Raw genomic sequence first — 47,178 nt, forward strand, 5'->3', positions numbered from 1 at the left:
TGCTGCTCCAGCAGTTGTTCGTGCGTGCCCTGCTCGATGATGCGCCCGTCGTTCATGACCAGGATGAGGTCCGCGTCGCGGATGGTGGACAGCCGGTGGGCGATCACAAAGCTGGTCCGGCCCTTGCGCAGGCGGTTCATGGCCTGGCGGATCAGCACCTCGGTGCGGGTGTCCACGGAACTGGTGGCCTCGTCCAGGATCAGGATTCCGGGGTTGGCGATCCAGGCCCGGGCAATCGTCATCAGCTGCCGCTGCCCCTGGCTCAGGCCGCCGCCGTCGTCCGTGAGAACGGTGTCATAGCCGTCCGGGAGGGAGCGGACAAAGTGGTCCACGTGCGTGGCCTCCGCGGCGGCGGTGATCTCCGCCTCCGTTGCGTCGAGCTTGCCATACGCCAGGTTTTCGCGGATGGTCCCGCCAAAAAGCCAGGCGTCCTGGAGCACCATGCCGAACTTGCGGCGCAGCTCATCGCGGGTGAGTTCTGCGGTGTTGACGCCGTCAATGCTGATCCGCCCGGAATCAATCTCATAGAAGCGCATGAGCAGGTTGACCAGCGTGGTCTTGCCGGCGCCCGTCGGCCCGACGATGGCCACGGTCTCCCCCGGCTCCGCCGCCAGGGAGAGGTCGCGGATGAGGGGTTCGTCCGGCTTGTAGCTGAAGTTGACATGGTCAAAGACCACCCGGCCTGCCACGACCGGCAGGGTGGCGGCCGGGACGTGGTCCGGGCGCTGCTCCGGCGCGTCGATCAGCTCAAAGACGCGCTCGGCCGAGGCCACGCCGGACTGGAGCAGGTTGATCATGCTGCCGATCTGCGCCATGGGTTGGCTGAACTGGCGGGAGTACTGGATGAACGCCTGGACGCTGCCGATCGTGATGACCCCGGAGGCCACCTGGATGCCGCCGAGCACCGCCACCACCACGTAATTGAGGTTGGAGACAAAGTTCATGCTGGGCATGATGATGCCGGAGATGAACTGGGCCTTGGCGCTGGAGGTGTACAGCTCGTCGTTGGAGACCTGGAACTTTTCAATGGCCGCTTCCTGCCGGCCGAACGCCTTGACGATCTCATGGCCCGTGAACATCTCCTCCACGTGGCCGTTGAGGTCGCCGGTGGACTTCCACTGCACCATGAACTGCACACGGGACCGCTTGGCAATCACCACGGTCAGGCCGGCGATGAGGGGCACTGTCACGAGGGAAATGACGGCCAGCAGCGGGGAGATGGAGAACATCATGCCCAGCACGCCCACCACCGTCAGCCCGGCGATGAGCAGCTGCGTCAGGGTCTGGTTGAGCGTCTGGGAAAAGTTGTCAATGTCGTTGGTGACCCGGGACAGCACGTCGCCGCGGGACTCCTGCTGGAAGTGGGACATCGGCAGGCGGTCCAGCTTGTCCTCGATCTGGCGGCGCAGCCGGTACATGGCGCGCTGGACAATGCCCGTGGTGATGTAGCCCTGGGACCAGTTGAAGAAAAAGGCGGCAATGTACAGGGCCAGGACGATGAGCAGCACGGCGCCCAGGGCGTTCAGGTCCAGGCCCTGGCCGGGCACCACGTTCATGCCCGAGAGCATGTCCGCCAGCTGGCCCTGCCCCGCCGCGCGCAACGCAGCCACGGCCTGGTCCTTGGTGGTGCCTTTCGGGAAGCGGTCAAGCATTTGGCCCACCACGCCGTTGAAAATGATGTCGGTGGCGTGGCCGAGCACCTTGGGCGCCACGACGGACAGGCCCACGGACACCGCCGCCAGCACCACCACCCACACCATCCGCAGCCGGTCCACCGCGAGCAGGCGCAGGATGCGCTTGAGGCTGGGCCCGAAGGCCATGGGCTTTTGCGGCGGTGCGCCCCGGCCCCTCATCATGCTCATGCCGCGGTCTCCCTGTCTTCATCGGTCAGCTGCGAGGTGACAATTTCCTGGTACGTGGGGCAGCTTTCCAGCAGCTCCCCATGCGTTCCCTGCCCCACGAGCTTCCCTTCATCCAGGACCAGGATGTTGTCCGCATGCCGGATGGTGCCCACCCGCTGCGCCACCACCAGCACGGCGGCGTGGGTGGTGACCGGCTTCAGGGCCGCGCGCAGTTTCGCGTCCGTGGCGTAGTCCAGGGCGGAGAAGCTGTCATCAAAGACGTACAGCGACGGTTTGCTGACGATGGCCCGGGCAATGCACAGGCGCTGGCGCTGGCCGCCGGAGAAGTTGCCGCCCCCTTGTTCGACGGCTGCATCCAGCCCGTCCGGCAGGGACCGGACAAACTCGGCGGCCTGGGCCACCTCGAGGGCCGCCCACAGTTCCCCATCGGTGGCGTCCGGCCCGCCCATGCGCAGGTTCGTGGCCACGGTGCCGCGGAACAGGTAGGCCTTTTGCGGGACGAGGCCGATGGCGCTGCGCAGGGATTGCAGCGTCACGGCGCGGATGTCGTGCCCGCCCAGGACAATGCTGCCTTCCGTGGCATCAAGGAGCCGCGGTATGAGGTTCACCAACGTCGATTTGCCGCTGCCCGTGGAGCCGATGACCGCCGTCGTGGTGCCCGGGGCCGCGTCAAAGCTGACGCCGGAGAGCACGGGGTCCTCTGCGCCGGGGTACTTGAACGTGGCACCGCGGACCGAGAGCCGGCCCTCGAGCCGGGCCACGGCCAGCGCACCAGGGGTGTCCACCACGGAGGGACGGGTGTCCAGGACCTCCTGGATGCGTTCGGCGGAGACGGCGGCACGCGGGATCATCATGAACATGAACATGGCCATCATGACTGCCATGAGGATCTGCATGATGTAGCTCAGGAACGCCGTCAGCGCACCGATCTGCATGTGCCCGGCGTCGATCCGCTGGCCGCCAAACCACAGCACGCCCACGCTGGTGACGTTGACGACGAAGAAGATGGTGGGGAACATCAGGGACAGCAGCCGGCCGGCGCGCAGCTGCGATGCCGTCAGGGCGCCGTTGGCGGTGGCAAAGCGGCCGGCCTCGTAGTCGCGGCGCACAAAGGCCCGGATGACGCTGATGCCGGTGATCTGTTCGCGCAGCACGCCGTTGATGTCGTCCAGCTGGTGCTGGACCTTGCGGAAGGTGGGGACCAGCACCCGCACAATCAGCCCGATCGCCACGACCAGGACCGGCAGGATGACCAGCAGCAGCCCGGACAGCGGCACGTCCTGCTTCATGGCAAGGATGATCCCGCCGATGCACATGATGGGAGCGGTGACCATCAGCGTGAAGGACATCAGCGTCAGCATCTGCACCTGCTGGACGTCATTGGTGGTGCGCGTGATCAGTGACGGGGTGCCGATGGCGCCCATTTCCTGGGCGGAAAACGTCTCGACCGTGGTGAACAGGTCACGGCGCACAGCCCGGCCCACACCCATGGCCAGCCGGGCGCTGAGAAAGGTGGCCGTGATGGCGCACAACACCTGCCCGGCCGTGATCAGCAGCATCCACCCGCCCAGGCCGAATATGACGCCGATGTTGCCCTTGACCACGCCGTTGTCAATGATGTCCGCATTCAGCGTGGGCAGGTAGAGGGTTCCCAGGGTGGACAGGAACTGCAGCACCACCACTGAAATGAGTGGAACCTTGTGCGGCGCCAGGTTTCGCGCAATCAACCGGTACAGCACGTTTCCTCCTCGGGGTGCCGGCGGCGGACGCACAGAAGAACACCTTGATAAAAAGCTACTCCTGCCCCGTGCGAGTTGTCAGGGCTGTTTTCTCTGGGCTGATTCCCCCCTTCGCGGAGGGGCCGGCCGGGGAGGTGCCGCGCCCGTGGCCGGCCGTACTGCTAGCCGTACAGTTCGAACCGCACCGCCCCGCCCTGGACCACCATCTCCACCTGCCGCCGTGCCTGCTCCCCCGCCGGCTCCGGACTGAGCGCCTTGAGGTATTCGGCGTGTTCGGCCAGGGAGGCCACGGCCCGTTCAATGCTGCTGGCGCTGACCGGCTGCGCATGGGTGGGCCGCGGCGAGCTGATGGCCACGCGGGCAGCCCTGTGCCGGGCCAGTCCCTCGGCCAGCAGTTCCGGGAAGATCCATTCGTTGTCGGCGTCGGACACGGCGTCGAGCACGCTGCGGCCCAGGGCACGGTGGTCGGCGCTGTTCCAGCGGCCCGGGCCCCATTCGTCGCGGTGGTTGAGCGTGAGCACCAGTTCGGGCTTCACGCGGCGGATGTGCCCCGCAATCTCGCGCCGCAGCACCAGGCTTTCCTGGACCCTGCCGTCGGGGTGGTCCAGGAACGCCAGGCTGGCCACGCCCACGCGCTGGCAGGCGTTTTGCTGCTCCTGCACCCGCAGCGGGCCGGCCTGTTCCGGGGGCAGCCCGGCGATGCCCGCCTCGCCGTGCGTGGCCAGCAGGTAGTGGACCTCCCGGCCGCCTGCCGTCCATTCCGCCACGGCGGCCGCCATGCCATATTCGGGGTCGTCGGGGTGGGCCACCACCACCAGTGCCGTCTGCCAGTCCTGCGGAAACGCCTCCAGCTCAGCCATGTCGGGTCCCTTTCATCGTTTTTGTCCCACCACAAAAATCCGCCGGAACGGGAAGATGGTGCCGAACTCCGCCGCCGGGTAGGCCTGGTCCAGCAGCGCTGAGTATTCGGCTTCAAACGCTTCCCCCTCCGCATGCCCGAGTGCCTGGAGCACGGGGCGCAGCCCGGTGCCCCGGACCCAGTCCAGGACGGGGTGGTCGCCGGGCAGCAGCTGGCTGTAGGTGGTTTCCCAGACATCGGCCCGCGCCCCGCCGCGCAGCAGCAGTTCGTGGTACTCCCCCGGCTCCCCGACGGTGTCGGCGTGCCGCAACACCCCGTCAAGCTGCTTGCGCCAACGGACCGAACCGGCCACCTCGCGCATCAGGGCGTGCGACGGCGAGTTGAAGTTCCCGGGCACCTGGACACCCAGCCACGCCCCTGAGGCCAGGGCGCCGAGCCACCCCGAGATGAGTCCCTGGTGCCCCGGCACCCACTGGAGCGCGGCGTTGGAGACAACCACGTCGGTGCCGGGCCCCGGGGCCCACTGCCCAATGTCGCCCAGCGCAAAGGCGAGGTTTGCCGGATGCCTGTTGCCGGCGTCGTGCCCGGTCCCGCCGCCCTGCGCGGCCGCCACCATCTCCGGCGAGCTGTCCAGGCCCTGCACGCTGGCCCCGGGCCAGCGGCGGGCCAGGGTGGCGGTCAGGTTCCCGGGCCCGCAGCCCAGGTCCACCACGTGCCGCGGTGCGTCCGCCGTGATGCGGGCGGTGAGGTCGAAGAACGGGCGGTTGCGGAAGTCGCCGAATTCCACATACTTGGCCGGATCCCAGGCAAGCTGCTTTGTTCCCATGGCGTTATCCTGCCACAGCACCCGCCCGTAGACTGGGGGAACCATGAACCTTCTTGAACAGCTCTCCGGCCTTGACCCCCAAATATCCAGCGACGACGACGTCCTGGAGGCCTTTTTGGAATGGACCATGGACCGGGGCCTGGAGCTCTACCCGGCCCAGGAGGACGCCGCCATCGAGCTGGTCAGCGGCAACAACGTGATCCTCTCGACCCCCACCGGATCCGGCAAGTCCCTCGTGGCCATCGCCGCACACTTCAACGCCATGGCCCGCGGCGCCTCCAGCTACTACACCGCCCCCATCAAGGCACTCGTCTCGGAAAAATTCTTCGCCCTGTGCGAGGTCTTCGGGGCCGAGAACGTGGGCATGGTCACGGGCGACTCCTCCGTGAACCAGGACGCGCCGATCGTGTGCTGCACGGCGGAAATCCTGGCCAACATTGCGCTGCGCGAAGGCGAACACGCCGACGTGGGCGTGGTCATCATGGACGAGTTCCACTACTACTCCGACCCGCAGCGCGGCTGGGCCTGGCAGGTGCCGCTGCTGGAGCTGCCGCAGTCGCAGTTCCTGCTCATGAGCGCCACCCTGGGCGATGTCAGCCGCTTCGAGCGCGAGCTCACGGAGCTGACCCGCCGGACCACCACCACCGTCTCCTCCGCCGTGCGCCCCATCCCGCTGCACTACTACTACGTGACCACCGGTGTCCACGAGACGCTCGAGGAACTGCTGGCCACCAAGCAGGTCCCCGTCTACGTGGTGCACTTCAGCCAGGCCGAGGCCATCGACCGCGCCCAGAACCTGATGAGCATCAACGTCTGCACGCGGGAGGAAAAGGACAGGATCGCCGAACTGGTCGCCGGCTTCCGCTTTTCCGCCGGCTTCGGCAAGACGCTCAACCGGCTGGTGCGCCACGGGATCGGCGTCCACCACGCCGGCATGCTGCCCAAGTACCGCCGGCTCGTGGAGCAGCTCGCACAGGCGGGGCTGCCGAAGGTCATCTGTGGCACGGACACCCTGGGCGTGGGCATCAACGTGCCCATCCGCACCGTGCTGCTGACGGCCCTGAGCAAGTACGACGGCGTGCGCACCCGCGTTTTGCAGGTGCGTGAGTTCCAGCAGATTGCCGGGCGGGCCGGGCGGGCCGGCTACGACACGGCCGGCACCGTGATGGTCCAGGCCCCGGAGCACGTCATCGAAAACACCAAGGCCATGGCCAAGGCCGTGGCAAAGTTTGGTGACGACGCGAGGAAGCTGCGCCAGGTGGTGAAGAAAAAGCCCCAACAGGGGTTTGTCAGCTGGGGCGAGCCCACGTTCATCCGGCTTAGCGAATCCGTGCCGGAACCGCTGACCTCCAGCTTCACCATCACGCACGCCATGCTGCTGAACCTGCTGGAGCGCCCGGGCGACCCCTTCCAGGCGGCCCGGAAGCTGCTCACTGAAAACCACGAGTCCCCCGCCGCCCAGCGCAAGCTGATCCGCAAGGCCCTGGGCATCTACCGCGAGCTGCTTGGCGCAGGCATCGTGGAGCGCATCCCGGAGGACGAGCTGGAGGCTGACGGGCGCACCGTGCGGCTCACCACCCACCTGCAGATGAACTTTGCCCTGAACCAGCCGCTCTCGCCCTTCGCCCTGGCCGCGCTGGAGCTGCTGGACCCCGTATCGCCCAGCTACGCCCTCGATGTCATTTCCGTCATTGAATCGACCCTGGAGAAGCCGCGCCAGATCCTCAGCGCCCAGCTCAAGCGTGAGCGGACCGAGAAGGTGGCCGCCATGAAGGCCGAAGGCATCGAGTACGACGAGCGCATGGCGATCCTCGACGAGGTCACGTACCCCATGCCGCTGGCAGAGATGCTGTTCGGCGCCTTTGAGGTGTACCGCAAGGCCGCGCCGTGGGTGGGTGACTTTGAGCTCAGCCCCAAGTCGATCATCCGCGACCTGTACGAGCGGGCCATGAACTTTGGCGAATACGTCCAGTACTACTCGCTGGCCCGCTCCGAAGGCATTGTGCTGCGCTACCTCACCGACGCCTACAAGGCCCTGCGCCAGACCGTCCCGCAGGACGCGCTGCGCGAGGACCTGGAGGACATCATCTCCTGGCTCGGCGAGCTGGTCCGGCAGGTGGACTCCAGCCTGCTCGATGAATGGGAGAAGATGACCGGCGGCGAGCCGGAGGAGGCGCTGGCGGCAGAATTTGCCGTGCCCCCCGTGCCGCCGAAGCTGACGGACAACCACCGCGCCTTCCGGGTCATGGTGCGCAATGAGATGTTCCGCCGCGTCGAGCTCGCCGCCGACGACGACTTTGAGGCGCTGGGCGAGCTCGACGGCGGGCACGGCTGGGACGCCGACCGCTGGGCCGACGCCCTGGACGCCTACTGGGATGAACACGAATACATCGAGTCCGGCCCGGCCGCCCGCGGTCCGGCGCTGCTGCAGATCACCGAAGGCCCGGAGCAGTGGACGGTGCGCCAGGTGCTGGCCGACCCGGACGGAAACCATGACTGGTCCATGACGGCCACGGTGGACCTTGCAGCGTCGAACGGGGCGGGTGCCGCGGTCGTGGCGCTGGCGGACTTCAGCCGGATGTAGCCTTCCGGTCCGTCCCCACCTTCCCCACGCGTGGCGTGTAAGTGCCCGAGTCGGCAATGTCCGACTTGGAGTGGTCCTTCAGGCCCAGCGAGGCCGCAATGGTGATCAGGGCCGAGACGAGCATGTACACGGAGACCGCATAGCCGGTGCCGAAGTTGTGCAGCAGGACGGTGGCAATCAAGGCTGCCGGACCGCCGGCCACAATGGAGGCCAGCTGGTAGCCGAGCCCGGCACCGGTGTACCGCAGCTCGGTGGGGAAGTTTTCGGCGATGATGGACGCCTGCGGGCCGTACTGCATGGCGTGCGGCACCAGTGCCACGGACAAGGCGATGAACACCAGCCAGGCCACGCCGCTGTCCAGCAGGCCGAAGTAGACAAAGCCCCAGACGCCAGTGATGGCAGCGCCGAGCTGGTAGATCCGCAGCCGGTTCTTCTTGTCGGAGAGGTGCCCGAAGTAGGGCACGAAGAACAGTTCCAGCGCCGCCGCCACCATGGTGCCGATCAGGACGAAGTTGTAGCTGTAGTGGTGGTCCTTGTTGGTCAGGTAGGACAGCACAAAGGCGGTCACAATGTAGAACGGCATCTGTTCGGACATGCGCAGCAGCGCCGAAAGCACGATCTCCTTCGGGTACCGCCGGATGACCTCCAGAACGGGGGCCTTCCGGGTCTTGTTGGTCCTGACCACCTCGGCGAACATGGGCGTTTCCATGATCTTGATCCTGATGTAGAGGCCGATCGCCACCAGCACCAGGCTGAGCAGGAACGGGATGCGCCAGCCCCAGGCGATGAACGCGTCGGTGCCCATGATGCCGTTGAAGATCGCCATGAGCCCGGTGGAGAGGATGATGCCGATGGCCACGCCGAGCTGGGGCCAGCTGGCCATGAGCCCGCGGCGCTTTTGGTTGCCCCACTCCATGGAGAGCAGGATGGAGCCGCCCCACTCGCCGCCGACGGCAATGCCCTGCAGGACGCGCAGCAGGATCAGGATGGCCGGTGCGGCGTCGCCCCAGGAGCCCGCCCCGGGAAGGACGCCGATGAGCGCCGTGGACAGCCCCATCATCAGCAGTGTGGTGATCAGCATCGCCTTGCGCCCGATCCGGTCACCCCAGTGCCCGAAGATCGCGGCACCGATGGGCCGGGCCACGAAGCCCACAAAGTAGGAGGCAAAGGAGGCGATCAGGCCCAGGTAGGGCGACATGTGCGGGAAGAACACGTGTGGAAACACGAGGGCTGCCGCCGCACCGTAAAGGAAGTAGTCGTACCATTCGATGGTAGTACCGATGGTGCTGGCGATGGCCGCCTTGCGCACCTGGCTCTTGTTTCCGGGGCTGCTTGCAGCAGCCGAATTTCCCGTGGCCATGGTTGTCCCGCTTTCAATGGTTGAATGCCTAGACGGTTGTTCCCCCACTTCCTGTCCTATGGAATGGATGTGTGTCTTGTCAAGGGTTCGTGCAGGATTCCTGCACGGCAGCTGTGCATTCCCGGCCCGCGGCAGGGCGCGGCGCAGCGGGCCGCGGCACCCGATAAGCTCATTCCATGAGTTTGATTCGCACAGCCACCCCAGCCGACGTTCCCGCCATCCTGGGCATGATCCATGACCTTGCCGTGTACGAAAAGGAGCCGGACGCCGTGGTCAACACCGCGGAAAGCCTGCACGCGCACCTCTTTGGCGACAACCCCCAGGTATACGCCCACGTGGTGGGGAACCCGGTGGCCGGCGGGCCCATTCTCGGCTTCGCGCTGTGGTTCCTGAACTATTCCACATGGGAAGGCACCCACGGCATCCACCTCGAGGACCTGTATGTACGGCCCGAGGCGCGCGGCGGCGGCCACGGCAAGGCGCTGCTGCAAACGTTGGCGGGGATCGCCGTCGAACGCGGCTACGCCCGGGTCGAGTGGAGCGTGCTGGACTGGAACGAGCCGTCCATCAACTTTTACCGTTCCCTGGGGGCGGTCCCCATGGACGGCTGGCACGTGTTCCGGCTCGACGGCGGCGCCCTGGACTCCTTCGGTGCTGCGGACACCGCGGCCTTGGACAAAGTGGCCGGGGGCGGCCTGGCGGACGCGCAGGCCCGCGCATGAGTGCCGCCGGCAGCTACCTGGTCCGTGGCGCCGCATTGCGCGACCACTGGTTTGACGCACCGCTGGACCATGCCGATCCCTCCGGCCCCTCGATCAGGCTGTTTGCCCGCGAGATCTATGACCCGGCCCTGGAAGCGGCCAACCTGCCCTGGCTGCTGTTCCTGCAGGGCGGCCCGGGTGGGCGGGGCAACCGCCCGCTGGGCCTGACCGGCTGGCTGCGCGAGGCGTCCAAGAACTTCCGGGTGCTCATGCTGGACCAGCGCGGCACCGGCCTGTCCACCCCGGCGTCCCGGCAGACGCTGCCGCTCGTGGGCGGTGCCGCGGCGCAGGCGGACTACCTGGCACATTTCCGCGCCACCGACATCGTGGCCGACGCCGAACTCATCCGGGCCGCGCTGGGCTCGGGCCCGTGGTCCGTCTTCGGCCAGAGCTATGGCGGCTTCTGTGCCCTGACGTACCTGTCCATGGCGCCCGAAGGCCTGAAGGAAGTGCTCATCACGGGCGGGCTGGGGCCGCTGGCGGGCCCGGCCGACCAGGTCTACGAGGCCACGTTCGCCCGGCTCACGGCCCGCAACGCCGAGTACTTTGCCCGCTACCCGCAGGACCGGGCCCAGGTCACCCGGATCATGCGCCATGTGGCCTGCGTTGCGGAATGCCTGCCCACGGGCGAACGCCTCACCCCGGAGCGCGTCCAGATGCTGGGCAACTACTTTGGCGGCAACACGCGCATCGACGCCCTGCACTACCTGCTCGAGGACGCGTTTGTCCCCACCCCTGACGGCGACCGCCTGTCAGACGGATTCCTCGCCCAGGTCTCGGCCCAGGTCAGCCGCGCCGCCAACCCCCTGTACGCCCTGATGCACGAGTCCATCTACGTCCAGGGCGAAGCCAGCAACTGGGCCGCGGCCCGGGTCCTGGCCGCGCACCCGGAATTCCACCCGGATGCGGAGGAACCGCTGCTGACGGGCGAGGCGGTGTACCCGTGGTACTTCGAGCAGGACCCCGCCCTGGCACCGCTGCGCGAGGTGGCCGGGCTGCTGGCGGCCCGCACGGCAGGCTGGGGCCCGCTCTACGACCTGGCGCAGCTGGGCCGCAACACGGTGCCCGCCGCCGCCGCCGTCTACACGGACGACATTTACGTGGACCACGGCATCTCCCTGGCCACGGCCGCCGCCGTGCAGGGCCTGCAGGTGTGGGAAACGTCCGACTTCCACCACGACGGCATTGCCGACGACGGGGAAGGGATTTTCGCCCAGCTGCTGGGCATGGTCCGGGGCTAGCCGAATCTCGTGGTTGCCGCCGGTGCAGGCCCGGGGTGGTCCCAGCCGGCGGGGTCGTTGGTCACGCGTGGCCCGCTTCGCGCATCTGGCGCAATTCCTTCTTCAGCTCGGCGACCTCGTCCCGCAGCCGGGCGGCCAGCTCGAAGTGGAGGTCGCCCGCCGCACCGTGCATCTGGGCCGTGAGGTCCTCGATCAGGTCCACCAGCTCGCCGGCGGGCCGGGCGGCCAGGCCGTCGCGGCGCACTGACTTCTTGGCGGTTTCGCGCTTGGTCCGGGCCTCCTGCAGCAGCGCGGCGGTGTCCGCATCCTCGCGCGCCAGCTGGTCGGTGATGTCGGCGATCTTCTTGCGCAGCGGCTGCGGATCGATGCCGTGCCCGGTGTTGTAGGCGACCTGTATTTCCCGGCGCCGGTTGGTCTCGTCAATGGCGAACTGCATGGAGTCGGTGATGCGGTCCGCATACATGTGCACCTGCCCGGAGACGTTGCGGGCGGCACGGCCGATGGTCTGGATCAGGGATGTCCCGGAGCGCAGGAATCCTTCCTTGTCCGCGTCAAGGATGCTGACCAGCGACACTTCCGGCAGGTCCAGGCCCTCGCGGAGCAGATTGATGCCCACGAGCACGTCAAAGACGCCCATCCGCAGTTCGCGGAGGAGTTCCACCCGGCGAAGGGTGTCGACATCGGAGTGCAGGTACTGGACCTTGATGCCGTTGCCCAGCAGGTAGTCGGTGAGGTCCTCGGCCATGCGCTTGGTGAGCGTGGTGACCAGCACGCGCTCGTTCTTGGCGGACCGCTCCCGGATTTCGCCCAGCAGGTCGTTGATCTGGTCCTTGGACGGCTTGACGATGATTTCCGGGTCGATCAGGCCGGTGGGCCGGATGATCTGCTGCACATAGCCGTCCGACTTCCCCAGCTCATACTTGCCGGGCGTGGCGGAAAGGTAGACGGTCTGGCCGACCCGCTCCAGGAACTCGTCCCACTTCAACGGCCGGTTGTCCATGGCGGAGGGCAGCCGGAAGCCGTGGTCCACCAAGGTGCGCTTGCGGGACATGTCACCTTCGTACATGGCCCCGATCTGGGGGACGGTGACATGGGATTCGTCGATGACGAGCAGGAAGTCGTCGGGGAAGTAGTCCAGCAGGCAGTGCGGCGCGGTGCCCGGCCCGCGGCCGTCGATGTGCCGCGAATAGTTTTCGATGCCGTTGCAGAACCCCATCTGCTCCATCATTTCCAGGTCATAGGTGGTGCGCATGCGCAGCCGCTGGGCCTCCAGCAGCTTGTTTTGGCTCTCCAGTTCCTTGGTCCGGGCGGCCAGCTCCTCCTCGATCGCCCGGGTGGCCCGGGCCATGCGCTCGGGCCCGGCCACGTAGTGCGACGCCGGGAAGACGTACATTTCGGTCTCCTCCCGGATGACCTCGCCGGTCAGCGGGTGGAGGGTGTAGATGTTTTCAATTTCGTCGCCGAAGAACTCAATGCGCAGCGCCTGTTCCTCGTACATGGGAATGATTTCAACGGTGTCCCCGCGTACGCGGAACGTGCCGCGGTGGAAGTCAATGTCGTTGCGGGCATACTGCATGCTGACGAACTTGCGCAGCAGGTGGTCCCGGTTCATGGTGGCGCCGCGGGTCAAGGTGACCATGCCGGAAACATACTCCTCCGGGGTGCCCAGGCCGTAAATGCACGACACCGTCGCCACCACCACCACGTCGCGCCGGGTCAGCAGCGCGTTCGTAGCGGAGTGCCGCAGCCGTTCGACCTCCTCATTGACCGAGGAGTCCTTTTCAATGAACGTGTCCGACTGCGGCACGTACGCTTCCGGCTGGTAGTAGTCGTAATAGGAGACGAAGTATTCCACGGCGTTGTTCGGCAGCAGCTCACGGAACTCATTGGCCAGCTGGGCGGCCAACGTCTTGTTCTGCACCAGGACCAGGGTGGGCCGCTGCACCTGCTCGATGAGCCAGGCCGCGGTGGCGGACTTTCCGGTACCCGTGGCGCCCAGCAGCACGATGTCCTTCTCGCCGTTGGTGATGCGCTCGGTGAGCTCCTTGATGGCCGCCGGCTGGTCGCCGGCCGGCTGGAAGTCGCTAATGACCTCAAACGGGGCAACAACACGGTTAATTTCCTGGGCAAGACTCATGGGGTTAACGCTACTCCGCTTGCGGAGTGGGCAGGACTGCCGAAGAAAGCCATGTTCGAACGGGCCCTCCCCGTGTGAGGATGTATCCATACATCATCGCCACCAGCACCGCCACCACCAAACAATGAGGTCACCATGAGTTCAAACACACCGGAAAATCCCTACGGGGAGTCCGCAGCAAAGTTCACCCGGCCGCAGTGGGCCCAGACGCCGCCCGCCCCGCCGTCGTATGCGCAGGGACCGTACGGCCCCCCAATGGAGGATCCGGGCAAGACACTGGGCATCGTGGGCCTGGTGCTGTGCTTTGTGGTGTCACTGGCCGGCCTGATCGTATCCATCATCGCCAAAAGGAAATCCGCGGCGGCCGGATTCACGAACACGCCGGCCAACGTGGGTGTGATCCTGGGGTGGATCTTCACCATCATCGGCTTCGTTGTCATGGTCTTCTACATCATTGCCGTGGTGCTGCTGCTCAACAACCCGGACGTGGTCAACAGGTATTAGCCCCGGCCCAGCCACCGCACCACCTCGGGCACCGTCGCGGCAAACCACGGCTCCTTCGCCGCGGCATACGCCTCCGTGGTCGCATCCCGGGCGTGCACAGCCGCCAGCCGCCGCTTCAGGGCCGCATAGCGGTCCCGGGCGCCGTCGTCGGCCCGCAGCCAGTCCCGGAAGGCCAGGGCCATGGCCGCACCGGGTGAACCGTCCACGCGGACGTGCAGGTTGACGGGGCGGCCGGGATCGGCCGCGTTGTGGAAGCGCTTCTCCCAGCGCTCCCCCGCCGCCCCGCCGGCGAAGTCATGGCCGGTGTCCCACCAGGCGCCGTCGCGGGCGGGGAAACCGGCGGCCGCCAAAGCTGCCGCCACGCCATCGGCGGCCGCCAGGGACCGGACCCGCAGTTGCAGGTCGATGATGTCCTTCGCCGCGAGGCCCGGCACCGAGGTGGACCCGATGTGGTCCACCCCCACCGACCCATCACCCGCGGCCGCCGCGATGCGTGCGGCCAGCCGGGCAGCCTGGGCCGGCCAGCCCGGATCCGCCGGCACCACGGCCGGCGGCCCGGTCTGCTGTGCGGGAGTCCCGGCCGCCAGGTTGTGCGCGAAGGGCAGCAGCCGCCGCTCCCACAGCAGCCCAAGGGCCGCCAATGCCTTTTCCGGCGGGCCGGAATTGTCCAGCACGACGTCGGCGGCCGCCCTGCGCTGCCCGTCGCCGGCCTGCGCGGCTATCCTGGCCCGGGCGTCTGCCTCCGCCATGCCGCGGTTGGCGGTCATGCGGGCCAGCCGCTGCCCCGCCGGGGCGTCGACCACCACCACCAGGTGGAAGTTGGCGCCCTGCCCCGTCTCCACGAGCAGCGGGAGGTCCTGGACCACAATGGCGCCGGGGCCGGCGTCGTGCTTCAGGGACGCGGCGGCAGCCCGGACCAGCGGGTGGACAATCGCGTTGAGCGCGGCCAGCCGGTCCTTGTCCGCGAAGACGAGGGTACCCAGCGCCGGCCGGTCCAGCGTGCCGTCGGCGGCAAGCACGCCGGTCCCGAACTCCGCCGCGACAGCGGCCAGGCCGGGCGTCCCGGGGGCCACCACGTCCCGCGCCAGCTGGTCGGCATCAATGACCACGGCGCCCAGTTCGCGAAAACGGGCCGAGAGCAGGGATTTTCCGGCGGCGATGCCGCCGGTGAGACCAATCGAAAGCATGCCTCCACACTAGACTGGTTCGGATGAGCCAGACACCTCCCCCGCCGCCGGCGCCGGGCCCCAACAGCTACACGACGCTGGCCGCCGGGGCCGATTTCCGCCACGAGCTCACCATCAAGCGCTCCCGCTTCATCACCGTGCTGCGCCGGGTGGCGGACGAGGAGGAGGCCCGGGCACTGGTGGCCGGCCTGCGGCGCGAGTTTTACGATGCACGCCACCACTGCTCGGCCTTTGTGTTGGGTGCGGACCGCCGGGTGCAGCGCTCCAACGACGACGGCGAGCCCTCCGGCACCGCCGGGCTGCCGATGCTCGATGCCCTGCTGAAGCGGGAAACCCGCCGGTCCCCGGCCGCGACCGCCGCCGACCTCAGTGACGCGTGTGCCGTCGTCGTGCGGTATTTTGGCGGCGTCCTGCTCGGTGCGGGCGGGCTGGGGCGGGCCTACTCGGAGTCCGTCAGCGCCGCCGTGGACCTGGCGCCGCTGGTGCGCCGGGACCGGATGCAATTGTTCACCATCGCCGCCCCGCACGCTGCGGCCGGGCGCCTGGAGAACGAGCTGCGCAGCGCCGGCTACGTGATGACCGGCAACGGCTACGACGCCGTCAACACCCAGGTGGGCCTGGCCATGCCCGACGACGCGGACGTGATTGCCGCGGCGCAGGAGCGTCTGGCGTCCCTGACCGCGGGGCAGGGGACCCTGGCCCCGGCCGGCCTGGACTGGGTGGACACGCCGCTGCCGCGCGGATGACGCGCCGGCACGGGCGCAGTTGTCCCCGGCGTGGCCGCCAGGGGCGTTAAACGGGGCAGGTCCCCCACCCGAAGGTGAAGGACCTGCCCGGCTGTTGCTGCGTGCGAAGCGGGCCGGAAATTAGTTTCCGGTGAGCTTTTCGCGCAGTGCCGCCAGTGCCTCGTCGGAAGCCAGCGTGCCGGCACCGGAGTCGTTGGAGGACGGCTCGGAGGAGTAGCTGGTTCCGGCGGACTCGCCGGCACCACTGCCGTCGGCTGCTGCATCTTCTGCGGCGTGCTCGGCAACCTGCTTCTTGTGTGCTTCCCAGCGGGCCTGGGCGTCAGCGTACTGCTGCTCCCAGACGGCGCGCTGCGTCTCGTAGCCCTCGAGCCATTCGTTGGACTCGGGGTCGAAGCCCTCGGGGTATTTGTAGTTGCCCTCTTCGTCGTACTCGGCAACCATGCCGTACAGGGCCGGGTCGAACTCGGTGGAGTCGATGTCGACGCCCTCGTTGGCCTGCTTGAGGGACAGCGAGATGCGGCGGCGTTCCAGGTCGATGTCGATGACCTTGACGAACAGTTCGTCGCCCACGGAGACAACCTGCTCGGCCAGCTCCACGTGGCGGACGGCCAGCTCGGAGATGTGGACCAGGCCTTCGATGCCGTCTTCGACGCGAACGAACGCACCGAACGGAACCAGCTTGGTGACCTTGCCGGGGACAACCTGGCCCAGCGCGTGCGTGCGGGCGAAGGTCTGCCACGGGTCTTCCTGCGTAGCCTTGAGCGAGAGCGAAACACGCTCGCGGTCCAGGTCCACTTCGAGCACCTCGACGGTGACTTCCTGGCCAACCTCGACAACCTCGGAGGGGTGGTCGATGTGCTTCCAGGACAGCTCGGAAACGTGCACGAGGCCGTCGACGCCGCCCAGGTCCACGAAGGCACCGAAGTTGACGATGGAGGACACGACGCCGGGACGGACCTGGCCCTTTTCCAGCTTGTTGAGGAACGTGGAACGGACCTCGGACTGGGTCTGCTCGAGCCAGGCACGGCGGGACAGGACCACGTTGTTGCGGTTCTTGTCCAGTTCGATGATCTTGGCTTCGATCTGCTGGCCGATGTAGGGAGCCAGGTCGCGCACGCGGCGCATCTCGACGAGCGATGCGGGCAGGAAGCCGCGCAGGCCGATGTCGAGGATAAGACCACCCTTGACCACCTCGATGACGGTACCGGTGACGACGCCGTCTTCTTCCTTGACCTTCTCGATGTCGCCCCAGGCGCGCTCGTACTGTGCGCGCTTCTTGGAGAGGATCAGGCGGCCTTCTTTATCTTCCTTCGTGAGCACCAGGGCTTCGACCTGATCGCCGACGGCGACAACGTCACCGGGGTCAACGTCGTGCTTGATGGACAGCTCACGGGAGGGGATGACACCTTCGGTCTTGTAACCGATGTCGAGCAGGACTTCGTCGCGGTCAACCTTGACAACAACACCTTCGACGAGGTCGCCGTCGTTGAAGTACTTGATGGTTGCGTCCACTGCGGCGAGGAAGTCTTCAGCAGTACCGATGTCGTTGATGGCAACGACAGGGGTGGTACCGGTCTTCTCGGGGGTCGTGATGGTCATGTAGTAGGGGCTCCGATGTGGATAGTTGGCTAAGCCGGACGGGTCCGGCGAATTATTATGGCTGCAGGGTTTCCTGCGGATGGTGCCAGCATGCACGGCGCCGGCGGGGCCCTTGTGGGGCCCAGACCACGCATTACATGCCCATTTAGTCTAGTGGCTGGCGCCAATGAGCGCAAAATGCGGGTGCGGCGGCAATAATGGCGTTTGTGGACCATTCAACCCTTCTCGTCCTGGGCCCGAACGCCTGGGTGCTGCTGGCTGTGCTGCTGGCCCTGGCGGGTGCAATGTGGCGTGTCACGCTGGGCCGGCACCCGGCCCAAATGCTCGTGGCGGGGCTGCGCGCCCTGGTCCAGCTCGCCGCCGTCGCGCTGGTCATTGCGTTCCTGGCCGGACGCGGCGCGTGGGCCTTTGCGTTCGTGGGGCTCATGTTCCTGGTGGGTGTGTGGACCTGCGGACGCCGGGTGGCCCGCACGGGCCGGTGGTGGCTGGCCGCCATCCCCCTGGCCGCGGGGGTGCTGCCCGTGGCCGCATTGATGTTTGCCGCCGGCGTGCTGCCTTTCTCGGCCCTGGCCATCATTGCGGTGCTGGGGCAGCAGATCGGCGGGGCCATGTCCACCGTCACGCTCAGCGGCCGCCGCATTGAGGACGAGCTGGTGGTCCGATGCGGGGAGGTGGAGGCCGCCGTGGCGCTGGGCTTCATGTGGTTTGCCGCCCGGATGATGGTGGGCCGTCCGGTGGCGGGGGAAGCGGTGCTGCCCTCGGTGGACCAGACCCGCACGGCCGGCCTGGTGACCCTGCCGGGGGCCTTTGTAGGCATGATCCTGGGCGGGGCCGCGCCCCTGGACGCCGGGCTGATCCAGCTGCTGGTGCTGATTTCACTCCTGCTGGTCAACTCCACGGCCGCGGCCGCGACACTGTGGCTCAGCTGCCACGGGGCGTGGACACACAGGCCGGCCTGACAACGGCAGTCGCACCCTAGTCCCGGGGGGCTCCCAGCACCACGTGGGAGCGGCTGTGGGTGAGGTAGTCGTCGGCCCAGGAGATGAGCGCGCTGATGCGCTGGCGGTTGCCGGACAGCAGCACCACGTGCACGCCGAGCCAGGCCAGGAACGCCAGCGGGCCCTGCATTTCGATGCGCTTGCGGCCAATCTCGGCCACCGCCGCGCCGCGGCCGATCATGGCCATGTAGCCCTTGTCCCGGTAGGCGAAGGGTTCGCGCTGCCCGCCGGTGAGATCGGCGCGGATGTTGCGGGCAGCCCACTTGCCTGCCTGCTGGGCACAGGAGCCGAGCTGGGGAAGCTTGTCCCCGCGGGCGTCGGTCATGTTCGCCGCATCCCCGAGGACGTAGACGCCCGGCGCGCCCGGCGCGGTCAGGTCCGGGTCGACGTCGATCCGGCCGCCGCGTCCCTGGTCCAGGCCGGACCCGGCGACGACGGCCCCGGCCTTGAGCCCGCCGGCCCACACGGTGATCTGGCTGGGCAGGGAGGTGCCGTCGGCAAAGTCCACCCCGTCAGGTCGGACTTCCGTCACGCCGGAGCCCATCTTGAGCCTGACGCCTGCCTGTTGCAGGTGCCTGGCGGCGTAGGCCTTGTTTTTGTCGGCGAACGCATTCAGCACATTGGGCACCATGTCGACCAGGTGGACGCTGGAGTTGGCCGCGACGCCGTCGGAGTAGTACTTGGGGATCACGTACTTGAAGTTTTCGGCGATGGCGCCGGCGGTCTCCACGCCGGTGGGTCCGCCGCCGACCACCACGACGTGGACTCCCCCGCTGCTGCCGTTGCGCTGGGCTGCGTCGAGGGCGTGGACCATGGCGTTGCCGAGGCGCACGGCATCAGTCACCGAATACAGGGGGTAGGCGTGTTCCTCGGCGCCGGGGGTGTTGAAGTAGTTGGCCGCGGCGCCGGCGGCCAGGACCAGGATCCGGGCGTGGAAGGTGTCCCCGTCAGTGGTGGTGACGGTGTGCGCCTGGACGTCCACGGCGGCCACGTTGGCGGTGAGCACGCTGGCGCTGGGGTAGCGCTGGAACATGCCCCGGAACGTCCGCGTGACGTCCGAGACCCCGATCTGCGCCGTGGCCACCTGGTACAGCAGCGGCTGGAACTGGTGGTAGTTGTTGCGGTCGATCAGCAGCACTTTCACGCCGCTGCGGCCAAGAGCCTTGACGGCGGCCACGCCGGCAAAGCCGCCGCCCACCACGATGACCTCGAATGACTTGTCCATTTACCCACCCTGCCACGCCGGGGCGGCCAAGGCTAGAAGTTTGTCAGGCTGTGGGCGGCAACGGACCGGGCGGTCAGGACGTCAAACCGCGCCGCGGCGCCGGGGGCTTCCTCCCGGATGCGCCCGGCGGCGAGCAGGGTCCGGGCCGTGACGGCGCCCAGGTACAGGCTGGAGAGCTCGCTGACGCCCAGGGACAGCTCCGCCGCCACGGAGCCGTCTTCCGGGCGGCGGGTCACCGTTGCCGTGCCGTGGGCCACCTCGATGGTGAACAGGCCCGAGGCATGCCCCAGCGGGTCGCCGACGTGGAGGGTGATCCTGCCGCCGGCTGCGTAGGGGCGGGCGGCCAGGGCTGCCGGGACGTCGAGGATGCGCAGCCACAGGTGGTCCTCCGTCTGCTTCCGCTGGTAGTCCCGCTTGGCGGCCATGGCCCATTCCAGCGGGTCCACCTCCGGCGCCATGTCCCAGGTGACCCGGTCAATCAGGTCAAGCGAGCCGAGGTAGTTCCACAGCGCCAGGTAGGCGCCCTCCCCCGCCGCCAGCAGGTCCACGATCCTGACCGTGCGCGGGGTGGCCGTTTCATCCGGCCGGTAGCTGACATAGCCGTCCACGGCGCCGGAGGCATCGTAGTGCAGCGCTGCGCGGACGTTCCGGGCCGGCTCCATGGACCCGTAGTTGCCCTGCCCGGAGGCCACGAGGCGGTACATGTCGTGCCTGCCGATGGAACCGAAGGTGGCGGCATGGACGCGGGCGAAGAGTTCGTTGTGGAGGTCCCGCACGGCCAGCACGTCGGCCACCTCCACCGTGCCGTGGGCGGCGGCGGCCGGGTTGTGGAAGGAAATCCCGCCCCGGCTGGCCACCTCCACCGTGCACACGTGCGTGGCCACGCCAAAGCCGAACCTGCCGTAGATCACCGCTTCGGACGCCGTAAGGGCGGCCAGGGGCAGGCCCGCCGCCTTGGCCTGGGCCAGGTCGGAGCTGATCATGGCGCGCAGCAGCCCGCGGCGGCGGTGGCTGGGGCGTACGGTCACGGCCGTGATCTGGTGCACCGGCAGGAGCGTCCCGCCGCCCACGTTGAGGTTCTTGCGGTGGTAGGCGTAGGTGGCCACGGGGTACTCCGGCCCCCAGGCACCCGCCGGGGCCGCTGCGTCGCTGAGGTAGGCGCCCGTGGCCATGCGCCCGTCAACCTGCTCGTGCAATGCATATTTGGCGATGTCCCCCTCGCTGGGAACGTTGCCGTAGAAGCCGAGCGAAACGGCCTGAGTCCACTTCGCCACCTCGTCCGGGACCCCGCCGTCGTCCGCGGGCCGGACGGGGAAGGTGCGCAGTTCGTAGGGAAAGGGCCGCGGGTTGCGGGTGGAGGGTTCGCGTTCCGTGCTCATGGTGGTCCTTTGGTGGAAGGGGCGCAGGGCGGGAGGGGGCTGGGACGTCAGTGCCCGGCGTCGTTCCAGCTGGAGCCGACGCCGACCTGGACTTCCAGGGGCACCAGGAGGTCGGCGGCGGCGCCCATCTGGGCCACCACGAGCGCCTGGACGGCGTCCCGCTCCCCCGGCCAGACTTCCAGCACCAGTTCGTCGTGGACCTGAAGCAGCATGCGCGACTTGAGCTTTTGCTCCTCGAGGCCGCCGGCAACACCCAGCATGGCGTGCTTGATGATGTCCGCCGCCGATCCCTGGATGGGCGAGTTCAGGGCCACGCGTTCGGCCAGCTCACGCAGCTGCCGGTCGGTGCTGGAGAGGTCCGGCAGGTAGCGGCGGCGGCCCTCGATGGTGGACGTGTAGCCGTCAATGCGGGCCTGTTCGACGACGCCGCGCAGGTAGTCGCGCACGCCGCCGAAGCGGTCGAAGTAGTCCTTGACGAGTGTGCGGGCCTCGTCGACGGAGATCTCCAGCTGCTTCGACAGGCCAAAGCTGGTCAGCCCGTAGGCCAGGCCGTAGGACATGGCCTTGACCTTGGCGCGCATGGCGGCGGTGACGTCTGCCGGGGCCACGCCGAACACGTGCGAGCCCACATAGCGGTGCAGGTCCTCGCCCTCCGCGTACGCCTGGATCAGGCCGGCGTCCCCGGAGAGGTGGGCCATGATGCGCATCTCAATCTGGGAGTAGTCCGCCGCGAGCAGGCACTCGTAACCGTCGCCTACCACGAACATGTCCCGCACCCGGCGGCCTTCCTCGCTGCGGACCGGGATGTTCTGCAGGTTGGGGTTGTTGGAGGACAGCCGGCCGGTGGCGGCCACGTTTTGCGCGTACGTGGTGTGGATGCGGCCGTCGTCGGCCACGGACTTTTTCAGCGTCTCCACCATCTGGCGCAGCTTGGATGCCTCGCGGTGCGCCATGAGCTGGGCCAGGAACTCGTGCCCGGTCCTTTCCAGCAGGGCCTTCAGGGAGGCGGCATCGGTGGTGTAGCCGGTCTTGATCTTTTTGGTCTTCGGCAGGCCGAGTTCTTCAAAGAGGACCTGTTGGAGCTGCTTGGGTGAGCCGAGGTTGACTTCGTGGCCGATGGCCTCGAAGGCGGCGGCCTGGGCTGCGTCCATGGCGGCGGTGAGGTCGGCCATGAGCGCGTCCAGGCGCTCCCGGGAAATCTCGATGCCGGTCAGTTCCATTTTTGCCAGGACGGCGGCCAGCGGCAGCTCGAGGTCGGCCAGCAGGTGGTCGGCGCCACGCTCGGTCAGCATGGGGGCGAAATGTTCGCTCAGGAGCAGGGCCACGTAGCCGCGCTGCACGGCGTCGGCGAACTTGGCGTCTTCCTCCAGGCCCAGGTCCAGCTGGCCGGCGTCGGTGGGGCCGGCCGTGGCAAAGGTGACCTTCAGGTGGACCTGGCTCAGGTCCGGCAGGTCATAGCTGCGGCGGTCCGGCTGGATCAGGTAGCCGGAGAGGGAGGTGTCGTCCACGACGCCGCCCAGTGACAGCCCGCGCGGGGCCAGGGCCTTCAGCGCCTCCTTGTATTCGTGGACCACCTTGGGCGCGTCCGAGGTCAGCCAGGCGGCCAGTTCCCCCTCGAGGGCCTCGTCCGCCGTGCCCAGTTCGACGACGGCGGCCGAGTCCGTACGCACGAGGGCCACCGCGACGGCCTCGGTCATGAGCGCAACGCGCTGCGCCAGCACGTCCACGGCGGTGGGCGGCGGGGGCACGGAACCCTGGTGCCCGGCGTCGAGCCAGGCCTTGAGCGCCGCAGCGTCCGTGACGACCTGGTGGGCGGGCACCTCGTGGCCCTCGCCGTCGTCGACCTGCTCCTCCTCGCCGAAGAGGTCGAACAGCCGCTTGCGCAGGGTGTTGAACTGGAGGGCATCGAAAAGTTCCTCCACGGCCTCGCGGTCCGGGCTGCGAAGCACGGTGTCCTCCAGCGCGACGGGTAGTTCCATGTCGCGCAGCAGGTGGTTCAGGCGGCGGTTGCGCCTGACGTCGTCAACGTGTGCGCGCAGCGATTCACCCACCTTGCCGCCAATGGAGTCCAGGTTTCCCAGGATGCCTTCCAGTCCGCCGTACTGCTTGATCCACTTGGCCGCGGTCTTGGGGCCGACGCCGGGCACGCCGGGGAGGTTGTCGGCCGTTTCACCGACCAGTGCGGCCAGGTCGGAGTAGCGGTTGGGCGGCACGAGGTACTTGGCTTCCACGGCGGCCGCGTCCATGGGCGGGATGTCGGAGATGCCCTTTTTGGGGTAGAGCACCAGCACCTTGTCGGTGATGAGCTGGAAGGCGTCGCGGTCGCCGGAGACCACCAGCACATCCCAGCCGGCCGCCTCACCCTGGGCGGAGAGGGTGGCGATGATGTCATCGGCCTCGAAGCCGTCCACGGAAATGGTGGGGATGTTCATGGCGGCCATGACCTTGATGATCAGGTCAACCTGGCCGTGGAACTCCTCCGGCGTCTTGTTGCGCCCGCCCTTGTACTCGGTGTACTCGAGCGAGCGGAAGGTGGGGGTGTCCAGGTCGAAGGCGACCACCACGTGCGTGGGCTTTTGCTGGCGGATCATGGTCAGCAGCATGGACGTGAAGCCGTGGACGGCGTTGGTGTGCTGGCCGGTGTCCGTGGCAAAGTTTTCCGGCGGCAGGGCATAGAACGCACGGAAGGCCATGGAATGGCCGTCGATCACCAGCAGGCGGGGCTCCCCGCCGGATGCAGCGGCAGCGGGGGCAGGTGTTTTGGGGGCCGTCTTGGCAGATTGAGTCACAGGTGCCAGCCTAGTCACCATGAACGCTAATTTCACGCCGCAGTCCCTTACCGCCGAACTTGCCGCCGCGGGGGTGCCGGAGGAGTACCACGAATGGTTCGCGGACGTGGGGGTGGGGGCGCTGGTGGTGAAGATGGGGATCGTGTTTGGCGAGATGGGTGCCCAGCGCATGACGGCGACCATGCCCGTGGCGGGCAACACCCAGCTTGCCGGGCTGCTGCATGGCGGCGCCCACCTGGTCCTGGCCGAGACGCTGGGTTCCTTCGCCGCGGCGCTCCATGCGGGCCCGAACCGGCGCCCCGTGGGCATTGAGATTGGCGCCACGCATCACCGCGGCATCAGGGCCGGGCTGGTCACGGGCACCGCCACCGCCCTGCACCTGGGCCGCAGCCTGGCCACGCACGAGGTGGTCATGACGGACGAAGAGGGCAGGCGGCTCTCCACTGCCAGGATCACCAACATGATCCTGGACGCCTGACCCCGCCCGTCAAATGACGACGCCGGGCACCCGGCTGCCGCTGGAAGCGGGAGACGGGTGCCCGGCGTCGTACGTCAACGGCTAATTGCCGAGGCCAAACCAGCCCATCGCGGTCTTGTAGAACACGGGCACAATCAAGACAATCCCGACCGCAACGGCCAGGCCGCATAAGCCGAAGCTGACCCAGGAGCCCCACTTCGCGATCATGTTGGGGCGGGGGCCGCTGTCCGCGCTGACGGCCGTCAGGCGCACGCCGAGCGAGTACATCAGGACGACGAAGCCGGCGCCGATGAGCGTGACGACGGCCACGACGATGAAGCCCTTCCAGTCGATGACGGCCGTGCTGCCGGTGTGGGCTGCCAGATTGGCAATGGTCGCAAACTGCATTACTTCACCTTCCTGCTGTCCTGCTTCTTGCCTGACTTTTGGCTCCCGGCAGCAGCGGCCGCCTTGGTCATGGCCTTCAGGACGGCGGTGTCCGCCTGGTCGACGGCAGCCTGGGCCTTGGCCCGGATTTCGGCTGTTTCGGCGGCACGGCGTGCGGCCTTCGCGGCCTGTTTCTCCGCCGCGCGGGCCTTGGCAGCCAGGCGCTCACGTTCCTTCTTGCTGGGGATGTGAAGGGCCTCGCCGACGGCGTCGACGTCGCTGATCGCGTTGCTGTGGTCGACCGCTTCGCGCTGCGAGAGGTAGAACATGACGAGGATGGCGCCCAGGCCCAGGATGGCCACGATGACGACGCCCACGGTGCCGGTCCGGATCAAGAGGGCGGCGAGTCCGCCGACCACCGCCGCGGCGGGCAGTGTGAACAGCCAGCCGAGGCTGATCTTGCCGATGGCGCCCCACCGGACGGTGGAGCCCTTGCGGCCCAGGCCGGAGCCGATGACGGAGCCGGATGCGACGTGCGTGGTGGAGAGTGCGAAGCCGAGGTGGCTGGAGGCGAGGATGGCGGCGGCCGTGCTGGTTTCCGCGGCGAATCCCTGGGCCGGCTTCACGTCGGTGAGCCCGGAGCCGAGGGTGCGGATGATGCGCCAGCCGCCGGCGTACGTGCCGCCGGCAATGGCGAGGGCGCAGGCCGTGATGACCCAGATGTGGGGTCCGGTGCCCGGGGCCTGCAGCTGGGAGGCGATGAGCACCAGGGTGATGACACCCATGGTCTTCTGGGCGTCGTTGGTGCCGTGGGCCAGCGCCACGAGGGATGAGCTGAACACCTGGCCGTGCCTGAAGCCGCCACGTTTCTGGGTGAGCTTGTCTCCGGAATCGGGGTCGGAGCGGCGCGTGATGGCGTAGGCCATCCTGGTGCACAGGTAGGCCACGCCACCGGCGACGGCGGGTGCCAACAACGCCGGGATGATCACCTTGGACAGGACCACCAGGAAGTTGACGGCGCCGAAGGACCAGCTGCCAACTATGGCGGCCCCGATCAGCCCGCCAAACAGGGCATGCGAGGAACTGGAAGGCAGCCCCAGCAGCCAGGTGAACAGGTTCCACAGCACGGCGCCCATGAGCCCGGCAAAGATCATCTCCGGGGTGATGGCGACGCCGCCGGGGCCCTCATTGATGATGCCGCCCGAGATGGTCTTGGCGACCTCCGTCGAGAGGAAGGCCCCCACCAGGTTCAGGATGGCGGCCAGGGCCACGGCCGTCTTGGGCTTGATGGCACCGGTGGCGATGGGGGTTGCCATGGCGTTGGCGGTGTCGTGAAAGCCATTCGTGAAGTCAAAGAAGAGGGCCAGTGCAATGACAAGCACGACCATGAAGGTGAGATCCACCCGCGATCCATTTCTATTGAGGGCAAAAGCGAAGCTTCAAAGAGTCTAGTCGGACACGGACGCCAGCGGACCCGCACGCCCTGCATGGAGGTGCCCCTTGAACAGAACTAACCTTACGATCCTACGACTGTTTTCCTGAGCACAGGAATTGTGGAAAGGGCATTTCCCGCCCGGTGGCCGCCCACACGGGAGGCGGCCGCGCTACGCTACATGCCATGGGGCAGGAATGGTCCCCGCCGTTGGGTGCCGCTGCGGACAATGTCCGGTTGAGAGGATGGATGGAACGCTGTGAGTAACTTGGAGACATCCCCACAGGAGCTGGTTTGCCCCAGCAGTCCGGGCACCCTGGAAGTTTTGGAACCGCGCATGGTGCCGCTCGGAGGGCCGCGGGCCATGACGGTACGCAGGACGCTTCCCCAGCGTCAGCGTTCCCTGATCGGCGCCTGGTGCTTTGTTGACCACTACGGCCCGGACGACGTCGCCAGCACGGGAGGCATGTCCGTCCCGCCGCACCCGCACACCGGCCTGCAGACCGTGAGCTGGCTTTTCACCGGTGAAATCGAGCATGCCGACAGTGCCGGATATCACGCCATGGTTCGCCCCGGCGAGCTGAACCTGATGACTGCAGGGCGCGGAATCAGCCATTCGGAGTACTCCACGCAGGAGACCACCACGCTGCACGGGGCCCAATTGTGGGTGGCCCTGCCGGACGGTGCACGGTTCATGGAGCCGGCTTTTGACCATTACCGTCCCGCCCCCCTGGCGCTGCCCGGCGCCAGCCTGAGCGTCTTTCTGGGCTCCCTGGCCGGGGCGGTCTCCCCCGTGGTGACCCACACGCCCCTCCTGGGCGCCGAGTTGGTGCTCGACGCCGGTGCTTCCCTCACGCTCGAAGTTGACCCCTCGTTTGAGCATGGCTTCCTGGTGGACGCGGGGGCCGTGACCGTTTCCGGGCAGGTCCTGGACAGGCATCAGTTGGGGTACGTGGGTCCGGGCCGTGATTCTCTTTCCCTGGTGGCCGGTCCTGTTCCCGTCCGGCTGCTGTTGATTGGCGGCACTCCCCTGGGCGAATCCATTGTCATGTGGTGGAACTTTGTTGGCCGCACCCACGACGAAATTGTTGCCGCGCGAAAGGCCTGGCAGGCCGAAATCGGGGCTGAAGAGGGTGCCACTTCCGCCGGGCAGCTCTTTGGCCTGCCGGCAGACGAAGTGGATCCCCCGCTACCGGCACCCGCCCTTCCCACAGTGAAGCTGCGGCCGAGGACAAATCCGAACTGACGTGGCCGGGTGGCCTGGTTGTCAAGGCGCTTGCAGCACTTGGTGTGACGGAGCTGCAGCGGCGGGTCCCGGGGCGGGGGCTTGCTGGGGTGGGTGGTAGGTGCCGGTCGGGGATGTCCAGCCGATGCGTCCGTCTGCTGTGTTGCGGGGTTTCCAGCCGCGCAGCCGGATCCCGGCCCGGTCGGGGTCGCGGTCCTGCCGGTAGCGGCCGTGGCGGTCCTTGTCGTCGCGGAAGTGCGTGAGCGCGTGGTGGTGCTTGCACAGGGGCTGGGTGTTGCCGCGGGTCGTGGGCCCGCCCTGGGCGTGGGCGGTGGGACGGTCGGGGTCCAGGGCCGGGTGGGGGCAGTTCGGGAACGAACACGTCCCGTTCAATGCCCGCAGCACTGTTTTGTCGGCCTCCCGCAGCCGGTACCGGTCCGGGGCCGCACCGTCCACGGGGGTGTTCGTCACCGGGGCCACCAGGAGGCGCAGGAACGTCCCGGCCCCGGCCAACAGCTTGCGTGCGGTTTCTTCGGTGATGGGGCCGTGTCCGGCGAGTTCGGCCGGTTCATTCCTCACCCCGGGCAGGCCCAGCACCGGGACGGTGACGATGAGCTGTGCCGCCGGCAGGGGAGGTTCGGCCACGGCGGCCCCGTCCCGCACCGCATCCAGCTGGTCCAGGTGGTCCTGCACGGGGTCCTCCAACACACCATCGACCACCCCGCCGGCCACCCCGGCGGCCAGGCCTTCCACGATCCCCGCCAACCCCGCACGCCCAGCAACCGGCCCAGCAACCGGCCCACCACCGGGCACCGGAACCCCGCCATCGGAACCGGCATCCGAAGCCACCAAACTGCCAGCGACAGGGCCGCGACAGGGCGGTCCCCTGCGGCGGGGCGGTCCCTTGCGGCGGGGTTCTCCGTACCGGGACGGTGACGATCAGCAGGGTGGTTCCCTGCGGTGGCAGGTCCGGTGTTGGGGCTGAGGGTGCCGGTCTGGATGATGTTTTCCGGTCGTTTGGCGCGTTTTTCGTCCAGGGCGTCCTGTTTTGGGGTTTGCGGGCCGAGAGCGGGCGCCCGTGGCGGATCGACCCAGTCCGGGAGCACGTCAATGAGCTGCAACCCCGCATACGCACCCCCACCGGCACCACCGGCACCACCGGGCCTGTCGGGGCGGGTGGGGTGGGAGGGGTCCGCCAGGGCCGGGACGGCACCGGCGGTCCAGGCATCGATCACCACAGCCGAATACAGGTCACAGATAAAACGCGCCCCCGGAACCGGGCCTTTCAACCCTGGCCCGGCCCCGCTGTTGCCGGTCACGCTGTTGCCGGTTTTGTTGGCCCCGTCCCTGTCAAGGCTGCCGGTGTCGCGGCCGGTCTGGTTGCCGGTGCGGCCGGTGTTGGCCTTGCCCGGCGCCGAACCCCCGGGGAACGAACCGCCACGACCACCGACGCTGCTCCCCGCGGCATTGTCACCGCCACCGCCGCTGTTGCTGTTATTGCCGATGCGGGTGGTGCCGGTGGTGTCCTGGCCGGCGCTGCCGGCACTGCTGTTGCCGGTGCCGGTGCTGGTGGGGGTGGGGAGGGGTTGGCCCAGGAGGAGGAGGGTGGCGGTGTCGGCGCGGAGTTGGGCCGGGGTGCGGTATTCGCCGGGGCCTTGCAGGGCGCGGGCCTGCCCGGTGCAGTACACGAGTGCGCCCTGGGCTGCCGGAGCCGGGATGTGCAGGGTCAGCCAGGCCATCCCGTCCGGCCTCGACCCCGAGGGACCTTTTTGCTGATTGCCTCCCGGGTGCGCACGGTCAGGGATTCCGGGTGGGTTCCTTCCCGCAGCCGGCGTGCCTTGGCCGCGAACCGGGCCCCGGTCGTGCCCGGGGCCACCGCAAGCAAGGCCGCTTCAAACGCGTCCACGTCCGCGGCCATGATGTCCTGGGTGCCGGCCAGGGTGCCGGTTTCATCCGGGATCGTGCACGCATGCCGCCACGACAATGTCCCGGCCCGCAGTGCCGCCATCACCTGCGGGCGGGCGCCCACCAGGTCCCGGGCCTGGGCGGCCAGGGCTTTCGCGGTGGTTTCCGGGAGGCACAACGTCACCGCGACCTCCGCGATCGCGCAAGGACTCCGCCACACCCGCCTGCCACCCGTCCAGGCCCACGGCCGCGGATTCGACCGCGGCCGCGGCCAGGTGCCGGTTCCGGCACGTCCGGGCCGAACGGTTCAACGGAGGGCAGGGTGAGGGCGGCAATGAGTGCCGCCCCCTCGTCCGTGGCGGGGGATCCCCCGTTGCCGGGGTCACCAACCGGCTCGTCCATACAACCATTATAGATACTACCTACGCTAAAGATCATAGATGTTAGTAGATGTGTTCTATTTTCTTTGGTGGGGATGCTCCGCCAGCCCTTCTGGGTTGTTCCTGCGACCCTTTCGGGGTGTACCGGCGGCCCTGCACACGGACCGGCCCGTGCCCGGTACACCTCACCTGGCACGACCCCCGACGAAGCCCTCCCAACCGTTGCAACCAGACGTGGACGAAAACACAGGCCCGGTCGCGCGGGAGGGAACGAAAAAACACCCCCGGTTGCAACCGACGGCCGGGGAAAACACCCCCGGTTGCAACCGGGCGTTGGTGGCTGGTCAGGCCTTGCGGAGGTTTTCCCTGACCAGCGGGGCAACCTGCGTGCCATAGAGTTCAATGCTGCGCATGAGTTGCTCGTGCGGCAGGGTGCCGTGGCTGTACTTCAGATCGAAGCGGGACAGCCCCAGCGACTTGGCCACGGTGGTGATCTTGCGCGCCACCGTTTCCGGCGAGCCGACCATCAGGGCGCCCTTGGGGCTGGCCGTGGCGTTGAACTGCAGGCGGGTCAGGGGCGGCCAGCCGCGGTCACGGCCGATGCGGTTGTGCGCGGCGGCGTAGTGTGGCCACAGCTCTTCCATGGCCTGTTCGTCGGTCTCGGCGATGTACCCCGGCGAGTGGACCCCGATGGGCTGCTCCGGCTGGCCGAATTCCTTCAGCGCACGGTGGTAAAGGTCGGTGAACGGGGCGAACTGCAGGGGCTCCCCGCCAATGATGGCGAGCATCAAGGGCATGCCGTAGTGTGCCGCGCGGACCACGGACTGGGGGCTTCCGCCCACGGCCACCCACGATTTCAACCTCCCCTTTTCAAGGTGCGGATATACCATCTGGTCGGCCAGGGCTGCACGGGTGCTGCCACTCCACGTGACGGGGCCCTGCTTGAGCACCTCGGCGAACAGGGCCAGCTTCTCCTCAAACAGTTCCTCGTACTGCTCCAGGTCCAGGCCAAAGAGCGGGAAGGATTCGGTAAAGGAGCCGCGGCCCAGGGTGACTTCGGCACGGCCGGAGGAGACGGCGTCGAGCGTGGAAAAGCGCTGGAAGACGCGGACGGGGTCATCGGAGCTCAGCACAGTGACGGCCGATCCCAGCCTGATCTGCTTGGTCTGCCCGGCAATCGCGGAAAGCACCATGTCCGGGGAGGAGATGGCGTAATCGTCGCGGTGGTGCTCGCCAATCCCAAAGTAGTCCAGGCCCAGGGAGTCGGCCAGCACGGCCTGTTCGACGACGTCGCGGATCACCTGGGCGGCCGGCTTCGCCAAGCCTTCCCCGTCCAGGGTGATGTCACCGAAGGTGTCCAGCCCCAGTTCAAAGTCAGCGTCAACCATGCCTTGCTCCATTCCGTAGCCCCACTCCCGCGCCGGCTGGCCGGCCATTCCGGGAAATATGCGTTTGCATCTACTTGGAGAACTGGGCGCCCACGGAAACTATTCCCGGACCACTGGAGACACCGGGCTCTACCGCAGCGCCATGGCCGCCTTGCTGCGGTAGACGGCCAGGAAGGTGGAGATCCTCCGCACGGCCTCCTCGATGTCGCCCACCGAGGGCAGCAGGACAAAGCGGAAGTGGTCCGGCGAGGGCCAGTGGAATGCGGTGCCGTGGGAGACCAGGATCTTTTGGTCCTGCAGCAGGTCGATCACGAACTTTTCATCGTCCTCGATGGGATACATCTCCGGGTCCAGCCTCACGAACAGGTACATTGCCCCGGCGGCCGGGACGCACGAAACGCCGGGGAGCGCATTGAGCAGTTCCGAGGCGCGCGTGCGTTGTTCGCACAGGCGCCCGCCGGGCTTCGTCAGGTCGTTAATGCTCTGGTAGCCGCCCAGGGACGTCTGGATGGCGTGCTGCGCCGGCACATTGGCACACAGGCGCAGCGAGGCGAGCAGCTCCAGGGATTCCTTGAAGCCGGCCATCGCGGCGCGCGGTCCGGACAGGGCCACCCAGCCGGCACGGTAGCCAGGCATGCGGTAGGCCTTGGACAGGCCGCTGAAGGTGAGCATGCAGACATCGTCCGCCAGCGAGGCCATGTGGATGTGCGTGCGGCCGTCGTAGAGGATCTTCTCGTAGATCTCATCGGCAAAGATGACCAGGTCGTGCTCGCGTGCCAGTTCCACGAACCGCTCCAGGATGTGCCGCGGATAGACGGCCCCCGTGGGGTTGTTGGGGTTGATGATCACGATGGCGCGGGTGGCGGGCGTGATTTTCGCGGCCACGTCGGCCATGTCCGGCCACCACTCGTTGTCCTCGTCACACAGGTAGTGGACCGGCACGCCGCCGGTCAGGGTAACCGAGGCGGTCCACAGCGGGTAGTCCGGCGCCGGGATCAGTACCTCGTTGCCGTTTTCCAGGAACGCCTGCAGGGTCATGGAGATCAGTTCGCTGACGCCGTTGCCGACAAAGATGTCCTCCACGCCGATCTTCATCAGGCCCTTGGTCTGGTAGTACTGCGAGATGGCCGTGCGGGCCGAGAAGATGCCCTTGGAGTCGCTGTATCCCTGGGCCCCGCGCAGGTGGTGGATCATGTCCACCACGATCGACTCCGGGGCCTCCAGCCCAAACGGCGCCGTGTCGCCGAGGTTCATGCGCAGGATCCGGTGCCCCTCCGCCTCCATCTTCTGGGCCGCATGGAGGATCGGGCCGCGAAGTTCGTACCGCACATTGGCAAGCTTGCTGGAGTGTTGCATGGGGCGCATGCCTTCCATTTTCACACAACGACGACGCCGGCCCGGGCCGCCGTCCACATGCCGGTCGCCGGGGCGGGGGTGCGACGCCGTTTCCCGCCCGGGTGCGCTGCCCCGGCGGCGCTGTTGACTTTCTCACAATCGACGCCGTGCCGCCGGGCCTAGCACAAGCGGAACGCCCCCAAAGACGGCCGATGATTGGTAGGCTGAAACGCTGGACAAAGGCCCTTGTGGGGAAGCGCCCGTCCCATTACTTTGACCCTCAAGGAGACCAAGCCCTCAATGACTTCCGTGGCAACCGAATCACTGCGCGAACAGCTCTGGAACCGTCGTTATGACGAGAACATTGCACCCATTACCGAACTGTGCGACTCCCTGGCCCAGGCCCGTCCGGAGCAGCGGGTTGCGTATGTGGATCCGGTTCACGACGTCGACGATTGCCGCATCATCAGCCTGTTCTCCAACGTCGGGGAGCTGGACCCTTCCGGTTTTGTAACCGCCGGCGACGAGCAGGCGGCCACCCGCCTCCTGGGCATCCACTGGCAGCTGGGCCTGCGCCCCAGCTACGTCATGCCCTGGAACGTGCACCCATGGTTCACTCCCGGTGAGCCCAACGGCCGCCTGAGCGCCGCCCAGATCGAACAGGGACTGCGCCCCCTTGTGAAGTTCCTGACCCTGGTCCCCCGTGCGTCCGCCCTGGTGGCCCACGGCACCGAGGCCCACCGCCTGGCCGACCAGCTCCTGAAGGCCCAGGGCCCCATGCTGTACAAGCGCGGCTTCGGCATCTACAAGGTCCGCTCCCTTTCCGGCCGCAGCTTTGCCGGGTCAGCCGACCGCCAGGCCGGTTGGCTGTTGGAATCGGCGAAGGCCTACGCCGAATCCATGACCCGCAACGGCATCCCGGTCAAGGGCCGCTGACCCGCCACCACCAAGGGTGCCGTGCACGACGTCGGACCGGCCCCCCGACCGGGACCGGTCCGACGTCGTACAGGCGTGACGGCGGCGGGGCTACCAGCGGTGCGCCACGTCGATGACCAGCCGCGACTGGTTCCCGGGCCCGTCGAGCACAAACACGGTGAACGGCAGGCGCGCACGCACGCCAAGCCCCACGGTGGTTCGGGATTCGAAGCTGCCTGCCAGCGCCACTTGGCGGAATGTGGCATAGCCGGCGGTGTCGACCAGTTCACCGGGGTTGGCAGGCCGGTAAACCTGCATGCCGGTGTTTACGTTGTAGGTAGGGTCCTCCACGGTGACCTGCAGGAACGCGCCTCCGCGCAGCGGCACCACGGCGCCGCTCCCCTGCCTGTGCACGGCGGCAACGTACTGCACCGTGAAGCCGTTGGCGTGGCCGTTGATGTCGACCACCAGGCGGTCAAGGCAGGCATGCCGGCCCGCCCTGACGTTGGCGATGGGGGCACTGGAGGTGGCGCCGGCGGACTTGGCCAGCGACCCCCACGTGATCCCGCAATAGGGCGCCGCCTGTGCCTGGCCCGGCGCGACGACGAGGAATGCGGCAAGCAGCCCCAGAACTGCCAGCCATGGCTTGAGCTTTCTCATGGGGAACACCCCTTTGGGGAATGTACGGGTTGGGTACGTCCAGTTCTAGTCCACCGACGGCCGGAAGGCCCCGTCCCGGCTGTAAAATGCTGCAAATCGTTAGCGTGCAACCGCACAGCCCCCAATCGTTATGCCGCATCTCACATTCGCCCGTTCGTCACCATAGTGCAGCCCGCGGTGTCGATATGCTGGTTTGGCCCCCATCTTCTGCACGAAAGGCCCCGCCATGGCCGCGCCCGGTCCCACTCCTCCCCCGCGCCGCCTGGGCGCCAGGGACCCCGCTGACGGGACGGATGGCGCCTTGGCGGCCCGCGCAACGGGGCCGGGCTGGCGGGATGCGGTGCTGCGCTATTACTCGCTGGCCAAGCCCGGCGTGCTGTACGGAAATGTGCTCACGGCGGCCGCCGGATTCCTTTTTGGCAGCCCCGGCCACGTCGATTGGCTGCTGTTCCTTGCCGTCTGTCTTGGCACCACCCTGGTGATCGGCTCCGCCTGCGTGCTGAACAACGTACTGGACCGTGACATTGACACGGTCATGGCGCGCACCAGGAACCGGGCCACCGTCACCGGCGGCGTCCAGGCACGCAATGCGGTGGTCTATTCGGTGCTCCTGGGCGTGGCGGGGCTGGCCGTGCTGACGGCCTGGACGAACTGGCTGGTCGTCGCCGTCGGGCTGGGCGGCTACCTGGCCTACGTGGTCCTTTACGGCATGCTGTCCAAACGGATGTCCATCCACGGGACCCTCGTGGGCAGCATTTCCGGCGCGGCCCCGATCCTTGGCGGCTATGTCGGTGCCAGCGGCGTGCTGGATGCCGGCGCCGGGATTGCGTTCCTCATGTTGTTCTTCTGGCAGCTGCCGGCCTTTTATGCCATTTCCATCTACCGCCGCGGGGAATACGCCAAGGCCGGTGTTCCGGTCATCGCCGTGGTGCGCGGCATCGCCAACACCAAGGTCCAGATCCTCCTCTACACGCTGGCGTTCACCGTGGTGGCACTGCTCCCCCAGCCGGCCGGGTACACGGGCTGGAGCTACACCGCGGCCATGGGCGTGCTGTGCCTGGGCTGGATTGTGCTGGGCCTTCGTGGACTTGCGCAGACGGCGGCGGAAGCGTGGGCCCGCAGGATGTTCCGCTACGCCCTGGTCATGATGACGGCGCTGTCCGTCCTGCTGGCCCTGGGCCCGCGCCTGCCCTAACGTTCGACGACGGCTGCCGTGCCTTGGCTGTCCCTGCGGTCCCTGCGCCACCCCAGGGCGGCGATCCCCCAGACGGCCAGGAACAAGCCCACCAGCACCAGCCCCGCATGGCCGAGGTCGAGGCCGGCCAGCCACGTGGTGGCCGGGTCCGTGAGCCCCAGCGCCGAGTGCAGGATGCCCGCGATCGTCAGCACAGAAATGAACAGCGCCGACGTCGAGGACAGGCCGGTGACCACCATGTTGAAGCCTATGCGGCGTGCGGGGTTCATGATCGCGGAACAGTACATCTTCATCATGGCCATGCCGTTGGCGGTGTCACACAGGGTCATGGCCGCGGCGAAGGCCAGCGGCAGGGCCAGCAGTGCGGCCACGGAGATCCCGGCCAGGGCTGCGGACGCCGCCAGCAGCAGGAACGCGATGGTGGAGGCAGTGTCAAAGCCCAGCCCGAACAGGAAGCCGAGGATGTAGATGTCCCGGGGCCGTTTCACCCGTGAAAGCGGCTTGTTCATCAGCCGCGCCACCATCCCGGTGGGGGCCAGCTCGCCGTCGGACACCGTCCCGCCGCTCCGGACCCTGCGGTAGAGCACGTTGGCCTTCAGGAACGCGGAGCCGTTGAACAGCCCGATGGCCAGCAGGAAGGCCGCGGACACCCCGGCCCCGAACAGGGCCAGGGCCAGGTTTGCGGCACTGCCGTCCCGGAGCACGGTGGCCATGATCCCGGCGCCGCTGACGACCAGGATGCCCGCCAGCATCACCACGGAGCTGTGCCCCAGGCTGAAGGCGAACCCAACGCTGACCGGCGCCCGCCCCTGGGCGGCGAACTTTCGGCTGGAATTGTCGATGGCGGCAATGTGGTCCCAGTCGTAACTGTGCTTCACGCCCGCCAGGTAGGCGGTGAGCAGCAGGCCCAGTGCCAGCGGGTGGGTGTCCCGCAGCATTGAAAAGACCATCAGCGCAATGACAGCCAGGTGGAGCAGGGCCACCGCCCCAAATGTGGCACCGGCGCGGCGGGCCACAGGGAGCTGCTCGCGTTCAAGGTAGCCCATTCGGGTGGTGGCGGGCATCAGTACTTCCTCAGGTTGAGCGGTTCCTGGCCGAACCAGCGGCCGCGCAAGAGGTCGACTGCCGTGGCCAGCATGGCGTTGAGCGGTTCCGAGGAGACGGACAGGGCGCGCAGGGCCAGGCCCGGGCCATCCAGCAGCGTAATGCCCAGTTGCCCGTGCGGGTCCATGCCCGCCAGGGCGCCATGGAGCTCGTCGACCAGGGCCGCGTCCACGCGGGCGTCCACGACCAGCAGCGACCCCAGGTGGGTGTAGCGGCCCATGAAGGACATGCCGCCCACGGGAGAGCCGCTGCCGGGCCGGATCAGGAGGTTGTCCAGGACAGCCAGACGGCCGTCGATCGAGATTTCATTGCGCATCCGGATTTCGTCGTACCGGAACAGTTCCCCGTCCGGGGACCACCCCGGTGTCACCACTTCGGCCATGACGAGGGAGGCGGTGGGGTCCATGTCCACCGTCGTCACCTGCCCGTAGCTCGCCTGGCGGTAGGCAATCAGCGGATCGGGCAGCAGTTCCAACCGCGAAGCCGCACCCAGGCGCAGGTGCTGGTGCTGCTCGGCGCGGCTGCCGGGTGTGCGGTACACCTTGGTGGCTGCCTGCGTGGTCAGGAGCAGGTCCGCGCCCCCTGCCACATCAACCTCGATCAGGTACTTGTCACCGCCCAGGTACGCCCCGCCCGGGTTGATCACCGTGTAGCAAACCTGCCCGGTGTGGTCGAGGTAGTGCGGCCGGAAGATGCGCAGCGCGCCGTCGTGGAACTGCCGCACTGCAATGGAACACCCGGCCCGCCGGTCGATGTCCAGGGAAAGCCTCCCCGCCCATTCCCCCGGCCCGCCCAGACGGCCCACAGTGGCCAAAACGGTCTCGGTCACCGCGACTCCAGGTCAAGCATGAGCACGTCGTGCTTGATCCAGTGGATGACCTGGTCCAGGCCGTCGTCGGTCTTCAGGTTGGTGAAGCAGTAGGGCTTGGGTCCGCGGAATTCGAGCGTGTCGGACTCCATGATGGACAAGTCCGCGCCCACGTACGGGGCGAGGTCGGTCTTGTTGATGATGAAGAGGTCCGCCTTGATCATTCCCTGCCCGGCCTTGCGCGGGATCTTCTCGCCCTGGGCCACATCAATGATGTAGATGGAAAAGTCCACCAGCTCGGGGCTGAACGTGGCGGAGAGGTTGTCGCCGCCGGACTCGATGAAAATGACCTGCAGGTCGGGGTGCCGGGCTTCCAGCTCCTCCACGGCGGCGGAGTTCATGGACGTGTCCTCGCGGATGGCCGTGTGGGGGCAGCCGCCCGTTTCAATGCCGATGATGCGGTCCAGCGGCAGCACGCCGTTCGCGGCGAGGATCTTGGCATCCTCGATGGTGTAGATGTCGTTGGTGATGGCGGCGGTGGACACTTCCCCGTCGAGGGCGCGCGTGAGCCGCTCCACGAGCTGGGTCTTGCCGGCGCCGACGGGTCCGCCGATGCCAATCCTGATGGGTTTCATTGTGTCTCCTTCTAATAGATCTGTGGTCTCGACAGGCCCGGCCGGCGGGTGTCAGGACATGAACATCCGGGCGCGCTGGCGTTCGTGCTGCATCTGTGCGATTTCCAGGCCCGGGGCGGTGACGCCGAAGTCCTCACGGCCCAGCGCCTGGATACGCACGACGCCGTCAACCACCTCCGAGTGCGCGCCCGCCAGGACGCGTTGGCCCGCCCCCTGGCCGATGGGAATGCCCCGGATGGCATTTTGCGTCAGGGAAGTGACGGTGGCAAACATATACGCGGCCAGCAGCTCCGGCAGCGGAACGCCCAGGGACTTCCCGGCCACGGCGAAGGCCAGGGCCGGGTGCCCTGCACAGTCGCCGCGTGCCACGGCCGCGGCGTAAAGCTGCAGTTCCGGGGAGGGCACCACGGCCAGCGCGATGTCCAGCATGCGTGCCCCCATTTTCACCCCGGCCTCGCGGATTTCGCGTGGCAGGGCGGCGGCGTGCAGTTCCCGGTCGACTCGCTGGAGCTCCGGTTCCGTTGCCGCTTCCACGGCAAGGCGGATGGCCAGCCCGTCGCTGTGGACCAGCTGGATGCGGATGAACTGGGTCAGCCAGTCGGCGAACGAGAGCTCGTCGTGGACCTCGCAGCGGTGCAGGCTGGTTTCCAGCCCCAACGAGTGGCTGAATGCGCCGGTGGGCAGCGCCGAATCGCTCAGCTGCTGCAGGGGCAGCAGGTAAGCCCGTAGGGTGTGGTTCATGGCGGGCCTCAGTGCGTGTGCCCGGCGTGCCGGAACGGCACATCCATCACACGGTCCTGGCGCGAATACGCCACCCCGACGTGCTTGAGGTAGTCCTCCACCGTGTGGTCGTACGCCAGCACCATCACCTCGGCGCCGTATTCGGAGTCCGCGCCGAAGAACTGCGCCTGCATGTGCCGGTTGCCCAGGTTGTGGGCCACCACCCCCATCTCCTGGATGGATCCGGGGGCGATGACGAGCACGTCGGAGGATTCCACGGCCACCACAATGGCATTGTGCCCGTCCAGGAACAGGACGTCTCCGTCGCGCAGGTCCGGCACGTTGTCCCCGGCAAGCCGGATGCCGACCTCGTTGCCGTGGTCGGTGGTCACGCGCTGGATGCGTTTGACCAGCTCGGCGGACGGCAACAGCACCTTTTCCTCGTGCAGTCCGGCCAGGACGGCCGGGTCGAAGGACGCTGTGGCCGGGTCAAATTTGTTGCCCAGCACCTTGTCGATAATCAAGTGTGCTCCTTTTAAAACAGGAAGTAGCGCTGGGCCATCGGCAGCACGCTGGAGGGCTCTGCCGTGACAACTTCGCCGTCCACGCGGACTTCGTAGGTTTCCGGGTCAACCTGGATGTCCGGCGTTTCGCCGTTGTGCTTCATGTCCGCCTTGGTGAGGTCGCGGATGCCGTGGCAGGCGCGGATCTCGTGCTGCAGGCCCAGCTCGGCGGGCACGCCGGCGTCGACCGCCGCCTGCGACAGGAAGGTGATGGAGGTCGAATGCACGGCGCGGCCCAGGGCGGCAAAGTTGGCGCGCAGCGTCCGGGGCTGCGGGGTGGGAATGGAGGCGTTGGGGTCGCCCATGACGCTCATGACCATCTGCCCGCCCTTGATGACCATTTCCGGCTTGACGCCAAAGAACTCCGGTTCCCACAGCACCAGGTCGGCAAACTTGCCCACCTCGACGCTGCCGATGTAGTCGGAGACGCCCTGGGCAATCGCGGGGTTGATCGTGTATTTCGACACAAAGCGCTTCAGCCGCGCGTTGTCGCCCACCTCGGGGTCGTCGTCGTACTTGCCGCGCTGGCGCTTCATGGCGTCGGCGACCTGCCAGGTGCGCAGCACCACCTCGCCCACCCGGCCCATGGCCTGGGAGTCGGAGGAGGTGATGGAGAAGATGCCCATGTCGTGCAGCACGTCCTCGGCGGCGATGGTCTCCTTGCGGATGCGGGAGTCGGCGAAGGCCACGTCTTCGGGGATCTCCGGGTTGAGGTGGTGGCAGACCATGAGCATGTCAAGGTGCTCGTCAATGGTGTTCACCGTGTAGGGCAGGGTGGGGTTGGTCGATGCCGGCAGGACGTTGGCCAGCCCGGCCACCTTGATGATGTCGGGGGCGTGTCCGCCGCCGGCGCCCTCGGTATGGAAGGTGTGGATGACGCGTCCGCCGATGGCCGCGATGGTGTCCTCGACGAATCCGCATTCGTTCAGCGTGTCGGAGTGGATGGCCACCTGCACGTCGTATTCGTCGGCCACGCGCAGGGACATGTCAATGGAGGACGTTGTGGAGCCCCAGTCCTCGTGGACCTTCAGTCCGATGGCGCCGGCGCGGATCTGTTCGGCGAGCGGCTCGATGGCACTGGCGTGCCCCTTGCCCAGCAGGCCGATGTTGATGGGCATGTTGTCCACGGCCTGGAGCATCTTGGAAATGTGCCAGGCGCCCGGGGTTACGGTCGTGGCCTTGCTGGCCTCGGAGGGGCCCGAGCCGCCGCCGATCAGCGTGGTCACGCCGGATGCCAGGGCAACGGGGATCTGGTCGGAGCTGACAAAGTGCACGTGCGTGTCGATGCCGCCGGCCGTGAGGATCCGGCCCTCGCCGGCGATGATGTCCGTGGCCACGCCGATGGTGATGTCCACGCCGTCGGAGATCTGGGGGTTGCCGGCCTTGCCGATCTTGAAGATGTGCCCGTCGCGCAGGGCCACATCCGCCTTGTAGATGCCGGTGTGGTCCAGCACGATCACGTTGGTGATGACGGTGTCCGGGATGTCCTCGTCGCGGACCAGCTGGCCGTTTTGGCCCATGCCGTCGCGGATCACCTTGCCGCCGCCGTACACGACTTCCTCGCCGTACTTGGTCAGGTCATACTCAATCTCGGCAAACAGTTCGGTGTCCGCGAGCCTGACGGCGTCGCCCGTGGTGGGGCCGTACAGGTCCGAGTATTGCTTGCGGTTCAGTTCGAAGCTCATTTGCTGCCTTCCCCCGCCGTGTTGGCGTCGAGTGGTCCGTTGACGAGGTTGCGGAAGCCGTGGACTTCCCGGGTGCCGGAGAGCGGTATCAGGCTGACGGTCTTGGCGTCGCCCGGCTCAAAGCGGACGGCTGTGCCGGCAGGAATGTCCAGCCGGTGGCCGCGGGCCTCGGCGCGATCGAATTCCAGGGCCTTGTTGACCTCCTGGAAATGGTAGTGGGAGCCCACCTGGATGGGCCGGTCGCCGCGGTTGGTGACCTGCACCAGTTTCGCCACCGACCCCTCATTGCAGATAATCGGATCGCTTCGGAGAATGTATTCACCCGGAATCATGGCATGCCTTTCATTTCACGGCTTTATTCGGACGACGGCGCACTGGGGCGGCCGGTCAGCGGATGGGATTGTGGACGGTGACAAGCTTCGTGCCGTCGGGGAACGTGGCCTCGACCTGTACGTCCTTGATCATTTCCGCGACGCCCTCCATGACGTCATCGCGGCTCAGGACGGTGCTCCCCCAGCTCATCAGATCGGCAACGCTGCGCCCGTCACGGGCGCCTTCAATCAACTCATAGGTGAGGATTGCCACAGCCTCGGGATGATTGAGCTTCAGGCTTCGCGCCTGGCGGCGGCGGGCAAGATCTGCGGCCACCACAATCATGAGTTTCTCTTGTTCCCGGGGCGTCAAGTGCATGGAGCTCTCCTCAAGTCTGCAACGGATTCCAGTGTCCACCCGTTACCTGCAACCGGCAAGACAATGTGACGGGAGGTCGGCGGACTGGGTCAGGTTATCAGACCACAGGCGCTGTTTTGGACGGCGGCGGCCGCGTGGCCCGTAGCCCGGGTCCGGCGTGCCCAAGGGGCCGCGGGGCGGGAGCCGGCGGGTTGACAGGGATCTTTCAGCTTCACGGCACGCCGCGGGACTACCATGGTTAGTTGACAGAGGTAACCACCGACCGCTGCCCATGGACGGAACCAGCTTCCCAGGGAGTGCGAACATTGTGGCCAAGGCACAACTGACACCTACCACCGCCGCCGCAACCCGTGCGCGCGCCCTTGCCAGCCCGCGCTACAAGTGGATCGTGCTGTCCAACACCACGCTGGGTGTGTTGATGGCCACCATCAACGCCTCCATCCTTTTGATCGCGCTGCCGGACATTTTCCGTGGTGTGGGGATCAACCCGCTGGCCCCCGGCAACACGTCTCTGCTGCTGTGGCTGATCATGGGCTACATGGTGGTCACGGCGGTGCTGGTGGTCAGCTTTGGCCGGCTCGGTGACATGTATGGCCGCGTCAAAATGTACAACGCCGGCTTTGCCATCTTTACGCTTTTTTCGATCCTGCTGACCGTCACCTGGATGACGGGCGTGCCCGGCGTGTACTGGCTAATTGTCATGCGCATCCTGCAGGGAGTTGGCGGGGCGCTGCTCATGGCCAATTCCAACGCCATCATCACCGACGCCTTCGGCGTGGACCAGCGCGGGCTTGCGCTGGGCCTGAACCAGGTGGCCGGCATTGCCGGCTCGTTCCTGGGCCTGATCATCGGCGGGCTGCTGGGGCCGCTCGACTGGCGCCTGGTCTTCCTGGTCTCCGTCCCCGTGGGCGTCTTCGGCACCGTGTGGGCGTACCTGAAGCTGCACGACAACGGCATCCGCCAACCGGCCAGGCTCGACTGGTGGGGCAATGTGACCTTTGCCGCCGGACTCGTGGCCGTGCTGGTGGGCATCACCTACGGCATCCAGCCTTACGGCGGGCACACCATGGGCTGGACCAATCCGTGGGTTCTCTCGGCATTGATCGGCGGCAGCGTGGTGCTGGCTGCCTTTTGCATCATTGAAACCCGCGTGCCGGATCCAATGTTCCACCTTTCCCTGTTCCGCATACGTGCCTTTACCGCCGGCAACCTCGCCAGCCTGCTGTCCGCCATCGGCCGCGGCGGGCTGATGTTCATCCTGATCATCTGGCTGCAGGGCATCTGGCTCCCCCGGCACGGCTACGACTTTGCCAGCACCCCGCTCTGGGCCGGCGTCTACATGCTGCCCTTGACCGCCGGCTTCCTCGTGGCCGGACCCGTTTCCGGCTGGATCTCGGACAGGATGGGAGCCAGGCTGCTGGCCACCGGCGGGATGGTGGTGGCGGCGCTGAGCTTCTGGTGGCTGCTGGTGTTGCCGGTGAACTTCCAGTACTGGACCTTCGCACTGGCACTGCTCGTCAACGGCGTGGGCATGGGGCTGTTTGCCGCACCGAACCGTGCCGGCATCATGAACAGCCTGCCGCCCAACCGGCGCGGCGTGGGAGCCGGGATGAGCACCACCTTCCAAAATTCGGCCATGGTCCTCTCCATCGGCATCTTCTTCTCCCTCATGGTGACCGGGCTCGCCAGCACCCTCCCGGCCACCCTCAGCAACGGGCTCATTGCCCACGGCATCAGCGCGGCCGACGCCGGCCGTGTTGCCTCCCTGCCGCCCGTCTCCGTCCTCTTTGCCTCACTTTTGGGCTACAACCCCATCCAAACGCTGGTGGGTCCTGCCGCCCTGGCCGGCCTCTCCCCCGCCAATGCCGCCTACCTCACCGGCCGGGGTTTCTTCCCGACCCTGATTTCCGGGCCGTTCGCCGACGGGCTGGCCGTCGCCTTTGGCTTCGCCATTGCCGCCTGCCTGGTCGCCGCCGTCGCATCCGCGCTGCGCGGCGGCAAGTACGCCTACCCCGAGCCTGCGCCCGTGGAGCTGAAGGCAGCCGGCCGGAGCGACTCCCCGGCAACGGTCCCGCCGCGCGTGCAGTCTTCCCTCGAGACCGGAACAGGTACGGGCACGTCCGCCGACTTTCCGCCCGTCCGGCGGGTGCCCGCCGTCGAACGCCAGGGTCACGGCGTTGCCGGGCCGGGCCGGAACCGTGCCCGGACAGGCCCCGGGACCGCCCGCCATGCGCCCGGTGCCATGGAGCAGTCAGCGCCCCGGCACCGCATTGAATAGGGTGGCCCCACCGCACCCTTGACCTTGCCCCCGAAAGGGCCTGCAATGGAGATAAGGGAAGCGGTGCGGCCGGTTCCCGGTGCAGGTGTCCGGACCCAAGCGCCCGGGGCAGTTGGCAGGAGGTGCCGAAATGTTGGTGACGGCCCTGGCAGGGTTTGTCTTGACGGCTGTGCTGGTGGTGCTGGCCACGGCCGGAACCACATGGCTCGTGAAAGTGCGTCCGGCCTTGGAACATGACCCCGACGCCCACTTCTGGTACCTTTTTGCGGGTCTGTGCGTGGTGCTGCCTGCCGTGCTGGTCGCAGCCGTGCTCAACCGTTGGGCGGGCGCCACCCTGGCATTGCTGGCAGCCGGGACCTGGTGGTGGACCAACACCGTGGTGCGTCGCCGTCTGGTGCAGCAGGCGAACGCCCGCGCCCTGCGCCTGGCCGAGGCGGAACGCAAGGCCCTGCGCGCCAGGCATGCCGTGGTTCTTGCCCGCTGGGGCCGGTACGAGCTGGATCCGGCCAGTGCCATTGACTTTCCCGGCATGGCCGACGTGCGGATTCCCGAGACCTCGGCCCTCGTCAAGGCCTTGGCCCAGGCGCAGGCCGAATGGGTGCGCCGCAGTCCGGGCCCGGGAGGGACGGCACGGTACCGGGCGGCCGTCACCGTCCTGGAAGGTGCCTTCAAGGCCGCTGAACTGGTCTCGGGGCGGGCAGGCGCCCGGAGCGGCAGCCCATCCGGGCAACGGACGGTGGAGGCTGTTGCCCGCCATGTCCCCCTCGGGAGCAGCTGACAGCCGGTCTTGGAGCAGGGGCTTGCGGGCTTGCGCCTTGGCGGCGTCGGGGCGCGGCACTGACACCCGCCGGCCTGCGCCCCATGCCGCCGATATTGTCGTCAGGTTCCACCACCGCGCGTCGCGCCGGAGGGCACAACCCACCTGCCTGGATGAATTGCGGCTCGCCGCCCGCTTCGTTGTCTGTCTCCACGATGGGTCGTAGTATCGCCGATAACGAGTGAAAGGTGAGTGCCATGTCTGACAAGGAACCGCTGGCGGGCCAGCCGGGCGCACAAGATCCACAGGGGGACGCTCCTCGGGAGGGCCAGGTGCGCGCCGGCAGCCAGGAAACAACGGGCGATGCACCACGACGGGGGCGGCACGCCGCCCATGACTCCGGCCCCGAGCTGGTTGCCCTCCCCGGCAGCAGCCGCGGTCCGGCCCCCCAGGCACTCCACCATCCGGCCGGCGCCGGGACGCAGGATGAGCTGTACCGGGAAGAAATTACGGTGACCGTGGTGTTGCGCCGGGCGGGATCGGTGCAGGCCGGGGCCCCAGGGGCCGGCGCCGTCCCGGATGGGCACGGGAAGCCCCGGGCCGCGGGCAGCGCAATCCCGGCCGCCTACGCGGCCGCGCCGGCCGACGTCGACCTTGCCGTCCGGACCTTCACGGGCCTCGGTGCAACCGTGGTTGAAACCGACCCCGCCTCGCGCAGGCTTCGGGTTTCCGGGCCGGTGGGCCTGCTTTGCACCATTTTTGGCACCGACCTGGACACGGTGTCCAGTGTCGGCCCGAACAATGAAACGTCCACGCACCGCCACCGTACAGGGGAACTGAGCGTACCGGCGGCCCTGGACGGCGTGGTCACGGCAGTGCTGGGACTCGACGACAGGCCGTCGGCACGCGCCCCCTTTCACTTCGCGCCGGCAGCCGCCGGCTCAGTAAGCTACACGCCGCTGGACCTGGGCCGCATCTACAACTTCCCGGCAAATACCGACGGAACCGGACAGGTCATTGCCATCATTGAGCTCGGCGGCGGATTCGGCCAATCGGACCTGGACACGTACTTTTCGGAGCTGGGCATCACCGGCCCGTCCGTGCAGACGGTCAGCGTGGACGGCGCCGTCAACGTCCCCGGAGGCGACCCCCAGGGCGCCGACGGCGAAGTGCTCCTGGACATTGAAGTGGCCGGCGCCCTTGCGCCGGGCGCCGCCCAGAAAGTCTATTTCGCCCCCAACACCGACGCCGGGTTCCTGGACGCCGTCTCCAAGGCCATCCACGACACGCCCGCACCGGCCGCGATCAGCATCAGCTGGGGCCAGAGCGAGGACCAATGGACCGCGCAGGCCCGCACAGCCATGGACGACGCCTTCGTCGACGCAGGCATGCTGGGCATCACGGTCACGGCGGCAGCCGGGGACAACGGCAGTGCCGACGCCGAACGCGACGGAAAAAACCATGCTGACTTCCCGGCGTCGAGCCCCCATGTGCTCGCGTGCGGTGGAACGAGGCTTGAAGTGGACACCGCCACCGGGAACGTCACCAGCGAGACCGTCTGGAATGATTCCACGAGTTCCGCAACGGGCGGAGGGGTCAGCGATGCCTTCCCGCTCCCGAGCTGGCAGCAGCAGGTCACGGTGCTCTCCGGCCGGGGACCTGCAGCCACGCCCAAGGGGCGCGGCGTGCCGGACGTGGCAGCCGTGGCAGATCCGCAAACCGGATACCGCGTCCGGGTGGACGGGACGGACATGGTCATTGGCGGCACCAGCGCAGTGGCGCCGCTGTGGGCCGCCCTGGTGGCCCGGCTGGTGCAGTCGCACGGGCGCGGACTGGGCCAGTTGCAGCCTGTCCTCTACGCCGCCGTAACGAAAGGACAGGTTGCCCCGGGCTTTCGGGACATCACCGTCGGCAACAACGGCAGCTACCACGCGACGCCTGGCTGGGACGCGTGTACGGGGCTGGGTGTCCCCGACGGGACATCGCTGCTTACGGTGCTGTCGGGATCCCCGGCGCCTGCAACCGGTTCCTGACTCGGCGCGTTCGAGTGCTGGCGGGCCCGCCGGGAAAACTGTCTGGGTCCGCAGGAGACCGTATGCGGTACCCGTGCCTGTGGTGACGGCTGTCGTGACGGTCGTAGCATCGCAGGGCGAACCAGGATGTCCTCCCCGAACAGCCCTTGGCCTCCCTTCCGTGTTAGGGCGACCCTTGCCCCGCCAGGCCCGCCAGGCCCGCCAGCTCGGGCGCGCCGGACTGTCCGCCTTGCGCGTCTGTTCGGGTTGGCTGGTGGCCTGATGGGGCATGTGCCGTGGCGGCGTGCGTTGTTGGCCGGGGTGGTTGCTGGTTTGGGCCGTTTTTGTGTGGTGGGGCCTCCACAGGGAATGTGTGTTCTAGGGTTGTCAACATTCGCGGGTTTCCCGTGAATGTTTGTCGGTGGCTGGTTGTAGCGTGGTGTGCATGGAGACAACGGCAAGGGTGCCGGGCCCGGGAGGCACCGGCACGGCGGCAGGGACGTCGGTGGCCGGCGGGCCTATCCGCCGCCTGCTCAGCCTGGCCGCCGCCCTGACCGCGGCCGCGGCCCGTGCCACCAGGGACGCGGCCAGCAACGGCACGGGCGGCGCTGGCGGCGGGGCTGCTGGTCCTGTTGCCGGGGTTGCTGGTCCGGGTGGGGCGGGGGCGTGGGAGGGGTCCCCGGTGGTGGCGGCGCCGTTGGGGGTGGAGTTGGTTGCCCTTAGCGATGGGGGTGTGTTGGAGTGGGCGCGCAGTGTCGAGCAGCTTTCCCGGTGGGTGCAGGCCCTGCAGGTCCAGGCGGCCGGGGAACTGGACTCCCGGGCGAGGGAGGGCCGCTACCTGTGTGACGGGC

General features: G+C 67.7%; 39 protein-coding genes and 1 pseudogene (1 of these 40 running past the window's edge). 14 read left to right on the forward strand and 26 right to left on the reverse strand.

The window, feature by feature from the left end:
• The 4 genes from MMF96_RS11680 to MMF96_RS11695 all read right to left on the reverse strand — a co-directional run.
• Positions 1 to 1,862 carry the 5' portion of an ABC transporter ATP-binding protein gene (locus tag MMF96_RS11680; RefSeq protein WP_176617191.1) on the reverse strand. The gene continues 70 nt to the left of window position 1, outside the view, so 1,862 of the gene's 1,932 nt are visible here — the first part of the coding sequence; it begins with the start codon at positions 1,860 to 1,862; its stop codon lies off the left edge, out of view.
• Positions 1,859 to 3,601, reverse strand: coding sequence for an ABC transporter ATP-binding protein (locus tag MMF96_RS11685; RefSeq protein WP_176617192.1), 1,743 nt, complete (start codon positions 3,599 to 3,601; stop codon positions 1,859 to 1,861). The genes MMF96_RS11680 and MMF96_RS11685 overlap by 4 nt, the downstream gene beginning before the upstream one ends.
• A 161-nt stretch (positions 3,602 to 3,762) precedes the next feature.
• Positions 3,763 to 4,461, reverse strand: coding sequence for a PIG-L deacetylase family protein (locus tag MMF96_RS11690; protein WP_218063129.1), 699 nt, complete (start codon positions 4,459 to 4,461; stop codon positions 3,763 to 3,765).
• Positions 4,462 to 4,473: 12 nt separating this feature from the next.
• The gene (locus MMF96_RS11695) at positions 4,474 to 5,286 is read right to left on the reverse strand and encodes a trans-aconitate 2-methyltransferase (protein ID WP_256883632.1); all 813 of its coding nucleotides are present in this window, start codon (positions 5,284 to 5,286) and stop codon (positions 4,474 to 4,476) included.
• A 43-nt stretch (positions 5,287 to 5,329) separates the two neighbouring features.
• Between MMF96_RS11695 and MMF96_RS11700 the strand changes: the two genes are divergently transcribed.
• Positions 5,330 to 7,870, forward strand: coding sequence for an RNA helicase (locus MMF96_RS11700; protein WP_256883633.1), 2,541 nt, complete (start codon positions 5,330 to 5,332; stop codon positions 7,868 to 7,870).
• Here the strand turns inward: MMF96_RS11700 and MMF96_RS11705 are convergent.
• A complete protein-coding gene (locus MMF96_RS11705; protein ID WP_176617195.1) occupies positions 7,857 to 9,230 on the reverse strand; it encodes an MFS transporter in 1,374 nt (457 codons plus the stop codon). The genes MMF96_RS11700 and MMF96_RS11705 overlap by 14 nt on opposite strands.
• A gap of 176 nt (positions 9,231 to 9,406) precedes the next feature.
• Between MMF96_RS11705 and MMF96_RS11710 the strand changes: the two genes are divergently transcribed.
• Both MMF96_RS11710 and MMF96_RS11715 read left to right on the forward strand, forming a co-directional pair.
• Positions 9,407 to 9,952 carry a GNAT family N-acetyltransferase gene (locus MMF96_RS11710; RefSeq protein ID WP_256883634.1) on the forward strand — a complete coding sequence of 182 codons (546 nt, stop codon included), beginning with the start codon at positions 9,407 to 9,409 and terminating at the stop codon, positions 9,950 to 9,952.
• Positions 9,949 to 11,232, forward strand: a complete 1,284-nt coding sequence (locus MMF96_RS11715; RefSeq protein ID WP_256883635.1) for an alpha/beta fold hydrolase — start codon at positions 9,949 to 9,951, stop codon at positions 11,230 to 11,232. Before MMF96_RS11710 ends, MMF96_RS11715 begins: the two co-directional genes overlap by 4 nt.
• A 61-nt stretch (positions 11,233 to 11,293) precedes the next feature.
• Here the strand turns inward: MMF96_RS11715 and uvrB are convergent, their stop codons facing one another.
• Complete coding sequence (gene uvrB, locus MMF96_RS11720; RefSeq protein WP_256883636.1) at positions 11,294 to 13,369, reverse strand: excinuclease ABC subunit UvrB; 2,076 nt, start codon at positions 13,367 to 13,369, stop codon at positions 11,294 to 11,296.
• A 135-nt stretch (positions 13,370 to 13,504) separates the two neighbouring features.
• On the opposite strand from uvrB, the gene MMF96_RS11725 reads away from it, so the two are divergent.
• Entirely contained in the window at positions 13,505 to 13,873 is a 369-nt protein-coding gene (locus MMF96_RS11725) for a DUF4190 domain-containing protein (RefSeq protein ID WP_176617199.1), read from the forward strand.
• Here MMF96_RS11725 and coaE read toward each other — a convergent pair.
• Positions 13,870 to 15,060: a dephospho-CoA kinase gene (coaE, locus tag MMF96_RS11730; RefSeq protein WP_256883637.1), complete on the reverse strand. Its 1,191-nt coding sequence runs from the start codon at positions 15,058 to 15,060 to the stop codon at positions 13,870 to 13,872. The two genes, MMF96_RS11725 and coaE, sit on opposite strands and share 4 nt — an antisense overlap.
• Before the next feature lie 23 nt (positions 15,061 to 15,083).
• Between coaE and MMF96_RS11735 the strand changes: the two genes are divergently transcribed.
• Positions 15,084 to 15,806, forward strand: a complete 723-nt coding sequence (locus MMF96_RS11735; RefSeq protein WP_256883638.1) for a YigZ family protein — start codon at positions 15,084 to 15,086, stop codon at positions 15,804 to 15,806.
• Between the two features lie 120 nt (positions 15,807 to 15,926).
• Here MMF96_RS11735 and rpsA read toward each other — a convergent pair whose 3' ends face one another.
• Complete coding sequence (rpsA, locus tag MMF96_RS11740) at positions 15,927 to 17,405, reverse strand: 30S ribosomal protein S1 (RefSeq protein WP_176617202.1); 1,479 nt, start codon at positions 17,403 to 17,405, stop codon at positions 15,927 to 15,929.
• 206 nt (positions 17,406 to 17,611) lie between these two features.
• Between rpsA and MMF96_RS11745 the strand changes: the two genes are divergently transcribed.
• Positions 17,612 to 18,364 carry an ABC transporter permease gene (locus MMF96_RS11745; RefSeq protein ID WP_256883639.1) on the forward strand — a complete coding sequence of 251 codons (753 nt, stop codon included), beginning with the start codon at positions 17,612 to 17,614 and terminating at the stop codon, positions 18,362 to 18,364.
• A 16-nt stretch (positions 18,365 to 18,380) separates the two neighbouring features.
• Here MMF96_RS11745 and MMF96_RS11750 read toward each other — a convergent pair whose 3' ends face one another.
• The 3 genes from MMF96_RS11750 to polA are packed head-to-tail and all read right to left on the reverse strand — an operon-like array spanning position 18,381 to position 23,700.
• Positions 18,381 to 19,628, reverse strand: a complete 1,248-nt coding sequence (locus MMF96_RS11750) for an NAD(P)/FAD-dependent oxidoreductase (RefSeq protein WP_256883640.1) — start codon at positions 19,626 to 19,628, stop codon at positions 18,381 to 18,383.
• A 32-nt stretch (positions 19,629 to 19,660) separates the two neighbouring features.
• Positions 19,661 to 21,007 carry a GNAT family N-acetyltransferase gene (locus MMF96_RS11755; protein WP_256883641.1) on the reverse strand — a complete coding sequence of 449 codons (1,347 nt, stop codon included), beginning with the start codon at positions 21,005 to 21,007 and terminating at the stop codon, positions 19,661 to 19,663.
• A 47-nt stretch (positions 21,008 to 21,054) separates the two neighbouring features.
• The gene (gene polA, locus MMF96_RS11760; protein WP_375141430.1) at positions 21,055 to 23,700 is read right to left on the reverse strand and encodes a DNA polymerase I; all 2,646 of its coding nucleotides are present in this window, start codon (positions 23,698 to 23,700) and stop codon (positions 21,055 to 21,057) included.
• Positions 23,701 to 23,815: 115 nt separating this feature from the next.
• Here polA and MMF96_RS11765 point away from each other — a divergent pair, with 115 nt between their 5' ends.
• Positions 23,816 to 24,274 carry a hotdog fold thioesterase gene (locus tag MMF96_RS11765; RefSeq protein WP_176617207.1) on the forward strand — a complete coding sequence of 153 codons (459 nt, stop codon included), beginning with the start codon at positions 23,816 to 23,818 and terminating at the stop codon, positions 24,272 to 24,274.
• An 81-nt stretch (positions 24,275 to 24,355) separates the two neighbouring features.
• Here MMF96_RS11765 and MMF96_RS11770 read toward each other — a convergent pair whose 3' ends face one another.
• Positions 24,356 to 24,661 (reverse strand): hypothetical protein, encoded by a 306-nt coding sequence (locus MMF96_RS11770; protein ID WP_176617208.1) that lies wholly within the window; start codon positions 24,659 to 24,661, stop codon positions 24,356 to 24,358.
• On the reverse strand, positions 24,661 to 26,043 hold the full coding sequence (locus MMF96_RS11775) for an inorganic phosphate transporter (RefSeq protein WP_176617209.1): 1,383 nt from the start codon (positions 26,041 to 26,043) through the stop codon (positions 24,661 to 24,663). The genes MMF96_RS11770 and MMF96_RS11775 overlap by 1 nt, the downstream gene beginning before the upstream one ends.
• Positions 26,044 to 26,331: 288 nt before the next feature.
• On the opposite strand from MMF96_RS11775, the gene MMF96_RS11780 reads away from it, so the two are divergent.
• Positions 26,332 to 27,318, forward strand: coding sequence for a pirin family protein (locus MMF96_RS11780; RefSeq protein ID WP_256883643.1), 987 nt, complete (start codon positions 26,332 to 26,334; stop codon positions 27,316 to 27,318).
• 21 nt (positions 27,319 to 27,339) lie between these two features.
• Here the strand turns inward: MMF96_RS11780 and MMF96_RS11785 are convergent, their stop codons facing one another.
• From MMF96_RS11785 to MMF96_RS11800, 4 genes are all read right to left on the reverse strand, one after another.
• Positions 27,340 to 28,050: a hypothetical protein gene (locus MMF96_RS11785; protein ID WP_256883644.1), complete on the reverse strand. Its 711-nt coding sequence runs from the start codon at positions 28,048 to 28,050 to the stop codon at positions 27,340 to 27,342.
• Between the two features lie 973 nt (positions 28,051 to 29,023).
• Entirely contained in the window at positions 29,024 to 29,422 is a 399-nt protein-coding gene (locus tag MMF96_RS11790; protein ID WP_256883645.1) for a DUF222 domain-containing protein, read from the reverse strand.
• A 504-nt stretch (positions 29,423 to 29,926) separates the two neighbouring features.
• On the reverse strand, positions 29,927 to 30,970 hold the full coding sequence (locus MMF96_RS11795; protein WP_256883646.1) for an LLM class flavin-dependent oxidoreductase: 1,044 nt from the start codon (positions 30,968 to 30,970) through the stop codon (positions 29,927 to 29,929).
• A gap of 129 nt (positions 30,971 to 31,099) precedes the next feature.
• Entirely contained in the window at positions 31,100 to 32,335 is a 1,236-nt protein-coding gene (locus tag MMF96_RS11800; protein ID WP_176618502.1) for a pyridoxal phosphate-dependent aminotransferase, read from the reverse strand.
• Positions 32,336 to 32,605: 270 nt separating this feature from the next.
• Here MMF96_RS11800 and MMF96_RS11805 point away from each other — a divergent pair, with 270 nt between their 5' ends.
• Positions 32,606 to 33,241 (forward strand): uracil-DNA glycosylase, encoded by a 636-nt coding sequence (locus MMF96_RS11805; RefSeq protein ID WP_176618503.1) that lies wholly within the window; start codon positions 32,606 to 32,608, stop codon positions 33,239 to 33,241.
• Between the two features lie 90 nt (positions 33,242 to 33,331).
• Here MMF96_RS11805 and MMF96_RS11810 read toward each other — a convergent pair whose 3' ends face one another.
• Positions 33,332 to 33,880, reverse strand: coding sequence for a hypothetical protein (locus MMF96_RS11810; RefSeq protein WP_256883647.1), 549 nt, complete (start codon positions 33,878 to 33,880; stop codon positions 33,332 to 33,334).
• A 226-nt stretch (positions 33,881 to 34,106) separates the two neighbouring features.
• Here MMF96_RS11810 and cyoE point away from each other — a divergent pair, with 226 nt between their 5' ends.
• Positions 34,107 to 35,075: a heme o synthase gene (gene cyoE / locus MMF96_RS11815; RefSeq protein ID WP_256883648.1), complete on the forward strand. Its 969-nt coding sequence runs from the start codon at positions 34,107 to 34,109 to the stop codon at positions 35,073 to 35,075.
• On the opposite strand, the gene MMF96_RS11820 is transcribed toward cyoE, so the two are convergent.
• The 8 genes from MMF96_RS11820 to MMF96_RS11855 are packed head-to-tail and all read right to left on the reverse strand — an operon-like array spanning position 35,072 to position 41,280.
• Complete coding sequence (locus MMF96_RS11820) at positions 35,072 to 36,139, reverse strand: HoxN/HupN/NixA family nickel/cobalt transporter (protein ID WP_256883649.1); 1,068 nt, start codon at positions 36,137 to 36,139, stop codon at positions 35,072 to 35,074. The genes cyoE and MMF96_RS11820 overlap by 4 nt on opposite strands.
• A complete protein-coding gene (locus MMF96_RS11825) occupies positions 36,139 to 37,008 on the reverse strand; it encodes an urease accessory protein UreD (RefSeq protein WP_256883650.1) in 870 nt (289 codons plus the stop codon). Before MMF96_RS11825 ends, MMF96_RS11820 begins: the two co-directional genes overlap by 1 nt.
• Entirely contained in the window at positions 37,005 to 37,622 is a 618-nt protein-coding gene (gene ureG, locus MMF96_RS11830; RefSeq protein WP_256883651.1) for an urease accessory protein UreG, read from the reverse strand. The genes MMF96_RS11825 and ureG overlap by 4 nt, the downstream gene beginning before the upstream one ends.
• Positions 37,623 to 37,673: 51 nt before the next feature.
• Positions 37,674 to 38,363, reverse strand: coding sequence for an urease accessory protein UreF (locus MMF96_RS11835; protein WP_256883652.1), 690 nt, complete (start codon positions 38,361 to 38,363; stop codon positions 37,674 to 37,676).
• An 8-nt stretch (positions 38,364 to 38,371) separates the two neighbouring features.
• Positions 38,372 to 38,866 carry an urease accessory protein UreE gene (ureE, locus tag MMF96_RS11840; RefSeq protein ID WP_176618509.1) on the reverse strand — a complete coding sequence of 165 codons (495 nt, stop codon included), beginning with the start codon at positions 38,864 to 38,866 and terminating at the stop codon, positions 38,372 to 38,374.
• Between the two features lie 11 nt (positions 38,867 to 38,877).
• A complete protein-coding gene (gene ureC, locus MMF96_RS11845) occupies positions 38,878 to 40,590 on the reverse strand; it encodes an urease subunit alpha (RefSeq protein WP_176618510.1) in 1,713 nt (570 codons plus the stop codon).
• Positions 40,587 to 40,922: an urease subunit beta gene (locus tag MMF96_RS11850; protein WP_176618511.1), complete on the reverse strand. Its 336-nt coding sequence runs from the start codon at positions 40,920 to 40,922 to the stop codon at positions 40,587 to 40,589. The genes ureC and MMF96_RS11850 overlap by 4 nt, the downstream gene beginning before the upstream one ends.
• 55 nt (positions 40,923 to 40,977) lie before the next feature.
• A complete protein-coding gene (locus tag MMF96_RS11855) occupies positions 40,978 to 41,280 on the reverse strand; it encodes an urease subunit gamma (protein WP_176618512.1) in 303 nt (100 codons plus the stop codon).
• Between the two features lie 307 nt (positions 41,281 to 41,587).
• Between MMF96_RS11855 and MMF96_RS11860 the strand changes: the two genes are divergently transcribed.
• From MMF96_RS11860 to MMF96_RS11875, 4 genes and pseudogenes are all read left to right on the forward strand, one after another.
• Positions 41,588 to 43,558 (forward strand): MFS transporter, encoded by a 1,971-nt coding sequence (locus tag MMF96_RS11860; RefSeq protein WP_256883653.1) that lies wholly within the window; start codon positions 41,588 to 41,590, stop codon positions 43,556 to 43,558.
• Positions 43,559 to 43,688: 130 nt separating this feature from the next.
• Positions 43,689 to 44,336 carry a hypothetical protein gene (locus MMF96_RS11865; RefSeq protein WP_256883654.1) on the forward strand — a complete coding sequence of 216 codons (648 nt, stop codon included), beginning with the start codon at positions 43,689 to 43,691 and terminating at the stop codon, positions 44,334 to 44,336.
• A gap of 236 nt (positions 44,337 to 44,572) precedes the next feature.
• The gene (locus tag MMF96_RS11870) at positions 44,573 to 46,348 is read left to right on the forward strand and encodes a S53 family peptidase (RefSeq protein WP_256883655.1); all 1,776 of its coding nucleotides are present in this window, start codon (positions 44,573 to 44,575) and stop codon (positions 46,346 to 46,348) included.
• 424 nt (positions 46,349 to 46,772) lie between these two features.
• A pseudogene (locus MMF96_RS11875) lies at positions 46,773 to 47,178 on the forward strand (hypothetical protein); the annotation flags it as partial.

This window comes from Arthrobacter sp. STN4, assembly GCF_024539665.1.
Lineage (GTDB): Bacteria > Actinomycetota > Actinomycetes > Actinomycetales > Micrococcaceae > Specibacter.

What these genes read in the sequence shown, in the direction of transcription:
- MMF96_RS11690 (WP_218063129.1), bottom strand. Translation starts at nt 4,461, where the DNA reads ATGGCTGAGCTGGAGGCGTTTCCGCAGGACTGGCAGACGGCACTGGTG.
- MMF96_RS11695 (WP_256883632.1), bottom strand. Translation starts at nt 5,286, where the DNA reads ATGGGAACAAAGCAGCTTGCCTGGGATCCGGCCAAGTATGTGGAATTC.
- MMF96_RS11700 (WP_256883633.1), top strand. Translation starts at nt 5,330, where the DNA reads ATGAACCTTCTTGAACAGCTCTCCGGCCTTGACCCCCAAATATCCAGC.
- MMF96_RS11705 (WP_176617195.1), bottom strand. Translation starts at nt 9,230, where the DNA reads ATGGCCACGGGAAATTCGGCTGCTGCAAGCAGCCCCGGAAACAAGAGC.
- MMF96_RS11710 (WP_256883634.1), top strand. Translation starts at nt 9,407, where the DNA reads ATGAGTTTGATTCGCACAGCCACCCCAGCCGACGTTCCCGCCATCCTG.
- MMF96_RS11715 (WP_256883635.1), top strand. Translation starts at nt 9,949, where the DNA reads ATGAGTGCCGCCGGCAGCTACCTGGTCCGTGGCGCCGCATTGCGCGAC.
- uvrB (WP_256883636.1), bottom strand. Translation starts at nt 13,369, where the DNA reads ATGAGTCTTGCCCAGGAAATTAACCGTGTTGTTGCCCCGTTTGAGGTC.
- MMF96_RS11725 (WP_176617199.1), top strand. Translation starts at nt 13,505, where the DNA reads ATGAGTTCAAACACACCGGAAAATCCCTACGGGGAGTCCGCAGCAAAG.
- coaE (WP_256883637.1), bottom strand. Translation starts at nt 15,060, where the DNA reads ATGCTTTCGATTGGTCTCACCGGCGGCATCGCCGCCGGAAAATCCCTG.
- MMF96_RS11735 (WP_256883638.1), top strand. Translation starts at nt 15,084, where the DNA reads ATGAGCCAGACACCTCCCCCGCCGCCGGCGCCGGGCCCCAACAGCTAC.
- rpsA (WP_176617202.1), bottom strand. Translation starts at nt 17,405, where the DNA reads ATGACCATCACGACCCCCGAGAAGACCGGTACCACCCCTGTCGTTGCC.
- MMF96_RS11750 (WP_256883640.1), bottom strand. Translation starts at nt 19,628, where the DNA reads ATGGACAAGTCATTCGAGGTCATCGTGGTGGGCGGCGGCTTTGCCGGC.
- MMF96_RS11755 (WP_256883641.1), bottom strand. Translation starts at nt 21,007, where the DNA reads ATGAGCACGGAACGCGAACCCTCCACCCGCAACCCGCGGCCCTTTCCC.
- polA (WP_375141430.1), bottom strand. Translation starts at nt 23,700, where the DNA reads ATGGCCTTCCGTGCGTTCTATGCCCTGCCGCCGGAAAACTTTGCCACG.
- MMF96_RS11765 (WP_176617207.1), top strand. Translation starts at nt 23,816, where the DNA reads ATGAACGCTAATTTCACGCCGCAGTCCCTTACCGCCGAACTTGCCGCC.
- MMF96_RS11770 (WP_176617208.1), bottom strand. Translation starts at nt 24,661, where the DNA reads ATGCAGTTTGCGACCATTGCCAATCTGGCAGCCCACACCGGCAGCACG.
- MMF96_RS11795 (WP_256883646.1), bottom strand. Translation starts at nt 30,970, where the DNA reads ATGGTTGACGCTGACTTTGAACTGGGGCTGGACACCTTCGGTGACATC.
- MMF96_RS11800 (WP_176618502.1), bottom strand. Translation starts at nt 32,335, where the DNA reads ATGCGCCCCATGCAACACTCCAGCAAGCTTGCCAATGTGCGGTACGAA.
- MMF96_RS11805 (WP_176618503.1), top strand. Translation starts at nt 32,606, where the DNA reads ATGACTTCCGTGGCAACCGAATCACTGCGCGAACAGCTCTGGAACCGT.
- MMF96_RS11810 (WP_256883647.1), bottom strand. Translation starts at nt 33,880, where the DNA reads ATGAGAAAGCTCAAGCCATGGCTGGCAGTTCTGGGGCTGCTTGCCGCA.
- cyoE (WP_256883648.1), top strand. Translation starts at nt 34,107, where the DNA reads ATGGCCGCGCCCGGTCCCACTCCTCCCCCGCGCCGCCTGGGCGCCAGG.
- MMF96_RS11820 (WP_256883649.1), bottom strand. Translation starts at nt 36,139, where the DNA reads ATGCCCGCCACCACCCGAATGGGCTACCTTGAACGCGAGCAGCTCCCT.
- ureG (WP_256883651.1), bottom strand. Translation starts at nt 37,622, where the DNA reads ATGAAACCCATCAGGATTGGCATCGGCGGACCCGTCGGCGCCGGCAAG.
- MMF96_RS11835 (WP_256883652.1), bottom strand. Translation starts at nt 38,363, where the DNA reads ATGAACCACACCCTACGGGCTTACCTGCTGCCCCTGCAGCAGCTGAGC.
- ureC (WP_176618510.1), bottom strand. Translation starts at nt 40,590, where the DNA reads ATGAGCTTCGAACTGAACCGCAAGCAATACTCGGACCTGTACGGCCCC.
- MMF96_RS11850 (WP_176618511.1), bottom strand. Translation starts at nt 40,922, where the DNA reads ATGATTCCGGGTGAATACATTCTCCGAAGCGATCCGATTATCTGCAAT.
- MMF96_RS11855 (WP_176618512.1), bottom strand. Translation starts at nt 41,280, where the DNA reads ATGCACTTGACGCCCCGGGAACAAGAGAAACTCATGATTGTGGTGGCC.
- MMF96_RS11865 (WP_256883654.1), top strand. Translation starts at nt 43,689, where the DNA reads ATGTTGGTGACGGCCCTGGCAGGGTTTGTCTTGACGGCTGTGCTGGTG.
- MMF96_RS11870 (WP_256883655.1), top strand. Translation starts at nt 44,573, where the DNA reads ATGTCTGACAAGGAACCGCTGGCGGGCCAGCCGGGCGCACAAGATCCA.